The organism is Dactylosporangium sp. NPDC000521 (assembly GCF_042898305.1).
In the GTDB taxonomy this organism is placed as follows: Bacteria; Actinomycetota; Actinomycetes; order Mycobacteriales; family Micromonosporaceae; genus Dactylosporangium.
This window is the reverse complement of record NZ_JBIAYW010000009.1, coordinates 483170-532905: the sequence shown is the minus strand read 5'-3', so window position 1 is coordinate 532905 and position 49736 is coordinate 483170. Positions and strand designations below refer to the sequence as shown.

General features: G+C 72.3%; 34 protein-coding genes and 1 riboswitch. Of the genes, 12 read left to right on the top strand and 22 right to left on the bottom strand.

The features are described 5' to 3' along the window. The 3 genes from ACFY3L_RS30180 to ACFY3L_RS30170 form a co-directional block, all read right to left on the bottom strand. Nucleotides 1-401 (bottom strand): TCP-1/cpn60 chaperonin family protein (locus ACFY3L_RS30180; RefSeq protein WP_389331352.1); only part of this gene is annotated, 401 nt, incomplete at its 3' end. A gap of 383 nt (nucleotides 402-784) precedes the next feature. Further along, nucleotides 785-988: a cold-shock protein gene (locus ACFY3L_RS30175; RefSeq protein WP_203848689.1), complete on the bottom strand. Its 204-nt coding sequence runs from the start codon at nucleotides 986-988 to the stop codon at nucleotides 785-787. A 381-nt stretch (nucleotides 989-1369) separates the two neighbouring features. Then, entirely contained in the window at nucleotides 1370-2626 is a 1257-nt protein-coding gene (locus ACFY3L_RS30170; RefSeq protein ID WP_389331349.1) for an MFS transporter, read from the bottom strand. Between the two features lie 51 nt (nucleotides 2627-2677). On the opposite strand from ACFY3L_RS30170, the gene ACFY3L_RS30165 reads away from it, so the two are divergent. Continuing rightward, entirely contained in the window at nucleotides 2678-3172 is a 495-nt protein-coding gene (locus ACFY3L_RS30165; RefSeq protein ID WP_360570912.1) for a helix-turn-helix domain-containing protein, read from the top strand. Here the strand turns inward: ACFY3L_RS30165 and ACFY3L_RS30160 are convergent. Together ACFY3L_RS30160 and thrC are read right to left on the bottom strand one after the other, a co-directional pair. Further along, nucleotides 3161-4186 (bottom strand): GNAT family N-acetyltransferase, encoded by a 1026-nt coding sequence (locus tag ACFY3L_RS30160; RefSeq protein WP_389331346.1) that lies wholly within the window; start codon nucleotides 4184-4186, stop codon nucleotides 3161-3163. The genes ACFY3L_RS30165 and ACFY3L_RS30160 overlap by 12 nt on opposite strands. 384 nt (nucleotides 4187-4570) lie before the next feature. Beyond that, nucleotides 4571-5839: a threonine synthase gene (gene thrC / locus ACFY3L_RS30155; RefSeq protein WP_389331343.1), complete on the bottom strand. Its 1269-nt coding sequence runs from the start codon at nucleotides 5837-5839 to the stop codon at nucleotides 4571-4573. Nucleotides 5840-5849: 10 nt separating this feature from the next. Next, nucleotides 5850-5988, bottom strand: a riboswitch (SAM riboswitch). A gap of 109 nt (nucleotides 5989-6097) precedes the next feature. Between thrC and ACFY3L_RS30150 the strand changes: the two genes are divergently transcribed. Further along, a complete protein-coding gene (locus ACFY3L_RS30150) occupies nucleotides 6098-7024 on the top strand; it encodes a glucosyl-3-phosphoglycerate synthase (protein ID WP_389331340.1) in 927 nt (308 codons plus the stop codon). Here the strand turns inward: ACFY3L_RS30150 and ACFY3L_RS30145 are convergent. The 3 genes from ACFY3L_RS30145 to ACFY3L_RS30135 are packed head-to-tail and all read right to left on the bottom strand — an operon-like array spanning nucleotide 7021 to nucleotide 11168. Beyond that, entirely contained in the window at nucleotides 7021-7497 is a 477-nt protein-coding gene (locus ACFY3L_RS30145; RefSeq protein WP_389331337.1) for a hypothetical protein, read from the bottom strand. The two genes, ACFY3L_RS30150 and ACFY3L_RS30145, sit on opposite strands and share 4 nt — an antisense overlap. 36 nt (nucleotides 7498-7533) lie before the next feature. Beyond that, entirely contained in the window at nucleotides 7534-8418 is an 885-nt protein-coding gene (locus tag ACFY3L_RS30140) for an ABC transporter permease (protein ID WP_389331334.1), read from the bottom strand. Further along, nucleotides 8415-11168: an alpha/beta fold hydrolase gene (locus ACFY3L_RS30135; RefSeq protein ID WP_389331331.1), complete on the bottom strand. Its 2754-nt coding sequence runs from the start codon at nucleotides 11166-11168 to the stop codon at nucleotides 8415-8417. The genes ACFY3L_RS30140 and ACFY3L_RS30135 overlap by 4 nt, the downstream gene beginning before the upstream one ends. 84 nt (nucleotides 11169-11252) lie before the next feature. Here ACFY3L_RS30135 and ACFY3L_RS30130 point away from each other — a divergent pair, with 84 nt between their 5' ends. Next, entirely contained in the window at nucleotides 11253-13457 is a 2205-nt protein-coding gene (locus ACFY3L_RS30130; protein WP_389331327.1) for an AAA family ATPase, read from the top strand. Between the two features lie 25 nt (nucleotides 13458-13482). On the opposite strand, the gene ACFY3L_RS30125 is transcribed toward ACFY3L_RS30130, so the two are convergent. Next, on the bottom strand, nucleotides 13483-13836 hold the full coding sequence (locus ACFY3L_RS30125; RefSeq protein WP_389331324.1) for a DUF3263 domain-containing protein: 354 nt from the start codon (nucleotides 13834-13836) through the stop codon (nucleotides 13483-13485). Between the two features lie 25 nt (nucleotides 13837-13861). Then, entirely contained in the window at nucleotides 13862-14647 is a 786-nt protein-coding gene (locus ACFY3L_RS30120; RefSeq protein ID WP_389331321.1) for a DeoR/GlpR family DNA-binding transcription regulator, read from the bottom strand. Between the two features lie 185 nt (nucleotides 14648-14832). Between ACFY3L_RS30120 and ACFY3L_RS30115 the strand changes: the two genes are divergently transcribed. After that, on the top strand, nucleotides 14833-15789 hold the full coding sequence (locus tag ACFY3L_RS30115; protein WP_389331318.1) for an ROK family protein: 957 nt from the start codon (nucleotides 14833-14835) through the stop codon (nucleotides 15787-15789). Continuing rightward, nucleotides 15786-16901, top strand: a complete 1116-nt coding sequence (nagA, locus tag ACFY3L_RS30110; protein ID WP_389331315.1) for an N-acetylglucosamine-6-phosphate deacetylase — start codon at nucleotides 15786-15788, stop codon at nucleotides 16899-16901. The genes ACFY3L_RS30115 and nagA overlap by 4 nt, the downstream gene beginning before the upstream one ends. Before the next feature lie 23 nt (nucleotides 16902-16924). Here the strand turns inward: nagA and ACFY3L_RS30105 are convergent, their stop codons facing one another. The 3 genes from ACFY3L_RS30105 to ACFY3L_RS30095 all read right to left on the bottom strand — a co-directional run bounded on the left by ACFY3L_RS30105 (nucleotide 16925) and on the right by ACFY3L_RS30095 (nucleotide 20819). Continuing rightward, a complete protein-coding gene (locus ACFY3L_RS30105) occupies nucleotides 16925-17641 on the bottom strand; it encodes a phosphatase PAP2 family protein (RefSeq protein ID WP_389331312.1) in 717 nt (238 codons plus the stop codon). Nucleotides 17642-17707: 66 nt separating this feature from the next. Beyond that, on the bottom strand, nucleotides 17708-18895 hold the full coding sequence (locus ACFY3L_RS30100) for a trypsin-like serine peptidase (protein WP_389331309.1): 1188 nt from the start codon (nucleotides 18893-18895) through the stop codon (nucleotides 17708-17710). Between the two features lie 109 nt (nucleotides 18896-19004). After that, nucleotides 19005-20819: an NAD-binding protein gene (locus tag ACFY3L_RS30095; protein WP_389331306.1), complete on the bottom strand. Its 1815-nt coding sequence runs from the start codon at nucleotides 20817-20819 to the stop codon at nucleotides 19005-19007. Nucleotides 20820-20943: 124 nt separating this feature from the next. Between ACFY3L_RS30095 and ACFY3L_RS30090 the strand changes: the two genes are divergently transcribed. Continuing rightward, nucleotides 20944-22029, top strand: a complete 1086-nt coding sequence (locus ACFY3L_RS30090) for a hypothetical protein (RefSeq protein ID WP_389331303.1) — start codon at nucleotides 20944-20946, stop codon at nucleotides 22027-22029. A 57-nt stretch (nucleotides 22030-22086) separates the two neighbouring features. Here the strand turns inward: ACFY3L_RS30090 and ACFY3L_RS30085 are convergent, their stop codons facing one another. Next, nucleotides 22087-23088 carry a fatty acid desaturase family protein gene (locus ACFY3L_RS30085; RefSeq protein ID WP_389331300.1) on the bottom strand — a complete coding sequence of 334 codons (1002 nt, stop codon included), beginning with the start codon at nucleotides 23086-23088 and terminating at the stop codon, nucleotides 22087-22089. 100 nt (nucleotides 23089-23188) lie between these two features. Between ACFY3L_RS30085 and ACFY3L_RS30080 the strand changes: the two genes are divergently transcribed. Further along, nucleotides 23189-24145, top strand: a complete 957-nt coding sequence (locus tag ACFY3L_RS30080) for a lactonase family protein (RefSeq protein ID WP_389331297.1) — start codon at nucleotides 23189-23191, stop codon at nucleotides 24143-24145. 30 nt (nucleotides 24146-24175) lie between these two features. Here ACFY3L_RS30080 and ACFY3L_RS30075 read toward each other — a convergent pair whose 3' ends face one another. Together ACFY3L_RS30075 and ACFY3L_RS30070 are read right to left on the bottom strand one after the other, a co-directional pair. Then, nucleotides 24176-24418: a hypothetical protein gene (locus ACFY3L_RS30075; RefSeq protein ID WP_389331294.1), complete on the bottom strand. Its 243-nt coding sequence runs from the start codon at nucleotides 24416-24418 to the stop codon at nucleotides 24176-24178. Nucleotides 24419-24622: 204 nt separating this feature from the next. Further along, nucleotides 24623-25627 carry a hypothetical protein gene (locus tag ACFY3L_RS30070; protein ID WP_389331291.1) on the bottom strand — a complete coding sequence of 335 codons (1005 nt, stop codon included), beginning with the start codon at nucleotides 25625-25627 and terminating at the stop codon, nucleotides 24623-24625. A gap of 392 nt (nucleotides 25628-26019) precedes the next feature. Between ACFY3L_RS30070 and ACFY3L_RS30065 the strand changes: the two genes are divergently transcribed. Then, complete coding sequence (locus ACFY3L_RS30065) at nucleotides 26020-27096, top strand: DMT family transporter (protein ID WP_389331288.1); 1077 nt, start codon at nucleotides 26020-26022, stop codon at nucleotides 27094-27096. Between the two features lie 223 nt (nucleotides 27097-27319). Here ACFY3L_RS30065 and ACFY3L_RS30060 read toward each other — a convergent pair whose 3' ends face one another. Together ACFY3L_RS30060 and ACFY3L_RS30055 are read right to left on the bottom strand one after the other, a co-directional pair. Beyond that, nucleotides 27320-33118: a ThuA domain-containing protein gene (locus ACFY3L_RS30060; RefSeq protein WP_389331284.1), complete on the bottom strand. Its 5799-nt coding sequence runs from the start codon at nucleotides 33116-33118 to the stop codon at nucleotides 27320-27322. Between the two features lie 135 nt (nucleotides 33119-33253). Beyond that, nucleotides 33254-34132, bottom strand: coding sequence for a helix-turn-helix transcriptional regulator (locus tag ACFY3L_RS30055; protein ID WP_389331281.1), 879 nt, complete (start codon nucleotides 34130-34132; stop codon nucleotides 33254-33256). 101 nt (nucleotides 34133-34233) lie between these two features. On the opposite strand from ACFY3L_RS30055, the gene ACFY3L_RS30050 reads away from it, so the two are divergent. Then, nucleotides 34234-35628, top strand: coding sequence for an MFS transporter (locus ACFY3L_RS30050; protein WP_389331278.1), 1395 nt, complete (start codon nucleotides 34234-34236; stop codon nucleotides 35626-35628). 31 nt (nucleotides 35629-35659) lie between these two features. Here ACFY3L_RS30050 and ACFY3L_RS30045 read toward each other — a convergent pair whose 3' ends face one another. Together ACFY3L_RS30045 and ACFY3L_RS30040 are read right to left on the bottom strand one after the other, a co-directional pair. Beyond that, nucleotides 35660-36724 (bottom strand): hypothetical protein, encoded by a 1065-nt coding sequence (locus tag ACFY3L_RS30045; protein WP_389331275.1) that lies wholly within the window; start codon nucleotides 36722-36724, stop codon nucleotides 35660-35662. Between the two features lie 64 nt (nucleotides 36725-36788). After that, entirely contained in the window at nucleotides 36789-38246 is a 1458-nt protein-coding gene (locus ACFY3L_RS30040) for a ricin-type beta-trefoil lectin domain protein (protein WP_389331272.1), read from the bottom strand. 126 nt (nucleotides 38247-38372) lie between these two features. On the opposite strand from ACFY3L_RS30040, the gene ACFY3L_RS30035 reads away from it, so the two are divergent. Further along, nucleotides 38373-42299: a hypothetical protein gene (locus ACFY3L_RS30035; protein WP_389331269.1), complete on the top strand. Its 3927-nt coding sequence runs from the start codon at nucleotides 38373-38375 to the stop codon at nucleotides 42297-42299. A 37-nt stretch (nucleotides 42300-42336) separates the two neighbouring features. Here ACFY3L_RS30035 and ACFY3L_RS30030 read toward each other — a convergent pair whose 3' ends face one another. Continuing rightward, nucleotides 42337-43284 (bottom strand): TIGR03557 family F420-dependent LLM class oxidoreductase, encoded by a 948-nt coding sequence (locus tag ACFY3L_RS30030; protein ID WP_389331266.1) that lies wholly within the window; start codon nucleotides 43282-43284, stop codon nucleotides 42337-42339. A gap of 86 nt (nucleotides 43285-43370) precedes the next feature. On the opposite strand from ACFY3L_RS30030, the gene ACFY3L_RS30025 reads away from it, so the two are divergent. Then, a complete protein-coding gene (locus tag ACFY3L_RS30025; protein WP_389331262.1) occupies nucleotides 43371-44969 on the top strand; it encodes an MFS transporter in 1599 nt (532 codons plus the stop codon). Here ACFY3L_RS30025 and ACFY3L_RS30020 read toward each other — a convergent pair. Then, a complete protein-coding gene (locus ACFY3L_RS30020; RefSeq protein WP_389331259.1) occupies nucleotides 44948-46738 on the bottom strand; it encodes a sigma-70 family RNA polymerase sigma factor in 1791 nt (596 codons plus the stop codon). The two genes, ACFY3L_RS30025 and ACFY3L_RS30020, sit on opposite strands and share 22 nt — an antisense overlap. Nucleotides 46739-46904: 166 nt before the next feature. On the opposite strand from ACFY3L_RS30020, the gene ACFY3L_RS30015 reads away from it, so the two are divergent. Then, on the top strand, nucleotides 46905-49451 hold the full coding sequence (locus tag ACFY3L_RS30015; RefSeq protein WP_389331256.1) for a Tex family protein: 2547 nt from the start codon (nucleotides 46905-46907) through the stop codon (nucleotides 49449-49451). Nucleotides 49452-49736: the final 285 nt, after the last annotated feature.

Here is a 49736-nt window from a genome sequence, read left to right as displayed (position 1 = left end):
GCAAGGTTGGCCAGCTCCGACGCGACGGACGCGACGGCGGCCTCGATGCCGCGCTTCAGCGCCATCGGGTTGGCACCCGCGGCGACGTTGCGCAGGCCTTCACGGACCAGCGCCTGGGCGAGGACGGTCGCGGTCGTCGTGCCGTCACCGGCGACGTCGTCCGTCTTCTTCGCGACCTCCTTGACCAGCTCGGCGCCGATCTTCTCGTAGGGGTCCTCGAGCTCGATCTCCTTGGCGATGCTCACACCATCGTTGGTGATGGTGGGCGCGCCCCACTTCTTCTCGAGGACGACGTTGCGGCCCTTGGGGCCCAGCGTCACCTTGACGGCGTCGGCGAGGGTGTTCATGCCCCGCTCGAGGCCGCGGCGCGCTTCCTCGTCGAACGCGATAATCTTGGCCATTCGGCGTTGTCCTCCTGGACACTCCGGTTACGCCTCGACCCACGTGGGGCCGGCGGCTCACCGCCTGCTTTCGCACCTTCAAGGACCCAGCGGGATCCTCAATGGTCGGGCCGGATGAGCCCGCGACGACCAGCCCCTCGGACGCTCCCGCGCCCAGGCGCTGCACCGCCCCGACCGTTGGCACTCACCTGTTGTGAGTGCCAACTCCTGTTTAGCACTCTCGCCCGTCGAGTGCAAGCAAACCCGAGGTGACGGCCAGGGTGGTCGAAGCTCGCCAAATGCCGCAAATCAGGCATGAATGGCACGAACAATGGCGGAAAAGACGCAGGGCACCGTTCCTCATCAATGAGGACGGTGCCCCGGCGGGGTGGACGAACGATCTGTCAGGCGAGGTGACGAACCTTCTCCGCCTGCGGGCCCTTCTGACCCTGCGCGATCTCGAACTCGACGCGCTGTCCGTCTTCCAGCGATTTGTAGCCATCCATCTCGATCGCGGAGAAGTGGACGAAGACGTCCTGCCCCCCGTCGACCGCGATGAAGCCATAGCCCTTTTCGCTGTTGAACCACTTGACGGTGCCCTGTGCCACGGTGCACTTCCTCTGCTTCGGTCCCTCTTCGTACTCCGGCTGGCTGTGGGGACCAGCCTTGAGGTCCTCGGCCGGCACGCCGGGCCATGAGGGTGGCACCGGCGCGAGGATCGACGACCGAAACGGACGGTACACGAGATAACCCGAGGCCCGACAGCCCCAAATCGGACAGCAAGGTCACGGTTCGTGCGCGCATAAAAGGTTCCCGATGGGACCTTTCTTAGATGATCCGACAAAGGGCCAGCGCATCGGCGGGCGTCGAATAGTCCGGTTAATGGAATTGTAAACGTCAGACCGATCCGGGAGGAAGCGCCGACCTTGCGATGGTGACCGGGAAGCCGCGACTGGAACCACGCAACCCGTCACCACCGCAAGATCGGCCTACTTCCGCACTACTTCCGTGCCCGCGGAAGGTGCGGACGTCAACTCGCGGAGCTTCCGCAAGGGTGACAGAACGAGTGGCACCACCGATACCAGCATTCCGGCGCACGCCACCCAGATGGTCCCGTGCACACCGATGGCGGTGCCGAGCAGGCCACCGACGAGCCCGCCGACCGGCATCGTGCCCCAGACGATGAACCGCATCGTCGCGTTCATCCGGCCGAGCAGGTCGTCGGGCGTGATCGTCTGCCGGAAGCTGACCTGGGTCACGTTGTAGACCACGACGCTGATGCCGAACACGACGTAGCCCGCCCCGGCGAGCCAGAGGCGCCAGTCGGCCCGGGCGAACGGCATGAACAGCATGCCCAGCGACCCGACCAAAATCGAGATCCACATCGCCGGCCCCTGACCGAACCAGCGGACGGCGGGCCCGACCAGGAACGCCCCGGCGAGCGCACCGAGGCCGGTGACGCTGAAGAAGAGGCCGATGACGGCCGGAGACAGGGCCAGGTCACGGGCCAGGTAGATGATCAGCATCGCGTTGAAGATCGACCCGAAGAAGTTGCTCGTGCCCGTACACATGGAGATCGCCCGCAACAGGCGGTTGCCCAGGACGAACCGGAGCCCTTCCAAAATCTCCCGGCCCAGGTGGGCGTCGGGCTTGCGGGCCGGCAGCGGCTCGATCCTGCGGATCCGCCACAGCGCCAGGGCCGAGACGAGGTAGCTGGCCGCATCCGTGGCGATCGCGAGGGGGCCGCCCAGGAACCGGACCAGGCCGCCGGCGACGGTCGGGCCGCCGATCTGCGAGGTGGAGCGGACCATCTCCAGGCGGGCGTTCCCCTCGACCAGGTGCTCCTTGCCGACCAGGAAGGGCAGGTAGCTCTGGTACGCCACGTCGAAGAAGACCGTGCAGACCCCGCAGAGCAGGCCCACGACGTACAGCTGCGGCATCTGCAACCGGTCGAGATACCAGGCGAGCGGGACCGAGGCCAGCAGCACCGCCCGCAGGAGATCCGCGACGATCATGGTCCCGCGCCGCCGGAGCCGGTCGACGAGCGCCCCAGCGGGCAGCCCGACCAGCAGGAACGCGGCGGTCTCGCAGGCGGCGAGGACGCCCACCTGCAGGGCGGTCGCGTCCAGGGTGAGCACGGCGACCAGCGGCAGCGCCAGGATCGTCACCTGGGTGCCGACCTGGCTGATGGTGTCGGCGGTGAAGAGCAGCCGGAAGTCGTGATCGCGGAGCAGGCCCAGTCTCACGGACCCACTGTCGATGACCGATTGGGAAAAGTCAATCGGTAGACTCGGACGATGCGGCGACCAGCGACCGACGCGGAGGCCAAGGCACTCGCCTCCGGCGTCCGCCTGCGCATCATCCGGCTCTGCCTGGACCGTGCGCTCACCAACAAGGAGATCGCCGAGCGGCTCGACGCCAACCCGGCGACCGTGCTGCACCACGTCCGGACGCTGGTCGCGACGGGGTTCCTGGTGCCCCAGGAGGAGCGCCGCGGGCCGCGCGGCTCCCGCGAGGTGCCTTACCTGTCCACCCGCAAGTCGTGGCAGCTCAGCGGCAGCGGTAGCAACGAGGCGATGCTGGAGGCGTTCCACCAGGAGCTGGCGCTGCTGCAGGACCAGGCGGGATCGGCCAACTTCGCGCGGCTCGGCCTGCGGCTCACCCCGCAGCAGTGGCAGGAGCTGCAGGACAGGTTCGAGGCGTTGCTGGACGAGTACGCCCACAACGACCAGACCCACGGCCAGGCGTATTCGATCTTTCTCGCCATGTACGAGGACCGCTCACGCGACTGACGTCTGCCAGTTGGCCCACCGGTCGAGCGCGCGGAACCCCATCGCCTCGTTGATCGCGATCATGTGCGAGTTGACCTCGGCGTTGAACGTGTCGACGATCCGGACCGCCGGCTCCTGGGCGCGCATGGTCTGCAGGTTGACCAGCTTGGAGATCATGCCGAGCCGGTGCCCCCGGTGCTCCGGATGCACCAGCGTGATCTGCTGCCACGCGTGCCAGTCGATGGTCCTGCTCATCCGCAGCGCGCTCAACGCGACGAGCCGGCCGGTCGCGTCGTGGATGACGCCGGTCTCGTACGGGCGCGCACCGTAGCGGGCGCGCGTCGCGTACACCCGCCGCAGACGATCGGCGTCGACCTTCTCCGCCTCCAGGTCGAGGTCACCCTTCGGCGCCTCGTCGAGGAAGGAGCTGTCCAGCAGCGCCATGTCCTCGAGCAGCTCCTCGGGCGGCGTGTTGCCCCACTGGACGATGCTGTAGCCGGCCGCCTTCGGCCAGCTCGTGGCGAGCAGCCTGGCCAGCTCGGCATCGTCGGCGGTCGACAGGTCGAGCCGGCGGCGCACGTCGACGAGCTTGTTGTCCAGGCCCACCGCCGCAGCGAACGGCGCCGAGGAGCCGGTCGGCGTGCCGCCGATGTCGGTGATCACGCTGAAGCCGATCACCGAGGTGCGGCCGCGGGCCAGGCCGAAGGCGACCGCGTGCCGGAACAGCGCCCGCCCGACGCCCTGCCGCCGGTGCTCCTTCAGGACCAGCACGTCCAGGAACGATTTGTCGAGATTGTCGAATATCGAGAAATCCGCCTGGACGAGTCCGACCGCGAGACCATCGCGATAGGCCAGGAACGTGTGCCGCTCCGTGCCCGGCATCGGCAGGCGGACCCGCACGTCGTGCTCGGCGCGGCAGCTCGGGGGGAAGTCCGGCAGGTCGGCGAGGATGGCCTCGTTACCGATGGTGAAGGCCGCGTCGATCGCCACCGGGTCATCGGTGTCCAGCTCGACGATGCTGAGGTCGTGGCTCATGCCCGCCAGGGTGGCGCAGAGCCGCATCGACGGACAACAGATATATGGGGACCGCCGGAAATGGTCGAGAGGACGCTCGCCAACACCTCCGGTGCTGTGGTCGCGGGCCTCGGACCAGGGTCCGGACCTCGCGGCGACACGTCCTCCCGCACCGAGCATCCTGGCGCGCGGTCCTGAGGTCGTCAAGTCCCTCGGCGGGTGGCTTCGAGACGTACGGCATGAGGGTGATCACCCTGCGTCGCGAACGACTCGGACGATCGGATGAGTCGGCCCTCGTCCAAGCAGTGAAAGCGCTCTCTCAGCCACACTCCCGTCGACACCGTCCGTCACGGCGTCGACGGGTTGCGCAAAAAAATCAGCCATCAGCTCAAAAAGCGCCGGGCATCAGCCCAGCAGGCCGGCCTCGCGGACGGACTTCAGCGAGGGCTTGACCCGGTGCGTCGGGCCGACCGTGCCGGCGACCGCGTCGAGAGTCTTCAGCCCGTCGCCGGTGTTGAAGACGACCGTCTCCTTCGACGGGTCGAGCTTGCCGGTCTCGACCAGCTTCTTCAGCACCGCGGTGGTCACCCCGCCGGCGGTCTCGGCGAAGACGCCGGTCGTGCGGGCCAGCAGCTCGATGCCGGCGCGGATCTCGTCGTCGTCGACGTACTCCATCCAGCCGCCGGTGCGCCGCACCGACTCCAGCGCGTAGACGCCGGCCGCCGGGTCGCCGATGTTGAGCGACTTGGCGATGCCCGTCGGCTTCACCGGGACGATCTCGTCGGTGCCCTTGTGCAGCGCCACCGCGATCGGGTTGCAGCCCGCGGACTGCGCGCCGAACACCGTCCACTCCGAGTCGGGCACGAGCCCGATCTCCACCAGCTCGCTGAACGCCTTGTCGATCTTCGTCAGCAGCTCGCCGCTGGCCATCGGGATCACGACCTGCGCCGGGATCCGCCATCCGAGCTGCTCCGCGACCTCGTATCCGAGGGTCTTGGACCCCTCGGCGTAGAACGGCCGCACGTTGACGTTGACGAACGCCGTGTCCTCGAACTCGTCGGTCTCGGTCAGCTCCGAGCACAGCCGGTTGACGTCGTCGTAGGACCCCTCGATCGCCACGACGTCACCGCCGTACACGGCGCTCATGACGACCTTGCCGGGCTCCAGGTCCGACGGGATGAACACCGTCGACGGCACCCCGGCCCGCGCGGCGTGCGCGGCGACCGAGTTGGCCAGGTTGCCGGTGGAGGCGCACGAGTAGCGGGTGAACCCCAGCGCCTTCGCCGCCGTCAGCGCCACCGAGACGACCCGGTCCTTGAACGAGTGGGTCGGGTTGGCCGAGTCGTCCTTCACCCACAGCTGCCCGGTGATGCCGAGCTCCTTGGCCAGCAGGTCGGCCTTGACCAGCGGGGTCAGCCCCGGGTCGAGGCTCACGCGACCGGCGGGGTCGGTGCCGACCGGCAGCAGCGGCGCATAGCGCCAGATGTTCTGCGGGCCGGCTTCGATCTGCTCGCGGGTGACCCGGCCAAGGGCCTCGGCGTCATAGCCCACCTCGAGCGGGCCGAAACACTCGTAACAGGCGTGCTGCGCGGCGAGCGGGAACTGGGCGCCGCAGCCGCGGCAGACCAGGTGCCGGGCGGGAGAGTCGGTGAAGACGCCGAGCGTCGAGGTCATAGAGGCCTTCCTCTCATCTTTCCCAGGTGCATGGCCTTGCGCACCGGGACGGATTTGGCACCTACCGCGACTGGCCTCAACGTCGAGACGTGTCGCAGGGGTTGCCGGGGCTTCATCGGGCCGTATCCCTCTGCCCCTCTGGATGAGGTATTCAGTTGTGACGTGCCTGTTCGCGTGTTTCGTCTTCGAGTGTAAGGGCCGACACGGGTGCCGCTGTATGAGTCATCTCACGAGATGGACCTGACTACGGTTTCACTCATGCATCCCGACGCGGCGGCCTGGTTCGCCAAGCGCACCTCGACCTGGCGCGACTGGCCTGTGAGCGAGCTTCAGCGCCGCAAGGGCGACACCCGGATCAGCGTCGTCCTGCCGGCGCTGGACGAGGAGCCCACCGTCGCCGAGATCGTCACCGGCGCGCGCACCCTCATGCCCCTCGTCGACGAGGTCGTCGTGGTCGACTCCGGCTCCGTCGACCGGACCGCCGAGGTCGCCCGCCAGGCCGGCGCCACCGTCCACCACCGCGACGACATCCTCCCCGGGACCGGCTCCCGGCCCGGCAAGGGCGAGGTGCTCTGGAAGGCCCTGGCCGTCACCACCGGCGACATCCTCGTGTACGTCGACGCCGACCTCACCGACTTCCGCCCGCACTTCGTCACCGGCCTCCTCGGCCCGCTGCTGGACGACCCGGCCACCCTGATGGTGAAGGCCTTCTACGACCGCCCCCTCCTGGACGTCTCAGCCGCCGGCGGCGGCCGCGTCACGGAGCTCGCCGCCCGCCCGCTGCTCAACGCCTACTTCCCCGCCCTGGCCGGCGTCGTGCAGCCCCTCGCCGGCGAGTACGCGGCCCGCCGCTCCCTGCTGGAGTCCCTGCCCTTCGCCGCGGGCTACGGCGTCGAGACCGGCCTGCTCATCGACACCTACCGCGCCGCCGGCCTGGACGCGGTCGCGCAGGTCGACCTCGGCCAGCGCACCCACGGTCACCAGGACACCGCTGCCCTAGGCCGCATGGCCGCCACGATCCTGCACACCATCCATGCCAGGGTCACCCCCGGTGCCGCGATCTGGCCGACGCTCACCCAGTTCGTCAGGCATGGCGACACGGTCGCCCCCGCCGACCACCCGGTCGCCCACCCCGACCGCCCGCCGATGACCACGATCCAGGGCTACCGAAGGCCTCCCGCTTAAGGGGTGTCGGTGGCGGGGGTGAAGCCCCACAGCGTCGAGGTGGTGATGGCGGCTCCGGCGAGGGCGGCCACGACGGCGAGCCACTCGGCGGCGAGGAGCCAGACCGGGGTGTCGATGACGGCGGCCGATGGGTCGCCCGTCAGGGTGGCGACCACGACGACCACCGCGACCAGGGACAGCAGGACCAGGGTCAGCACCACCGTCAGGCGCAGGGCCCAGTGGCCGAAGGTGCCGCCGGTGGCGAAGAGCAGGGCGCAGACGGCGATCAGCGTCGCGACCGAGGCCGAGGCCAGGGCGCCGATGAGCGTGAAGATCTGGGCGGTGATGGCCTCGGCGGGGCCGTTCATCGCGTTGGAGGAGGCGACGTAGGTGGTCCAGGCCGCGAGGTGGGACTGGTCGTAGTAGAGGGTGCCGGAGAGCGCCGCGAGGCCGAGGACGAGGAGCCACGCACCGCGGAGCGCCGAGGTTCGCATGGACCGGCACCCTACCGGTCAGTACGCGAGACGCATTCAGCTCACCACGTCTTTTCGCAGAAAGCGCCACCACGCGAGGGAGAAGAAGACGGTGGCGTAGGCGAGGGAGGCGATGCAGCCCTTCACGATGTCGTCGGTCTGCAGCGGGGTGGAGAGCAGGCCGAGCCAGGCGTCGTTGTAGTGGGTGGGCAGGAAGTTGCGGAGGTTTCCGAGGGCTGTGATCTGGTCCAGGATGCTGGAGAGGATCTGCAGCAGCACCGCGCCGCCGACGGCGCCGAGCGGGGCGTCGGTGGAGACGGAGAGCAGGAACGCGAGCGAGGCGACGACCAGGAGCGACACGCACAGGTAGCCGACGATCTCCAGGAGGCGGACGACGCTCGTGCCGGCGGCGATCTCCCCGCCGATGGGGGCGTTGAGCGGAGCCCAGCCATAGCGCAGGGTGCCCGCCAGCATCGCGGTGCCGACCAGGACCAGCACCGCGAGGAGGCAGTAGAGCAGCGCCGCGGTCACCTTGACGCCGAGCAGCCGGGCCCGCGGGACGGGCATCGCCAGCAGGTACCGCAGGCTCCCCCACGACGCCTCGCTCGCCACCGTGTCGCCGCAGAAGAGGGCCACCACGACGACCAGCAGGAAGCCGGACGAGACGAGCAGGGTGAAGAGGGTGAAGTTGGCCCCGCCGCCGGTCGCGAGGTCGGCGAGGCGGGAGAACTCGCCGTTGTTGCCGCCCTCGTCGTCGCCGCCGCTGTCGAGCTGGAAGGCGACCAGGATGATCAGCGGCAGCAGGACCATGAAGCCGAGCGCCAGCTGCGTGCGGCGGCGGGCCGCCTGGCGGCGGATCTCCGTCCACAGCGAGAGGGTCGCGCCCGGCCGGTACCCCGGCGCACCGCCGACCACGTCGACACCTGACGAAGAAGTGCTCATGACCGCTCCCCACTGGCCTTGGTGTCGCCGCCGACCAGCGACAGGAACGCGTCTTCAAGCCGCCGCCGCGGTGTCACCCGGTCGATGCCGACGCCGGCTCGTACCAGCGCCGCGACGACCTCGGAGCGAGGGACGCCGTCGAGGTCGACGACGAGACCGCCGCCGCCGGCCGGGACGACCGTGCGGACGCCGTCGAGCTCGTCGAGGACCTTCGTGGCGGCGTCGACGTCGGACACGTCGAACTGGACGGTCGGCGAGTCGCCGACGATGTCGTCGACCTTGCCGGTGGCGACGACCTCACCCCGGTGCATGACGACGACGTCGGTGCAGGTCTGCTCGACCTCGGCGAGGAGGTGGCTGGAGACCAGGACGGCGCGGCCGCCGGTCGCGTACCGGCGCAGGACCTTGCGCATCTCGGCGATCTGCGGCGGGTCGAGCCCGTCGGTGGGTTCGTCGAGGACGAGCAGCTCGGGGAGGCCGAGCATGGCCTGCGCGATGGCGAGACGCTGGCGCATCCCGTGGCTGTAGGTCTTGACCCGCCGGTTGACGGCGGTGCCGAGACCCGCGATGTCGAACGCCTCGTCGAAGTGGGCGTCGTCGAGCGGCCGGCCGGTCGCCGCCCAGTACAGGCGGAGATTCTGCAGACCCGTGAGGTGTGGCAGGAAGCCGGGCCCCTCCACCAGGGCGCCGACCCGGGACAGCACCGGTGCGCCCGGCAGGAGCTGGTGGCCGAAGACGAGGATCTCGCCCTGGCTGGGCCGGGTCAGCCCCATCAGGACCCGCAGCGACGTGGTCTTGCCGGCGCCGTTGGGGCCGAGGAGGCCGACCACCTGCCCGCGCTGGACGGTGAAGTCGACCTTCGCGACGGCGACGAAGTCACCGTACGTCTTGCGCAGCCCCCGCACGACGAGCGGCGTGTCCACGTGCTCGGGGTCGACGCGGCGCTCGATCCGGCGGGCGCGGGCGCGGGCGACCAGGATCGCGACCACGAGCCCGACCACGATGAGGGCGACGAGCCCGGCGAGGACGTAGCGCCAGATGACGTCGGGGTTGGCGATCGGCGTGCCGGCCACGTCGGGCAGGGTCAGCGCGCCTTCGACGTCGACCTGGTAGACGAGCGGGTCCGGCGGCGACCAGTACGCGCTGTCGGCGGCGGCGACGGTGACCCGGACCCGGCCGCCGGCCTCGAACCGGTGCACGACCGCGGGCAGCGTCACGGTGACCGGCTGGGCGTCGGCGATGTCCTTCGGCAGGCCGGTGAGGCGCACCGGCGCGATGAGCCCGTCCGGGATCGACGGGGCGCCGTTGGCGGGCACGTCATAGAGCTTGACGAAGAGCACGGCCTCGCCGGTCGGCGACGCGGCCCGGATGCGGACCGTGGGCGCGCCCGCCACGTCGAGGGTGGCGGGCAGCGGCGCGGAGGTGTAGTCGGCGTGCTGGCCGGGGATCTCGGCGGACACGCCGCTGCCGAGCAGGCTCGCGATGTTGGCGATGGGCAGCGAGGAGATCGGGGCCGGGTTGCCGTTGGGCGGGTTGGCGATGTTCGTCGGGGCGCCGATCAGGGCGACGCTCTCGGTGGAGGTGCCGCCGGTGCCGGGGTAGGTCGACGTCGACGACGCGGCCGTGACGAGCCCGCGGCCCCGGGCGTTGAGGCCTGACACGCGCGAGTAGGTGAAGCTGGACGGCGGCGCCTCGCCGTTGCCCTTGACGTAGTGGTCGAGCCACTGCGCGGTCAGGAACCGCAGCCGGTCGACCTCGGTCTGCGGCCCGGTGCCGCCGTCGTGCCCGCCGGTGAACCACGCGACCCGCACGGGGGTGCCGGTGGCGGCGATGCCGCGGGCGTTGGCGTCGCTCTCGCTGAGCGGGAACAGGGTGTCGACCTGCCCCTGGATGAGCAGCGTGGGCGCCTTGACCTGGTCGAGCACGGACGCCGGGCTGGACCTGCGCAGCAGCGCGAGGGCGTCCTTGTCGGCTTTCCCGGTGGTGGCGATGTCGAGGTACGCCGCACAGACGTCCTTCGCGAACCGTCCACATTGGGCGTCGCCGGTGGGGGTCCGCTGCGGGGCGGCCTGGCCCGTCAGGGCCGAGCTGTCGGTCAGCGCGTTGCCGGAGCCGAAGAACAGGCCCGCCCACTGCTTCTTGAACACCCCGCCGGCAGGGTCCTTGCCGGTGGCCTCGGGCAGGAAGGCACGCGAGAGGTCGTTCCACGTGATCATGGGGACGATCGCGTCGACCCGCTTGTCCTGGGCGGCGAGCAGGAGGGCGAGGGCTCCACCGTACGAGCCGCCGACCGCCGCCACGCGCGGGTCACCGGAGGCGTCGGTCTGGATGTCGGGCCGGGCCGCGAGCCAGTCCAGCAGCCGCTGGGCGTCCTTGACCTCCCAGTCGGGGCTGTCGAGGTGGATCTCACCGGTGGAGTCGCCGAAGCCCTGGGCGGTCCAGGTGAGCACGGCGTAGCCGAGGTCGGCGAAGTCCTCGGCGTCGGACTTCACGCTCCGCTTGGTGCCGCCGAACCCGTGCGCGAGCAGGATCGCGGGCTTCTTGCCGCTCTTCTTCGGCAGGTACAGCGTCGTGTCGAGGGTGACCTCGCTCGCGTCGTCGGGGCCGGTGCGCACGGTGATGCGCTGCTCCTGGGTGCGGAACGTGGCGGGTGAGGGGACGACCGCCCAGCCGACCAGGCCGGCCAGCAGCAGGGTGACCACCGAGCCGGCGATGACCCTGCGCCGGTTGAGACGCGGTAAGAGACGCATCGGCCAAACGTACGCAACGCATGTTGCGCGATGACGAATTCCTCAGCAGGTTCACAGCAAGCGGGCGAGTTATACGCTCGGTGCGTGGCCGCGACCTTGACGCTCACCGCCAGCCTGCGCCCCGCGGCCCTGGACGCCCGCCGCGGCGTGGTCCGGCTCCACCCCGAGGTCCTCGCCGCGCTGGGCCTGCGCGCCGGCGACCCGATCGCCCTCACCGGCCGCCGCGAGTCCGCCGGGATCGCCGCGGTCGCCGAGGCCGGCGCCAGCCGAGCCCTGCTCTACGCCGACGACCTCCTGCTGGGCAACCTGGGCCTGCGCGACGGCGGCCGGGTGACGGTCGCGGCGGCGCCGCTGCGGGCCGCGGCGGCGGTGACCCTGTCCGGCCCGCCGGAGATCGTCGGGGTCGTGTCGCCGGAGATGCTGCGGCTCGCGCTGCTCGGCAAGGTCGTCACCGTCGGCGACAACGTCTCCCTGCTGCCGCAGGACGTGTCGCTGACCTCGGTGGACCCCGGCGTGTTCGAGGCGGCCCGGCGCAGCCTGAAGAACACCGTCGGCTACGCCTGGACCAGCGCCCTGCTCACCGTCGTCGCCGCCGACCCCGACCCGGGCGCGCTGGTCACCATGGACACCGCCGTCGGCTGGCACCACGGCCACACCACGCACGCCCCCGCCGCGGCCGCCTCCGTCCGGCGCGAGGTGCCCGCACCGTCGGCCAAGGAGGCGGTCGAGCTCGACGACCTGCCGGGCCTCAGAGCGCAGGCCGAGCAGCTGGGCGAGCTGCTCGACCTCGGCTTCCACCACGGCGAGGTCCTGGCGAAGCTCGGCACGACGGTGTCGCTGGGTGTACTGGTCACCGGGCCCTCCGGCTCCGGCAAGTCCGCCCTGGTGCACGCCGTCGCGGCGAGTGTCGGGGCGCGGGTCGTCCCCCTGTGGGCGCCGGAGCTGGCGGCCCTCACCAACAACGCGGCCGCCGCCCGGCTGCGGGAAGCCGCCGGCGAGGTGCGCGCCGCCCGCCCGGCGGTCCTGCTCGTCGCCGACGTGGAGGCCCTCGCGCCGCGCGACCAGCCGGGCCCGCTGTCGACGGTGTTCCGCCAGCTGATCGGCGAGCTCATCCGCGAGGGCGAGGCCGTCGTCTGCACGACCGGCCGCCCCGAGGCCGTCGAGCCGTCCCTGCACGCCCCCGACCTGCTCGCCCACGGCATCGCCGTCCCGCTCCCCGACGCCGCCCTGCGCCGCGAGCAGCTCACCGTGCTCACCCGCGGGATGCCGCTCGACGGCGACGTCCGGCTCGACGACATCGCGGCCCGCACCCCCGGCTTCGTGGCGGCGGATCTCGCCGCGTTGTCGCGTGAGGCAGGTGTACGGGCGGCCCTTCGCCACCGTCGCGAAGGGGACAGCACCGGCGTGCTGATGGCGGACTTCGAGGCCGCCCTGGAGGTCGTGCGCCCCACGTCGATGGCCGAGTCGTCGCTGGAGCTCGCCAAGGTCACCCTGGACGACGTCGGCGACATGGCCGAGGTCAAGCAGACCCTGACCGAGTCCGTCCTGTGGCCGCTGTCCTACCCCGACGCGTTCGCCCGCCTCGGCATCGAGCCGCCCCGCGGCGTCCTGCTCTACGGCCCGCCGGGCTGCGGCAAGACGTACCTGGTCAAGGCGATCGCCGGCACCGGCAAGGCCAACGTCCTGTCGGTGAAGGGCGCCGAGCTGCTGTCGAAGTGGGTCGGCGAGAGCGAGCGCGCGGTCCGCGAGCTCTTCCGCCGCGCCCGCGAGGCGGCACCCACCCTCGTCTTCCTCGACGAGGTCGACGCCCTCGCCCCGACCCGCGGCCAGGCCACCGACGGCGGCACCACCGACCGTGTCGTCGCCGCCCTCCTCACCGAGCTCGACGGCGTGGAGTCCCTGCGCAACGTCGTCGTCATCGGTGCCACGAACCGCCCCGACCTGGTCGACCCGGCCCTGCTGCGCCCCGGCCGGCTCGAACGCCTCGTCTTCGTCCCGCCCCCGGACGCCGACGCCCGCACCGAGATCCTCCGTGCCGCCGCGAAGTCCGTCCCCCTCGCCGCCGACGTCGACCTGCCCTCCCTGGCGGCGTCGCTGGACCGCTTCTCCGCCGCCGACTGCGCCGCCCTCGTCCGCGAGTCCGCCCTCGCCGCGATGCGCGAGTCCCTGGAGGCCACCGAGGTCACCGCCGCCCACGTGGCACTCGCCCGCGACCGCGTCCGCCCCTCCCTGGACCCGGTCCAGGTGGCATGGCTCGCCGCCTACGCCGAGCAGCAACAGGCCCGCTGAGCGCCGCCGCCGCGACGGCGGGTCTTCAGCGGCGGCGGGAGCGGGAGGCGCGCAGGCGGCGGAGGCGCTGGACGACGACGGGGTCGTGTGCCAGCGCCAGGGGGTCGTCCAGCAGGGTGTTCAGCAGCTGGTAGTAGCGGGTCGCGGACAGGTTGAACGTGTCGTGGATGGCCTGCTCCTTGGCGCCCGCCTGGCGCCACCACTGGCGCTCGAAGGCCAGGATCGCCTTGCCACGCTCGTCGAGCTCCGAGGGCTCCTCGGCCGTCGCGAGGTCGGGGCCCGCCTCCGGGTCCGAGACGTCGGTGTCGACGAAGTCGTCGGGGTCCTGGGTGGGCTGTTGCGCTGGGACCCGGGCGGCGGTGAGGTCGTCGCGCTGCATCGCACCACAGTACCGGCGGAACGGGTCAGGCGGTCACGATCTTGACGCCGGCGCCGGAGAAGGCGGCCAGCGTCTCGGGGGTGGCGTTGGAGTCCGTGACCAGGGTGTCGATGCGGTCGATCGGGCAGATCCGGGCGAACGCGTGGCCGCCGAGCTTCGAGCTGTCGGCGATGATGACGACGCGGCGGGCGCGGGCGACCATGAGGCTGTTCATCGCGGCCTCGCCCTCGTGGTGGGCGGCGGCGCCGAGGGTGACGTCGAGCGCGTCGACGCCGAGCAGGGCGATGTCCAGGGTGACGTCGCGCAGGATGTTGCCGCCGAGCGGGCCGACGAGCTCGAAGGACTGCGGGCGGACCACGCCGCCGGTCACGACGATCTTCATGCGGGAACGCACGAGCAGCTCGTTGGCGATGTTGAGGGCGTTGGTGACCACGGTGAGCTGGGCGTCGTCGACGCCGCCGGTGAGCTCGGGGCGCACCGCGAGCGCGCGGGCGACCTCGGTGGTCGTCGTGCCGCCGTTGAGGGCGACCACCATGCCGGGCGAGACCAGGGCGGCCGCGGCCGCACCGATGCGCTGCTTCTCGGGTGCGTGTTTCGCCGTCTTGTACCGCAGCGGCAGGTCATAGGAGACACCGTTGGCGACCGCCCCGCCGCGGGTCCGGGTGATCATCTGCTGCTGCGCCAGCTGGTCGAAGTCGCGGCGGATCGTGGCCTGCGAGACGTCGAGGCGCTCGGCCGCGTCCTCCACGCTGATGCGCCCGCTGTCGGTGAGGATCTCGAGGAGCGCGTTCCAGCGCGCGTAGCGGTCCACGAGCCCCTCCCTGCGCGTATGGTGCGAGATGTGTGCACAATAATGCGCGAAACTACGGGTAAACGCAAAGACAACTGCTCAAACTAACCTCAGGGGTACGGTTGCCAGCCTGCCCGGCAGTGCGCAATGATGCGCGAACCCGCCCGGTTTCAGGCCACATCGATCAGCGCGAGGACGAGCTACACATGACGCAGACCGTGATCGCCCTCGATGTCGGGGGCACCGGGATCAAGTGTGCGCTGGTCGGCGCCGAGGGCGGGGCGACACACCAGGTCCTGCACGCCGAGCGGCACGCCACCGGCCGCGAGCGGGGGCCCGAGGCGGTCATCGCGACGATCCTCGACATCGCCGAAGGCCTCGCCGCCACCGCGCGCGCGAAGGGGCTCGACCCGCGGGCCGCCGGCCTGGCCGTCCCGGGCGTGATCGACGAGCACAACGGCGTCGCCGTCTGGGCCGCCAACCTCGGCTTCCGCGACGTGCCGCTGAGGGCGCTACTGGAGGAGCGGCTCGGCCTGCCCGCCGCGCTGGGCCACGACGTGCGCGCCGGCGGGCTCGCCGAGGCGCGGCTGGGCGCCGGCCGCGGCCACCCGTATGTGCTGGTCATCCCCATCGGCACCGGCATCGCCGCGGCGAACGTCGTGCACGGGCAGGTCTACACGGGCGCGCACGGCGCCGCGGGCGAGATCGGCCACATCGTGGTGCGCCCCGACGGCCCCATGTGCGGGTGCGGGCAGCGCGGCTGCCTGGAGTCGATCGCCTCCGCGTCGGCCGTCGGCCGCCGGTACGGCGAGCACGCCGGCCGACCGGCCACCGCCGAGGACGTGGCCCGGCTGGCCGCGGAAGGCGAGCCGGCCGCCGTCGCGGTGTGGCAGGAGACCATCGACGCCCTGGCCGACGGCCTGATGACCGGCATCGCCCTGTTCGACCCGGCGGTCATCGTCCTCGGCGGCGGCCTGGCCGAGGCGGGTGAGGCGCTGCTCGCCCCGCTGCGGGCGGGGGTCCACGCCCGCGTCACGTTCCACCGCGAGCCGGAGATCACCCGCGCGGCGCTCGGCGACGAGGCCGGCTGCCTCGGCGCCGCCCTGCTCGCCCTCGACGCACTGCACAACCCGCACGACGACAGCTCAGGAGGAACGCGATGACGGTGGTGTCCGGCGTACGGGTGATCGCGGGCGACCGCGTCATCGACAACGGCTTCGTCCGGGTCGAGGGCGACCGCATCGCCGAGGTCGGGCAGGCCTTCACCGGCTCCGTCGACGCGTCGGCCGGCACGGTCGTCCCCGGGTTCGTCGACATCCACGTCCACGGCGGCGGGGGTGCCACGTTCACCACCGGCGACCCGGAAGCGGCCCGCGTCGCCGCCGCGTACCACCTCCGCCACGGCACCACGACGATGCTGGCGAGCCTCGTCACCTCACCCCCCGACCTGATGCTGTCCGCGACGAAGGCGTTCGCGCCGCTGGTCGGCGAGGGCATCCTGGCCGGCGTGCACTTCGAGGGCCCGTACCTGTCGCAGGCGCGGTGCGGCGCGCAGAACCCGGCGCACCTGCGCCACCCGTCGCTGGACGAGCTCAACTCGCTCATCGACGCCGGCGAGGGCGCCGTGCGCATGGTCACCGTCGCCCCCGAGCTGCCCGGCGCCCTGGACGCCATCAAGCTCCTCGTCTCCCGCGGCGTCGTCGCCGCTCTCGGCCACACCGACGCCACCTGGGAGGAGACCCTTGCGGGCGTCGACGCCGGCGCGACGGTCGGCACCCACGTCTTCAACGGCATGCGCCCGCCGCACCACCGCCAGCCCGGCCCGGTCTTCGCCCTCCTCGGCGCCGCGCCGGTCACGTGCGAGTTCGTGGCGGACGGCGTACACCTCCACGACGGCACCCTCGCGTTCGCCGCCTCCGTCACCGGCCCCGCCCGCGCCGCCCTCATCACCGACGCGATGGCCGCCGCCGGCATGCCCGACGGCGAATACGAGCTCGGCGGCCAGAGCGTCGCCGTCGCCGACGGCGTGGCCCGCCTCACCCGCGACGGCTCGATCGCCGGCAGCACCCTCACGATGGACGCCGCCTTCCGCCGCGCCGCGGGCGCCGGCCTGTCCCTCGTCGACGCCTCCCGGATGGCCTCCGCCACCCCCGCCACCGCCATCGGCCTCGCCGACGACCTCGGCACCCTGCGCCCCGGCCACCGCGCCGACCTGGTCCTGCTCGACGACGCCCTTCACGTCACCCGCGTCATGCGCTCCGGCGCCTGGGTCTGACCCGAAGCGAGCCTCGGAGCTGTTCAGGGCACCCGCGTCATGCGCGCGGGTGCCTGGAGGTCGTGCAGCGGGCCGGCCCAACCGCGGGCCGCGAACCAGGACGGCAGCGGGATCCGGTCCCACGGGACCCGCTGCAGGATGCGGTCCAGGACGATGCCGAGGCAGATGGCGGCGAGGCCGTCGGTGACCCAGTGGAAGCTCAGGTACGTCGTGGTGAACAGCACGACCGCCGGGGCGCCGTAGCGGATGGCGCGCAGCTGGCCCGGGCGTAGCAGGGCGCCGAGGAGGATGGCGAGCACCCCGTACCAGACGATGGCGTTGACCACGTGGCCCGACGGGTACGACATGCCGGTAGGCACGTGGAAGAGGTACTCCGGGTGCTCGACCTTGTGGTCGCTCGCGGCGGTCCGGTCGGTCCAGAGCTTCAGCGGGCCGATCGTCAGGTACGTGATGACGAACCCGCCGATGACCGGCAGCGCGGGGCGGACGGAGTGGGTGCGCCAGCCGACGACCAGCGCGGTCAGCACCGCGAGGGGCGTGAGGACCTGGCCGCCCTGGCCGAGGTAGTTGAACACCCGGGCGGACCAGTAGGCCCACGAGGGGCGGTGGGCGTCGACGAAGTCGCGGACGGCGAGGTCGACCGACAGCAGCGGCGTCCGGAGCGCGAGCGCGACGGTGATCGCGGCGAAGAGTGCCAGAAGCACCAGGTCGAACCACAGGGCCGGGCGCACGTTCCGCATGTCGGAAAACGCTACCCGACGGCGGCACATGGGCCCGGCCCCGTGGAGAAGGCCTGCACAGGACCTCTACACGAGCGTCCTGATGTCCTCCGCGATGCGGTCCATGCGGACGCCGGAGTTGGGGCAGCCGCCGAAGTGGTGCAGGGCGATGACCTTGTTGGTGCGGCGGGAGATGACGGGCGAGCCGGACGAGCCGCCGTCGGTGTCGCAGTAGTACGACATGTCGGTGGCGACGTCGTAGCCGTTGTACGCGGGGTTGGCGACGGCGCAGTTGCCGGAGCGCTCGCTGCTGTCGTACGTGGTGATCACGGTCGGCATGCCGCGCGGGTGCTGCGGGATGTAGAGCTCCTCGCCGCGGACGGGGGCGCGGTCGTCCATCTGGAGGTAGCCGAAGCGCGTGATCGCGTCGAAGTTGCGGACCGTGAAGAGGGTGTAGTCCAGGACGTCGTCGGTGGCGAGGACCTGGTCGGCCATGACCTTGACCGGGCGCAGGGTGGGGCCGCCGCCGCACTGCGCGCACTCGTAGTTGAACCACACCTCGGTGTTGCGGGCCTCGCGGGTGGTGGTGAAGCAGTGTGCGTTGGTCATCATGCGGTTCTTCGCGCCGACGCGCCACGCGGTGCACAGCTCGACGCCCTGGATGAGGATGCGCGCGACGGGCTTGGAGTTGGCGTACGCGACGGGGTCGGCCGACTTGTAGCAGGCGGCGTTCTCCTTCTCGTCGCTGTCGCAGATGCTCTCCGTGTGCGGCGCCGCGGCGGCCAGCCGGTCGGCGGCGGCCTGCTCCGCGAGGGTCTGGCCGCGGGCGATCTTGTCCACGGTGAGGCCGAGGCCGGCGAGCTTCGACTTGATGCCCAGCGGGTCGCCGGCCCGCTCCACGCTGACCGTGGCCGACTCGCCCGAGACGGACATCGTCCAGTTGTCCATGTCGCGCAGCTGGGCCGCGCTGTACCGGTGGACCTCGTCGCCGGTCGCGTCGCTGACCTTGACCGTGTCACCGGCCTTGAGCTGCAGCCGGGAGAAGTGGACCTTCACGTAGTCGGCGCCGGGGTAGCGGAACGTCGACGCGTCGCCGGTGATCGACTCGATGACGCCCGACACCGTGGCGGCGGGACTGTCGTGCGCGGGCGCCGCGAACGCCGACGCCGTCACCGGCTGTCGTGCGGGAGCGAACGAGGTCGCGGCCGCGACGCCCGCTCCGGCGAGCGCCACGATGGCGCACGCCCCGGTCACCAGCAAAACCCTACGGCGCATGAGCGCGATCCTCCCGATGGTCCGCATGAAGGAACCGCCCGGACTGTTAGGGGTAAATCGGGCGATCCGCCTCATTCAACGACGGATCCGGTGCGGAGGAGGCGGGAACTCAGGGAGTTGGGTCGACCGTCCCGCCGGTCTGAGCCAAAAGGTTGCCCAGTCCCGGCCGGGTCGCCACCACGATGAGCAGGTCACCGGCGCACAGCACGTAGCTCGGCGGCGGGCTCCAGACGGTCTGCCGGCCGCCGTCGGTGGTGACCGCCAGGACCCGGACCTCGCTGACGTCCTCCGCGGAGCCGACCGGCCCGCCGTCGAGCTCGGAGGCGGCGACCACCGGCACCTCGGCCAGCAGCAGCACCTTGCGGTCGACGGGGATGGTGCCGATGACCTCGCGCTCCAGCAGCGCCGCCGCGAAGGCGGGGGCGGCGAGGAACGACACGCTCCGCGACGCGGTGATCCCGAACGCCTGCTGCACCCGGTGCGCGAACCCGCCGTCGAAGAGGCGCAGCACGACCCGCAGGTCGGGCTTGAGCTCGCGCCCCTCCAGGGCCGCCTCCAGGTTGGCCTGGTCGTCGGTGGAGACCACGACCAGCGCCCGGCTGGTGTCCACCGACGCTGCGCGCAGCGTCGCGATGCGGCTGGCGTCGCCGACGATGAACGGCACGCCGCGGTCCCGGGCGGACTGGGCGCCGCGGGCGTTCTCGTTGCGGTCGATGACGACGACGGGCACACCCAGGTCGACGAACGCGTGCATAACGCGGGTGCCGACGTTGCCGAGCCCGACGAGCACGACGTGGTCCGACAGCGGCTCCCGCAGCCGGCCGAGCGCGATGGCGAGCTTCGCGTTGACGATCGTCTCGACCACCGCCGCGGTGATGACCGGCACCAGCGCGATGCTGACCAGGCTCAGCAGGACCGTGACGAGCTTCTCGGGCCAGCGCGCCTCCAGGTCGGGGCCGGCGCCGACGAGCTCGGACAGCAGCGTCACGTAGGCCGCGTCCCACCACCGGACGTCCCGGAGGTTCGCGATGATGGCGGTGCCCACGACGAGCAGCCCGACCATGATCAGCGAGGTCGTCCAGAGCCTGCGGCCGACGAGTCCCTGGTACGCGCGGAACGGGTTGCGCAGCCACCGCCAGCGGCGCCGCCGGCGCACCTGGTGGAGGTCGTCCTCACGGGCGACGACGGTGCTGACGGGCTCGCCGGTCGCGACGGCCAGCACGAGGTCCGCGCTGCCCTGGTCGGCGGGGAGCAGCACCGGCTCGCCGTCGCCCTCGGTCGCCGCCAGCCCGCAGATCACGTCCTCCGCCCGTACCTCCTGACGACGCGCGACGAAGAGGGTGCGGCGCGCGACGCGGACGTGCACCGGGGCGACCTCGCCGAGCGCCTCCGACACGAACGCGGGCGCCGCGATCTGCGCGTCGGACAGCACGCGGAGGTCCGCGAAGTTGCGCCGGACGCTCTGCCCGAGGCGCAGGTTGAACATCCGGATGACCAGCCGCAGCCCGGGATTGATCTCCTGGGCCTGCAGCGCCGCGTCGAGGTTGCCGATGTCGTCCTGCTTGACCAGCGCGAGCGCGTCGGCGGTCGCCAGCCCCGCGAGCTCGAACGCCTCCCGGTCGGGGTTCGCGGCCTCGACGACCCGGCCGCCGCGGTCGCGCAGCAGGCGGGCGATGTCGGGCCCGTGCCGCCGCCCGGCGCTCGGCAGGATCGCGGTGACACGCACCCCGTACTGGTGGATCAGCTCCTCGATCACGCGATGCGCGAGGGGGTCGTCACCACAGACGACGATGTGTTTCGTGGCCGCGAGCCGAGGGGGGCGGCGCGGGTCCGAGAAGGGCTCGACCCACCACGGACGGGTGATCGCCTGAGCGTTGGGAAGGCCGCTGCGGAGCCGTCGCATCAACCATGATTCGGACTCCACAGGGCGATCCTAACGAAGATCACCAACGCCTGTGGTCCCGCTCGATCGACAACTGCCGCGTCACTTTGTCCGGGTTGGTCGTTGAACAGGCGATCGGATTTGTCGACCAGATTGGTTTACGAGGATGAACACGTGGTTTCGCCGGGCGGTCGGCACCGTCGGTGTGGCCGGTGGCATTTTGCTGCTCGGTGCCGGTGCCGCACACGCCGATGACGCCCTGATGCCCGGCCAGCTGGACGATCTCTTCTCGCCCGCCGGCGGCCCCAACAACCAGTCGCTGCAGCTCGAGGCGCACGGCTCGCGCATCGACACGAGCTCGGCCACCAGCTCAGAGGCGGGTCGTCGCACCACCACGACACAGCTGAGCAACCCACAGCTCCCCGACGTGCTGAGCATGATCCCGACCGAGATGCTGGGGCTGCCCCGCGCGACGTCGAGCAAGGTCCCCAACCTGCAGTCGGTGCCGAGCGCCCTGCCGACGGAGGACTCGGTGGCCGCGCTGCCGCTGGTCGGTCCGCTGCAGCAGTTCGGTCTGCCGGGGGTTTCCGGTGTACCGGCCGCCACCGGTGACACGCTGCGCGGCACGTCGATCGCCGACACACGCACCGCGTTCCCCGGCATCCCGGGCGAGGCGACGAGCCTCCCCGTGGGCAACACCGCCGGTGGCGGGCTGCCGCTCGTCGGCGGTCTCGGCGGCGGCACGGGCAGCCTCCCGCTGGTCGGCGGGCTGCCGGTGCAGGGCACGCTCAAGCCCGTCGACGACCTCGCCATCCCCGTCGGCACGGGTGGCAAGCGCTCGGGCGGCCAGCGGGTCCAGCGGATCCAGGGCACGGAGGCGGACTCGGGTCTGCCCATCGGCGAGCTCCCGCTCGGCGGCAGCGACGTGCTGAAGAACGACTCGGTCACCGGCGTCCCGGTGATCGGCGGCGTCGGCCCGACCCCGGGCATCAGCACCACCGCGGTCGCGAACCGCCTCGTGCCCACGACCGGCGCGCTGCCGCAGGCCGCGAGCCAGCTGCCGCTCGTCGCCGAGAAGACCTACGCGCCGCGGCACGCCTCGGTGTACACGCCGCGGCACGCCTCCGCCTCGGCTTCGGCTTCGGCGGGCGCATCGGAGGAGGCGCTGCCGGTGGTCGGCGGGATGCCGCTGCTCAACGGCATCGCCGGCGGCAACCTCCCGCTGGTCGGCGGGCTGCTCGGCGGCCGCTGACGGTTGCTCACCCACGAAGAAGGGCCGGCGGTCACCCGCCGGCCCTTCTTCGCTGCTTCACTTCCGCAGTGGTGCCCCGGCGGCGTGCAGGTGCCGCAGCGCCTGCGAGTAGGAGTCGACGAACGTCGCCGACAGGTACGGCACGCCGATCTCCGCGCAGTACCGCTCCACGATCGGCTGCGCCTTGCGCAGGTTCGGGGTCGGCATGTTGGGGAACAGGTGGTGCTCGATCTGGTAGTTCAGGCCGCCGAGGAGCACGTCGACCAGTGCCCCGCCGCGCACGTTGCGGGAGGTCAGCACCTGCTTGCGCAGGAAGTCCAGCTCGTCGTCGCCGGTCAGGGTCGGCATGCCCTTGTGGTTCGGCGCGAAGGTCAGCCCCAGGTACAGGCCGAACAACCCCTGGTGGACCGCGATGAACGCGACCGCCACCCCGGGGGACAGCAGCGCGAAGACGGCCACCAGGTAGGCGACGAAGTGGCCGTACAGCAGGAAACCCTCGAGCTTGGAGCGCTTGATCCTGCCGATCGCGCGGGCGCTGGACACGTGCAGGTTGAACCCTTCCAGCAGGAGCAGCGGGAAGAACAGCACCGCCTGCCAGCCGCCGATGAGCCTCGCCAGCCCCTTGGCCTCGCGCGCCTGGCGGGTCGACCAGACCAGGATGTCCGGCGCGACGTCGGGGTCGTGCTCCTCGTGGTTGGGGTTGGCGTGGTGGCGGGTGTGCTTGTTCATCCACCAGCCGTAGCTCATCCCGATGCCGAGGTTGCCCACCAGCATGCCGAGGATCTCCGAGATCCTGGCCGTGCGGAACACCTGCTTGTGCGCCAGGTCGTGGGCGACCAGCGCCACCTGGGCGAACGCGACGGCGAGCAGCGCGGCGGCCAGCAGCGCCCACCACGACGAGCCGATGAGGGCGACGGCGGCCCAGCCGCCGGCGTAGAGGGCACCCACCAGGGTGAACCGCAGTGCGTAGTAGCCGGGGCGGCGGTCGAGCAGACCGGCCGCACGGATGTGCCGGGACAGTGTCGTGAAGTCTGAGGTGCGGTCGGCCAGCAGCGTCATGCGTCAAGCCTCGCGACTCCGGGACCTCGGAACGAGCCGGGCAGCCCCGCTGTTTGTGGTGGTGCTGCCCCTACCCTCAGGGCCCGTTAGGGTTGGTGGGGTGCCAGTGCTCATCGGCTCCTACGCCGACCAGATCTCGATCTTCGACGACGACTTGAAGCCGTCGGCCGCACCGATCCGCACCCAGTCGCCCTCATACCTGGCCGCCTCCGCCGACGGCGGTGTCATCTATACGGTGGCCGAGCTGGACGAGGGCCACGTCGCCGCGTTCCGCCCCGACGGCACCCCGCTGGGCTCGCTGCCGACGGGGGGCGCCTCCCCGTGCCACCTCGCGGTCGCCGGCGGGTTCGTCCTGTCGGCGAACTACCAGGGCGGCAGCGTCTCCGTCTTCGCCCTCGACGCCGGCGGCGGCCTGGCCTCGCGCACCGATCTCGTGCAGCACACCGGCAGCAGCGTGCACCCCGACCGGCAGAGCGCGCCGCACGCCCATCAGGTGACCGTGCGCGATTCCATGGTGTACGTGGTGGACCTCGGCCTCGACGAGATCGTCCACTACCGGCTGACGGCCTCGGGCGTCCTGGAGCGGCAGCGCGCCACGCCCGTCACCCCGCTGGGCAGCGGGCCGCGGCACCTGGTGCTGCACCCCGACGGCCGCGTCTTCGTCGCCAACGAGCTCGCCTCGACGGTCGCCGTGCTGGACAGCGAGTTCGCCGTCGTCGACATCCAGCCGTCGGTGCTGGTCCCGCCCGTGGGCGACAACTTCCCCAGCGAGCTGCTGCTGTCGCCCGACGGCACGCGCCTCTACGTCGCCAACCGGGGCAACGACACCATCACCACGTTCGCCGTGACCGCCGACGGCCTGTCACCGCTCGACGAGGTCTCCACCGGCGGCACCTGGCCCCGCCACTTCGCCCTGCTCGACGGCGCCCTCGCCGTGGCCAACCAGCACTCGGACACCGTCACGCTGCTGGACCTGGACCCCGCCACGGGCGTCCCCCAGCCCGGCCGGACGGTCCTGGAGCACCCGTCCCCGAGCATGGTCCTGCGGCTGCGCTGACACTGTCCTGCGGCTGCGCCGCGGCCTGGGTCAGGCGCTCGCTTCCTTGACCACCATCGGCGCGACGTTGAACTCCATGGCGTCGAGGGCGGCCCGCAACCTGGGCAGGTCGCCCTCGGCCAGCTGAAACGACGCCCGGCAGATCTTGTCCACCCACAGCGACACCACCACCGTGCCACGCATCGGGTGACACGTCACCCGCATGGTGCGGTCGTCTCCCCGCACGTCCTCAAACACGTCGCCCGACTTGGGCAGCGCAACCAGCTCACCCATGTCCTCCATGCTGCGGCACTGAACGCTCGTTCTACAACCCCCCGGCGCCTTCTCCCCCACCCGGTCATCCGCCGCACCGCCGACCGCGCGGTGCCCGGCGGCTGCCTCGCTCGCCACGAGGGCGCGGTGGGCCGGATGGACGCGGGCATCCGGCGGCGCGGGTGATCGAAGGACCGCCAGGGCACCCGGGGGCGCCGGCGGGTGTCAGGCGGCCTCGGTCAGCGGGGACCTGACGGCCTCGAGTACGGCGCGGATGTCCTGGGTGCGGTCGGGGTCGGAGGTGACCGCGGCGTCGGCGCCGGTGCGGTCGGTGTCGCGGTCGGTCTCGGTGGCGCGGGCGTTCTTCGTGCGCTGCTGCGGGACGCGGCGCTGCTTGCGGGTGAGGGTGGAGGCGGTGATCGCGGACTGGCGGGCGGCGTCGAGCGTGTCGCGCAGCTCGGCCGCCTCCGCGGCGACCCCCGCGGCCTCCTCGGCCAGGGCCTGGGCGGCGACGACGGCCACGTCCGCGGCCTTGACGGCGACGCGTTCGGCCGCGGCGGCCGCGTCGTACAGGCGGCGGGCGCGGCTCTCGGCGGAGCGGCACAGCTCGATCTCGCGGGCCTGCAGCTCGTGCAGCGGGTCCCAGCCGGACGCGCCCTTGAAGACGGACTCCAGCGCGTCGACGGTGATGTCGCCGCGTTTGAAGGCGGCGAGGGCGGCGCGGGACACCTCGCGCTTGCTCTCCTCGTCCTCGTCGGCGGCTTCGCCGGCGGTGGCCGCGGCGGCGGCGTTCAGGGCCTCCTCGTAGGCCTTCTGCGCCACGTCGAACGTCGCCCAGGCCACCTCGCGGGCCTGCTGGGCGGCGAGGGCGCGGGCCTGGGCCTCGACGACCTCGATCTGGGCGCGCTTCGCGGCGGCGGCGGTCGCGGCGGCCTGGCGGATCAGCTCGCCGGCCTCGACGCGGAGGCGGGCGCGCTCGGTGGGGCTGAGGCTGGCGTCGGCCTCGGCGACCTGGGCGCGGCGCTCGGCCCGGTCGATGCGGGCCAGGCTCCAGCGGGACAGGATCGCGGCGAAGAGGATGAACAGCACGATGACGCCCATCAGTCCGGCCCAGACCACGAGGGCGCCGGTGATGGGGTCGAGTCCGAGGATTCCCCTGCCGCCGTCGAGGGTCCAGGGCAGTCCCTGACCCGAAGATGACCCGTGCGTGGCGGGTGCGGAAAGAGCCACGGCGCGACCTCCGGCTGTGCGTGTCGCTACAGCGTAAAGGCCATGACCGACACTGGGCGACCCATCGAAGGGTGACAATCCGATGAAAACCCGGACACAAATTGTCACGCCCACGCGTAAAAGGGCCGGTCAGCAGGGGTAACCCGGCGACAGACAGTGATGATCACCACGGCGCCGGCGGCCAGTTGTCACCAGAACGTGATCGTCCCAGGTAAATCAGGTGTCCCGCCGGCGGGTGATCGCTAGCGTGCGCCCCATGTGCTTGCGTGTCGTGCTCTCGCCGCCCATCCGCTAGCGGGCAGGCGAACGACGATCCCCGGGGTGCGCCGGGGCGATGACGGCTGCCCGCATTTCGTGACCGTTGGACACGACAATTCGGGAGCAAGGCATAAATGGGACATAACAGAGGACTGTTCTGCATCGCATTCGCGGGATTGGCATGGGGCGTCGGCGGGTTCGTCGCCGCCGTCCTGTACGACCACAGCGGGCTCGGCCCGATCGCGGTCACCTTCTGGCGGTACCTCGGCGGCATTCTGCTGCTCGCGGCCTTTCGGCCATTCGTACAAAATGGACAAAAAACACTAAGTAAGCGGCGGCTCGTGCTCAACGGGCTGGGCATGGCGCTCTACCAGACGGCGTACTACGTGGCGATCGACCTCACCGGCGTCGCCGTCGCCACGGTCGTCGTCCTGGGTTCGGGACCGGTGCTGGTCGCGATCGGCGAGCGGGTCCTCTTCGAGGAGCGCGTCGACGTCCCGGTCGTCGCCCTCGCGGTGACCGGCCTCGTGCTGCTGGTCGGCGTCGGCACCGTGAACGCGGCGGGCCTCGCCGTGGCGCTGGTGTCGGCGGTCGGCTACGCGGGCGTCACACTGCTCAACCGGGCGGGCAGGGACGACCCGTTCGACTCGGCGCTCGGCGGCTTCGCGGTCGGCACCGTGGTGCTGCTGCCCCTGGCGCTGCTGGAGGGCCTGCTGCCGGTCAGGGGCGGGGCCGGCGAGACGGTGGCGCTGCTGGCGTTCCTCGGGGCGGTGCCGACCGCCCTCGCCTATGCGCTGTTCTTCGCGGGGCTGAGCGTGGTGAGGGCCACGACCGCGGCGGTCGTGGCCCTCGTCGAGCCGCTCGCCGCGGTCGCCCTCGGCGTGCTGGTCCTGCACGAGCCGCTGACGGGATGGTCAGCGGCCGGTGCGGGACTGTTGTTGCTGTCGGTGGTGATCGGTGGTCAGTTGGAGCGCCGCAGCCGCACGACGGCCGTCACCGCGAACGCCCCCGCCGCCACGGCCGCCGCGAGCCCCCACCACCAGAGGTGGGAGGACTCCGGTGCCGGAGCAGCGGTGGCCGCGGCGGACGCGGGCGGCGGCGACTGCGCGGGGCGCGACGTCACCTCCGCCGTGGCCGAGACCGGGTTCGCGCCCGGCCCGGTGACCACGACGGTCCACGTGCCCGGCGAGAGCACCGGGCCCGAGGTGTAGAAGCCACGCCCCTCCGCCGCCGCGTTCAGCTGCAGCGGACCCACCGTCCGGCCGCCGGCCGCCGTGGCGGTCAGCACCAGACGGAGGTCGCCCTCGGCGGGGCGGCCGTCCGCACTGAACGCGCGGACGGTCACCCCCTCGGCGCCGTCCCCGGCGACCTCGAGAGCGAGGTCGCCGGGGGCGAACGTCAACGCCGCCGTCATCAGCAGCGCGAGCAGGATCTTCACAGCTTGCCGTTCTTCTTCACCCGGCTCGGGTCCTCGTCGAGCCGGCCCGTGCCCTGCAGCGACTTGCCCGCGTTGGCCTTCACGCCGGCGTTGGTGGGCGGCGTGCCGCCGAGCCGCAGCGTCATCGCGTCCGCGTCGCGGATCAGCGTGTCCCGGACCTCGGCCTCGGGCACCAGCTTGGCGGTCAGCAGGTCACGGAAGGACGCCAGCTCCTTCAGCGCCTTCTTGTCGTTGCCGCTCGCCTCGGCCTTGCGGACCTTCGCGAGCTGGTCCGACAGCTGGGTGTAGGCCTTGCTGGTCAGCCGGCTCGTCGCCTTGAACCGGTCCAGCAGGTTCTGCATGTCCCGGAACGAGGTGGTGACGAAGAACCGCACGGTGCTGGTGGTGGCGTTGCCGGCGTTGTCCGTGCCGACGACGACCAGCTCGTGCAGGCCGAGGTCGAGCTCGTACATCGCCTGCAGGGTGCCGGTCTGGTACGCGCCGCCGTCCAGCGAGCCGGTGACGGACCTGATCCCGGAGACCGGGTCGATGGCCTGCCAGGTGACCCGGACATCCTGGCTGTCGCCGTAGAGCTGGCCGTCGGCCAGGCCGGCGACGATGACCGTCGGCGCGGTGCCGTCGATCTTCAGGAGCGCCGACTTGAGCGTCTCGGCGTTGCCGGCCGCGTCGGTGGCCTTGTAGAGCAGCTCGTGCTGGCCGTTGCCGGTCACGTTGACCGGCGTCGTGTACGGCGTCCAGGGGCCGCCGTCCAGGGACCACTCCACCTTGGTCACGCCGGAGCCGGCGTCGGTGGCCGCGAGGGTCACCGGGGTGGCCCCGTTGTGCCAGCCGGCGTCGGACGCCGGCGCGAACGCCGCCGTGGTGACCGGCGCGGTGGCGTCGATCTTCACGGTCGCCGTCTGCACGGCGGAGACGTTGCCGGCCTTGTCGGACGCCCGGAACTTGACGCTGTGCGTGCCGTCGCCGCTGACGGTGACCGGGGCGGTGTAGGCCGTCCAGGTGCTGTCGGCGTCGACCTGGTACTCAATCTTGGCGACGCCCGAGCCGCCGGCGTTGTCGGTCGCCGCGAGGGTCACGGTGACCGGGCCAGTGTACCAGCCGTTCGACTGCGGACCATCCACAGTGGACGTGGCGACGGGTGCCGTCGTGTCCGCCACGGCGGTGCTGATGCGGAAGTAGTCGAACGACGCCGGCTTCGACGCCTTCTGCCCGGCGCCGAGGGTGTAGAGGCCCACCTTGGCGCCGGTCGCCACCGCGGCGTTGGTGAGCGGCTCCAGCGGGGTGTAGGTGACGCCGTCCGCCGAGTACGAGGCGGTGTAGACGTTACCGGCCTTGGCCAGCCGCAGGTACCAGACCGCGGCGGTCAGGTTGTTCGCCCCGGGCTGCGGGTTCTGCACGGCCCCGGCGATCTCGCTGCGGAACTCGATGCGCCGCGAGACCGTCTGTCCCGCCTGGTTGTCCACGACGAAGTCGAACTTGACGTAGTTGTCGTCGTCGCCGTAGACGATCAGCCCGGCCTGCTGGTACTGCTCGTTGAACAGCGAGCCGTCGACCTTCGTGTCCAGCGTGAAGTCACCCGTGGGCGCCTTCTGCAGGATGAAGTTGGACGGGTTGGAGTTGTCGGCGCCGTAGACGTCGCCGTTGGGGACGTCGATCTGCAGCGCGCCGTTGCTCACCCGGTACTTCGTGGAGTCCTCCCGCACGATGGCGTTCCACCGGCAGTGGTCCAGCGTGGAGCCGGTGAACTCGTCGTTCGGGTCGACCGCGCCGGCCGGCGCGTCCGGCACCAGCTGGAAGTAGTCGAAGCTCGCGTTGACGACCGGCGCGGTGGTGCCGCCGTTGAGCGCGAACAGGCCGACCTTCGGGTTGGCGATCCCGGCGAGCGCCGCGGACCGTCCGACCGGGGTGAACGTGGTGCCATCGGTGGAGTAGGACGCGGTCAGGTTGGTGCCGTCGGAGGCGATCCGCACGTAGTACGTGTCACCGGCCTGGGCGTTGATCGCGTCGGCGCTCTCGTTGCGTGGCGTGCCGGCGCTCTCCCGGATGAACTCGACCCGGCGGGAGCTGCTGTAGAGCAGGTCGACCTTGGCGTAGTTGTCGTCGTCGCCGTAGACGATCAGGCCCGCCTGCTGGTAGTTCGCCGCCGCGGCCAGGGTGACCTTGGTGGTGGCCTGCCACGCGCCGCTGGGTGCCGGCTGCAGCACCAGGTTGGTCGCGTCGTTGCGGCTGCCGTAGAGGTCACCGGCAGCGGTCGGCAGGATCAGCGAGCCGCCCGCGACGGAGAACGTCTGGTTCTCCCGCACGACCGTCCACTTCGCACGGTCCAACGAGGTCTCGAGGAAGTCGTCGGACTTCGCGCCGAAGCAGGACGTGTTCGGCGCCTCCGCCTTGACGGTGACGCTCTTGTAGCCCTTCGCTCCGCGCGCGTCGGTGACCGTCAGCGTGGCGGTGAAGGTGCCCGGTGCCGTGTAGGTGTGGCTGGCGTTGGCCGTCGTGGCCGTGCCGCCGTCGCCGAAGTCCCACGCGTAGGTGAACGGCGTGTCGCCCTCGGCGTCGGTCGCCGAGCCGGTGAACGCCACGTTGAACGGCGCCGTGCCGGTCGTCGGCGTGGCCGCCGCGGTGACCACCGGTGGCGCGTTGTCCGTGACGCCGCGGCCGATGAAGTCGACCCAGTTGATGTTGTACCCGGCGCCGGATCCGGTGGCGATGAAGTACAGCGGCCCGGACGAGGTGCTGGGCGTGACGTCGACCGTCAGGTCCACATAGGTCTGCCAGCCGCCGGTGCCGGGCACCGCGACCGATCCGACGATCGGCCCGTCGAGGGCGCCCGTGCGGATCTGGATCGTGCCGCCGCTGGCGTTGTTGCTGGCGGCGCGGATCCGCATCTGGGTGATGCCGGTGAGGTTGACGGGGGCGAAGGAGAACCAGTCGCCCTCCTCGACGAAGCCGATGTTCTGGAAGCCGCCCTGCGGGTCGCCGGTCGTCTCGGTGCGCACGCCCGGGTCGCCGCCGGCGGTCGAGCCCGGCACCCGCCCGGTGGCCGCGAAGTACTCGGCCTGCTTGCGCTTCGGCTGCAGCTGCACCAGCGACCGCCCGGTGAGCGGGGCTGCCCCACCGGCACCGCCCTTGTCCACATAGGACGCCTCGATGACGGCGAACACGTTCGCGTCGGCGCCGTGCCCGCTGGCCAGGGACGTCTGGATGGTGCCGCTGCAACCGGTCAGCTGGTTGAGCGGGTGGGCGTGCTCGTCGTGGCCCAGCAGGTACTGGACCTGGACCTTCGAGCAGTCGACCGGGCCGTCCTCCGGGTCGGTGACGGTGACGGTGAACGCGACCTGGTCGCCCCACTCGTAGAAGCCGCCGTTGGGCGGCAGCGTGATGGTGACCTTCGGCGCGGTGTTGCCGACGGTGACGGGCACGTTCGCGGTGCCGCTGCGGCCTTCCGAGTCGGTGACCGTCAGCTGGGCGGTGAAGTTGCCGTTGCTCGTGTACGTGTGGGTCGGGTTGGGCTCGGTGGACGTGCCGCCGTCGCCGAACGCCCACGCGAACGTGATCTGCTGCCCGTCGGGGTCGCGGGAGCCGGCGCTGGAGAAGTGCACCGCCAGTGGCGCGAGGCCGCTGGTCGGGTCGGCCGCGGCCTGGGCGATCGGGGCCCGGTCACCCGCGGTGTAGTCGATGCGGTAGACGCCGGAGTCGTCGTTGTTGCCGCCGAAGCCGGTGCCCCACTCGATGAGGTAGAGCGAGCCGTCGGGGCCGAACTCCATGTCCATCGGCCGGATCGTGCTCATGCCGGCCAGCAGCTGGTTGATGTCCACAAGGGACTTGCCGTCGGCGCTGACCTGCATCGTGTACAGCTTGTTCTGGTTCCACTCGCCGAAGATGGCCTTGCCGTCGTAGTACGCCGGCCACTTCGTCTCGGAGGTGGAGCCGGGGTTGTAGCGGTAGACGGGGCCGCCCATCGGCGCGCCGCCGCCACCGATCTCGGGGAAGCGCGGGTTGGCGTCGTAGTCGTAGTCGACGGTCGCCGCGATGGCCGGCGGCAGGTTCGTCAGGCCGGTGTTGTTGGGCGAGTTGTTGACCGGCGCGGCGCAGTCGAACGCCGGGCCCGCCGGGCCGGACGGGAACGTCCAGTCGCGGTAGGGCGCGTTCGCGCCGGTGCAGTACGGCCAGCCGTAGTTGCCGGGCTGCCCGACGATGTTCCACTCGACGGTGTTGCCGGGGCCGCGGTTCGGGTTGGGCTGGCCGGCGTCGGGGCCGTAGTCGCCGACGTAGAGCGTGTTGGTCTTCGGGTCCACGCCGATGCGGAACGGGTTACGGAAGCCCATCGCGTAGATCTCGGGCCGGGTCTTGGCCGTGCCGGCCGGGAACAGGTTGCCCTGCGGGACCGTGTAGGTGCCGTCGGCCTGGGGCTTGATCCGGATGACCTTGCCGCGCAGGTCGTTGGTGTTGCCCGAGGTGCGCTGCGCGTCGTAGTCCTGCCGGCCGGCCCGCTCGTCGATCGGGGCGTACCCGTCGGACTCGAACGGGTTCGTGTTGTCGCCGGTCGCGAGGTACAGGTTGCCGGCGCTGTCGAACGTCATGGTGCCGCCCGCGTGGCAGCACGTGTTGCGCTGCGTGTCGACCTGCAGCAGCTGCTTCTCGCTGCTCCGGTCGAGCGTGTCACCGACGGCCGTGAACCGGCTCAGCACGTTGCGCGGGCCGCCGCCGTTGGGCGCGTAGTACAGGTAGACCCAGTGGTTCTGGGCGAAGCCCGGGTCGAGGGTGATGCCGAGCAGGCCGTCCTCGTTGCCGGTGAACACCGGGATCGTGGCGGCCGTGACGGTGGTGTGGGTGTCGGGCTTGACGATCTGCACCCGGCCGTCCCGCTCGATGTAGAACACGCGCCCGTCGGGGGCGATCGCGAGCTCCATCGGGTTGTTGGTGTTGCTGTCCAGCGTGACCTTCTCGAAGCTGCTGGTCAGCGTGGCGCTGCAGTCCGACTTCAGCACGCCCGCGGCGGTCTCGATACCGCCGAGCAGGTGGGAGAGGAACAGCGGGTCGCTGTAGGACTCCTGGGTGTGGCCGGCGCCGGTGTACCAGGAGCGCCCGCCGTCGTAGTCGCGGCACCACGAGAACGGGTGGTCCGCGCCCATGGCACCGGTCCCCGGCGTGTAGCTGGTCTCGTCGAGGCTGGCCAGGACGTGCACCTTGCCGCGGGGGTTGGCGCGGAAGTTGTACCACTCGTCGTAGCGGCTCCAGCGGTCCGGCAGGTCCTTCGTGGACGGGTGCGCCGGGTCCTCGACCTTGATGGTCGCCTGCTGCTGCGCCGGGTGGCTGGTGAAGTAGGAGCCGACGAGCTCGCCGTACCAGGGCCAGTCGTACTCGGTGTCGCTCGCGGCGTGGACGCCGGCGTAGCCGCCGCCGGCCCGGATGTAGCGCTCGAACGCGGCCTGCTGGGTGGCGTCGAGCACGTCGCCAGTGGTGGACAGCCAGACGACGACCTCGTACTTGGCGAGGTTGGCGTCGGTGAACGCGGCGCCGTCCTCGGTGGTGTCGACGGTGAAGCCGTTGGCGGCACCGAGCTGCTTGATGGCGGTGATGCCGGCGGGGATGGCGTCGTGCCGGAACCCGGCGGTCTTGGAGAAGACGAGCACGTCGAACGGGTCGACGGCCTGCGCCTGCGGCACCTGGGGCGCCTGGACGGGGACGGTTTCAGCGGATGCGACCGCCGGAAGTGCGACGGCCGCGGTCGTGATCAGGGATAAGGAGGCAAGGCTGAGTAGCGCGCGTACCGCGCGCCGGCGTTGGGTGAACACGGAGCTCCTTGTGCGGGGTGGACACAGGGGTCGCTGCGCGCAACGGTTCGCCGAAACCGCTGTGCGTCAAGGAACCGGTGTCATCCCGCCGAGGAGTCGACCGGTCCGTAGAGGTTCGTTGTGTTGCCTAACAAACTAGCTGGGCGGGCCGCCAGGGGGAAGAGCCCGGCCGTGTTTGGCGCACGCACCGGTCAGCGGCGCGAGCTCCGGCAGGCGCGCCAGCCCGCCGGCCGTGGCCTCGTCGGCCGGGGTGTAGACGATGAGCCGCGCCTCCGGCGTCCCGGCGAGCAGCATGCTAGAAGTGGAAAGCCGCAGGTCACCGGCGTCCGCGTGGCGGAAGATCTTCAACCGGCTGCCGGGCACCGCCACGTCGTGCGACTGCCACGCCGCGGCGAACGCCGGGCTCGCCGCGGACAGGTCGCGCACGAATCCTTCCCAGGCCGGCTCGCCGAGATGCCGGGCGAAGTTGGCCCGCATCGTGGCCGTCATGAGCGGCAGTTCATCGGCCAGGTTCACGAACGGCATACAGCACTCTGCCGTCATGTACAAATGCCATATGGCGTTTCGCTCATAGCCTCGCCGGTGCACGAGCTCCGGGAAGAGGCCGGCGTAGGCACGGTTGCAGGCGAGCAGGTCGTAACGTCCATTGTAGACGCACGCGGGCAGCGTCAGGCTGTCCAGGATCAGCTGGACCTGCGGCTCGAGGGGGCAGCCGGCGGGCCGCGCGGTGAACGCGGGGACGTCGGCGAGCCGGTACAGGTGCTCCCGCTCGGCCTCGTCGAGCCGCAGCGTGCGCGCGATCGCGTCCAGGACCTGCACGCTCGCGTTGATCGGGCGGCCCTGCTCCAGCCACGTGTACCAGGTGACGCCCACCCCGGCGAGCTGCGCCAGCTCCTCCCGGCGCAGCCCCGGCGTCCTGCGCCGGAAGCCCGGCGGCAGCCCCACGTCGGCGGGGCCGATCCTGGCCCGGCGCGAGCGCAGGAACGCGGCCAGCTCGGCGCGGGACGTCGTCATGCTCCCATCTTCGGGCGGCGCTCATCCTGGTGCCAGGTGGTGCCGGTACCAGGATGAGCGGGCTCTCCGCACCGGTCCGGGCACCGCCGGAGGCTGGCACCATGACCGTTCTGACTGCCGGTCCGCCGGCCACCGCACGGACCGGCGGCGTCCTCCTGGCGACCATCCTCGGCGGCCAGTTCATGGCCGTCCTCGACGTCTCGATCGTCAACGTGGCGGTGCCGTCGATCCGCACCGGCCTCGGCGCCTCCGGTGCCGGCCTGCAGCTGGTCGTCGCCGGCTACGCGATCGCCTACGCCGTCCTGCTCGTCACCGGCGCCCGCCTCGGCGGCCGGCACGGCCACGGGCCTTCGTTCCAGGCCGGCCTCGCCGGCTTCACCGCCGCGTCGCTGCTGTGCGGCCTCGCCCCGTCGACCGGCACGCTGATCGCCTGCCGCCTGCTGCAGGGCGCCGCGGCCGCCCTGATGGTGCCGCAGGTGTTCAGCATCATCCAGCGCACCTTCACCGGCGCCGCCCGCACCCGCGCCCTCGGCCTCTACGGCGCCGTCCTCGCCGGCGCGGCCGTCGTCGGCCAGTCCGCCGGCGGCTTCCTCACCGGCGCCGACCTCCTCGGCACCGGCTGGCGCCCCGTCTTCCTGGTCAACGTCCCCATCGGCGTGACCCTGCTCCTGCTCGGCCGCCGCCACCTGCCCACCGGCCCCGGCACCGACACCCGCCGCCTCGACCCCCTCGGCGTGCTGACCCTTGCCGCCGCGGTGTTCACCCTGGTCCTGCCGCTCGTCCTCGGCCACGAGTCCGGCTGGCCACTGTGGACCTGGGCCGGCCTCGCCCTGAGCGCCGTCCTCTTCGCCGCGTTCACGCTCGTCCAGCGCCGCAGCCCGGCGCCGCTCGTCTCGGGCGTGGTCCTGCGCGCACCGGGCCTCGTGCCGGCGGCCCTGGCGATCCTGGCCGTGATGGCCTCCTACGCCGGCTTCCTCTTCACGCTCGGCCTGCACACCCAGTCGGACCTCGGCTACAGCCCCGCGAAGGCCGGCCTGGTCCTGGTCCCCGCCGCCCTGGCCTTCGGTTTCAGCAGCCTGAACTGGCGCCGCCTCCCGGCGTCCTGGCACCGCCCCGCGATCAGCCTGGCCCTGGTCGTCGTCACCGTCACCTACGCCTGGATGGCCTGGACCATCCGCGACGGCCGCCCGCTCGGCGCCGGCTACCTCTCGGTGAGCGCCCTCTACGGCCTGTGCCTGGGCGCCGCCTTCAGCCCGCTGATCGGTGTCGCCCTGACCCACGTCCCGCCGGCGCTCGCCGCCGACGCCAGCGGCGTCATCGCCACCATCACCCAGCTCGCCGCCGTCCTGGGCGTCGCCACCTTCGGCACCGTCTACCTGTCCCTGACCCCGTCCCCGTCGGCCGCCGCGGTCACCAACCTGACCCTCGGCATCGCCACCGTCCTCGCCACCGCCGCCACCCTCCTGATCCCCAAGCCCTCCCCCGCTCGCCCCTGACCTCCCCGGTGACCAGTGCGCGCGGCGACGGTCATCGCCCGGGCACGCCGGGCGGCACCTCGATCGCGGCGCGGAAGCGGCGGCGGCGGACACTCGGCACGCCCGCCTCGGCGGCGACGATCTCCGGGTCGCGGAACGCCGGTGCGCGGAGCAGCGAGTGATGGAACTCCGTCTCGCCGCCGCAGCCGAGCACGCCGAAGTCGCCGCCGCGGACCTCGGTGCGGACGCTGGTGAGCTCGGGCCAGTACATGTCGCCCAGCCTCAGGCCGGTCGGGGTCTCCCGGTCCCGTGGGGCGGGCATGCGGTCGCCCCAGGCGAAGAGCGTCCCGCGTCCGAGGCCGCAGGCGTACTCCCACTCGTCCGGCGTGAGCAGCCGCCGACCGGCCGTCGCCAGGCCGGTGACGACCTCGTCGTAGCCGGCGGGCCCGGCGGTCCAGCAGCGCCGGACCACGCCGGTGAGCCGGTCGAGCTCGATCCGCGCATACACAGCGCTGTCATGGTCGCCGGCGGCGTCGTGCATGCCGATGACGCCCCGCGCCGGGGGTCCGTGCCGCCGCAGGTGCTCGCGCACGACCGGATGGTCCGGTGCGACCTCGGTGACGCCGGCCTGGGTCGCCTCCGCCGCGACCAGCAGCGCGGGAAGCACGGCGGTGCGCGGCGCGGTGACGCGGGCGGCCACGTGGGCCCGCACGACGTCGGCATCCCCGGCCGGTGTCCGTGGACGGCGGGCGGGCGCCGGCGTCTCGAACAGGCCGAGCTGGCCCGGGAGCGGACCGGTCGCGGCGGGTCGCTCCGGCGGCACGCCGCGCCAGGAACGCAGCGCGTCGTGGTCGCCGAAGAACGACCGCACCTCGGCGTCGGCCGGCTCGAACCGGCCCGCGTCGAAGCCGAGCCTCGCCGGTCCACCGGGCACGAGCACGAACTCGGTGCCGTCGACGGCGATCCGGGCGACCCGCAGCGCCGGCGCGTGCGAGCGCGGCCACCCGACCCCGAGCGACTCGCCGCCGACCGCTCGGGCGACCGCGGCCGCGAGCAGCTCGGCCGCCCGCTGGTCGAGGGCGCACCAGCGGTCCAGCGTCAGATCGGCGGCCGGCACCAGCGGAATGTACCGGTCCACCGGGCCCGCCGGCGCGGCGAAGGTGCGGCCGGCGCGGGTGAGGTCAGTAGACCTGGCGGGCCCACCTCTGGTTGGCGGAGCCGGTGCAGTCCCAGATGATGACCTGGTTGCCGGCGGAGGTGCCGCTGTTGGCGACGTCGAGACAGCGGCCCGAGTGGGGGTTGTACAGGAAGTCGCCGCGGTAGATCCACTTCTGGGCGGCGGTGCCGTTGCAGGAGTAGAGCTGGACGGCGTTGCCGTTGCCGGTGCCGGCGTTGGCGACGTCGAGGCAGCCGCCGTCGGCGCGGACACTGCCGTCGTCCCGGACCGTCCAGCGCTGGCTGCTGTTGCCGGAGCCGGCGCGGAGGCACTTGTCGATGACGGCCATCTTGTCGCCGGCGCGGTAGGTGAGGCACATGGGGTTCGGGCGGTCGCGGTAGACGACGAGCTGGCCGGACGCCCCCGGTGGCGGTGGCGCCGGGGCGGAGCTGGCCGACTTCGACGGGGACGCCGAGGCGCTCGGCGGCGGGACGGCGGGTGCCGAGGACTTCGACCTGCTCGGCGTCGGGCTCGCCGACGACGGCGCGGCCGACGGGGACGCGGACGGTGACGCGCCGGCGTCGCGGGTCACCTCCGGCAGGCCGCCGACGCCCGGGTAGCTCTGCGGGCTGACATCCGCGACCGGGGTGCCGTGGTCGCCGTCGCGGACCAGCTGCAGGACGACGGCGGCGGTGATCAGCAGGATGAGGACGGCGACGGCGACCGCGCCCACCGGGTACCTGCGCCACGCGGCGATCCGGCGGCGGGCGCCGCGGTAGTCGGGGCCGTCGTCGGTCTCGGCGGGGTCGTCGGTGACGATCGCGATGGCCGGCGGCACGTAGTCGGCCACGGTCGGCGAGTCGTCAGCGGCCGGCATCACCGGCGCCACCCCGACGAGCGGCGCCGCCGGTACAGCGGCATCCATCGGCTCGTCGACGGCCGTGGGCGGCTCGAAGGCGGCCGGGTCCACCAGCGCGGGCGACTCGACGGCGGACTCGACGGCGGGCTTGACCAGCGCCACCGGCACGACGGGCACCAGGGGCTCGGCCGGCTCTTCCTCGACCGGCGGCTGCGACTTGGCGGCGCTCGCCCGGATCTCGCCGGCGAGCGTCCCGACGGTCGCCGGGTCCTCCCCCTGGTCAGGACCAGCATGTTCGGGAGCGTCAGCGTCAGGAGCGGGGACGGGCTCGGGCTCGTCGCCCAGGGCGTCCGCGAAGAGGGCATCGAAGTCCGGCCGGTCGTCCTCGACGGGGACCACCGGGATCGAGGCGGTCGCGATCGCCGTGGGGCCGCCGCGCCGCTGGCGGGGGATCGCCGCACCGGCGGGGAACGTCGGCTTCGCCGGGTTGAACGGCTCCGGCAGGAGGGGGACCTTCGCGGTCGCGGCGGCCACCGGCGGGACGCGATGCCGCGCCGCCCGGTCCGCACGCTGCGACGCTCCGCCCGGCTGCTCCTGCTCGTTGCCGTCTTCAGCGACGGACATCCCGACGTGCTCCTTCCAACGGCCATCACTGCCCGCTGCACCGTAGCCTGCGAAAGCAACAAGCGCGACCGGCCGTTCGGCCCCAACAGGAGCGATCCGTTGCGATTGGCCGGTAAGTTTTCCCGCATGGCTCCTGACGGCTGGGAAACGTTCGCTGCACAGCACGAGGTGTGGGGGCGGGTGACCGACGGCGCGGCGCACCGTGACCGCGCGGTGACGCTCGTGCGCCAGCTCGCCGCGGCGCGCAGACGATCCGCGGCCGCGCTGACCGACGATCCGTGGCAGGACGGCGACTTCGCGTTGCGCATGTCGGAGCAGGTGAAGAGCCTCGTCAGCTTCCTGCCGGAGGACGAGCGGCTCAGCGGCGCCGAGGCGGCCCTGCTGGTGACGACCCCGTTCCTGCACGACGCGCTGTGGGCCGGCATCGCCGCGGCCGAGCGCGGCGTGCACCCCGGCGACCTCGAGCCGTCCCAGGACGCGTCCAGCGACAGGGCCGCGTTCGAGCGGTTCTCCCAGACGTACGCGCAGCCGCACCGCCGCGCCCTCGCCGCGATCCGCGCGGGCCGGCGGGAGGCGGCCGCGGAGATCGGCTGGTGGCTGCTGCACCGGTGGATCGGCCGGCGGCCCGCCGCGTACCAGCCGGCGACGATCGAGGCGCTGATCAGGGGCCCGGAGGCGCAGACGCAGGACCTGGCGACCGCGCTGGACGACGAGCCGCAGAAGCGCCTGGCGGAGCTGCTGCGGGCGATCCGCGCCGACCCCGCGTTCCTCAACCGGCACGACCGGCCCGAGTCGCTGGTCTCGCAGGACCGGCACGGCACGCGGGAGCGGCTGGTCGCGTTCCTGCTGACGATCGCCCGCTGGCTGGCGATCGAGGCGACGGTCCTGCCGGAGGTCATCGGCGAGCACCTCGGCATCGGCGACCCGGTCACGCCGGGCCAGGTGATCGAGACGGTGCACGCGGCCCGCTGGGACCTGCGCGGCGCGACGCTGGTGCTCGCCGCCGAGTGTGCCCACCCCTCGATCGAGGTGGCGCTGCGGGTCCACATCGAGACGCTGAACCAGCTGCTCGCCGAGGCGCAGCGGGCGGCCGCCCGGGACGACTCCCTGGCCGCGCTGCGGCACCTGCCGAACCGGGCCGCGACCGACGAGGTACGCCCGGCGATCATCAACCACACGCCGGCCTACCAGTCCGCGGGCGTGCGGTTCCGGCTCGCCGAGGACCGGGTGCGGGAGCTGCTGATGGGCGAGCAGCTCTACGGCGACCCCGCCCTGGCGATCCGGGAGCTGTACCAGAACGCGCTGGACGCGTGCCGCTACCGGGAGGCGCGCACCGAGTTCCTGGCCCGCACCGCGGCCACGCCCCCCGACGCCTGGAGCGGCCGGATCCGCTTCGAGCAGGGCGTCGACGAGACCGGCCGGCCGTTCCTGGACTGCGTGGACAACGGCATCGGCATGGGCGTCCGCGAGCTGAGCGAGGTGTTCTCGCAGGCCGGCGTGCGGCTGGCGGACCTGCCGGAGTTCCTGGAGGAGCAGGCCGAGTGGGCCCGGCTCGACCCGCCGGTGCAGCTGTTCCCCAACAGCCGGTTCGGCATCGGCGTGCTCAGCTACTTCATGCTCGCCGACGAGCTGACCGTCGAGACGTGCCGGATGGGCCGCGACGGGCAGGCCGGCGAGCGGCTGCGGGTGTCGATCGCGGGGCCGGGCAGCCTGTTCCGCATCCAGGACCTGGGTCCGGGCACCGACTCGGGCACGACGGTGCGGCTGCACCTGCGCGACGGCGTGACCGTCGCTTCCGTGGAGGAGCTGCGCAAGCTGCTGTGGGTGGCCGAGTTCGGCACCGACGCGACCGACGGCGTCGAGACCCAGCAGTGGGTGCCCGGGGAGCTGTCGGAGGCGGCGACCGCCCTGGACGACGAGGACGAGGACGAGGAGGGTGTCGGCGTCGGCGTGGTCGCGGCCGAGGGGGCGCGGGTCTGGTGGTGCAAGGGCACCGGCGCGCTGCTCGCCGACGGGCTCTACGCCGGCAAGGAGATCTTCGGTGCGGTGGTCAACCTGAACCGGGACCTCGCGCCGCGGCTGTCGGTCGACCGGACGAAGATCCTGGCGTACCGCGAGGACGACGTCGACCGCCTGCTGTGGGAGGCGGTGCCGGCCCTGACCGCGCCGGGCACGACGCTGCTCGGCTACGAGTGGCTGTGCCGCCTGGCGCCGATCCGGCCGCTGGTCGCGGACCTCATCTTCGAGCAGGCGATCGAGCGTGGCCACGGCAGGTGGGACATGGACGGCGAGACCGTCGACGCGTCCGTCACCGGCTGCTTCGTGGCCAACGACGGGCCGGTCGGCGGCCCCGACGAGCTGGTCGAGTGGCGGCTGACCGCGCTCGCCGCCGGCGGGCGCTACCGCAAGGTGCTCAAGCCCGGCGCCGACTGGAAGCGGGCGCTGCGCTCCCGGCCGTCGGACGCGCTGCTGCTCAGCGTCGACGTCGACGGCACCGGCCCCTGGCTGGACCCGGTCGACATCGTGCCGCTGGTCCACCTGGTGCGGGCGGCGCGCAAGACCGGACGGAGCGCCCCGGAGATCGCGGCCCGGCTCGACCAGCTGGGCTACGAGCCGTCGGTGGGCGCCGCGCAGGTCGGCGTCGACCCCGACGACCTGGTGTTCACCAGCCGCGACGTCGACGGGACCCGCCCCTGGATGCACCCGGATCAGCCCGTCCACCTCGTACACCTGCTGCGGGCGGCACACAAGACGGGCCGCCCCATCCAGGAGATCGTCGCGAGGCTGCGGCAGCTGGGCTTCGACGTGGACGTCGACGTGGACATGCTGCCGATCGAGCAGTTCGGCCCGAAGGACCTGACGATCGCCAGCCGTGACCTCGACGGCTCGCACCCGTGGCTCGACCCGCGGGAGCCGGTGACGCGGCTGCACGTGCTGCGCGCCGCGCACAAGGTGGACCTGCCGGCGGACGAGACGGCGGCGCGGCTGGCGCTGCTCGGCTACCCGCTCGAGCCCGGCTGGGAGTCGCTGACCGTCGAGCCCGACGACCTGGTGCTCATCTCCCGCGACCTGGACAGCACGTCACCGTGGCTGGACCTGCACGAGGAGGTGGCGCCGGTGCACGTGCTGCGGGCCGCCGAGCGGACCGGCCGGCCGGTGGCGGAGGTCGTGGCGCGGCTGCGCGCCTTCGGGTTCACGCTCGGGGGCAACCTCGACGCCCTGGAGACCGTGAAGCTGGAGCCGGAGGACCTGCAGCTGGCCAGCCGCGACCTGGACAGCTCGCAGCCGTGGCTGGACCCGTCGCGGCCGGTGCCGCTGATCCACCTGCTGCGCGCGACGGAGGCGACCGGACGCGACGTCGCCGACGTGGCCACCAGGCTCGCCGCCGTCGGGTACCGCGTCGACGTCGACCCGGACGCGATCCTCATCGACCACCTGGAGCCCGACGACCTGACGATCACCAGCGAGGACCTCGACGGCTCGGACCCGTGGCTGGACCCGATGAAGCCGGTCCCGACGATCCGCATCCTGCGGGCGGCGCAGCGGACCCGGCGCAGCGTGCACGACATCGCGGCCCGGCTGACGTTCCTCGGCTACGCGGTGAGCCTGCACGGCGCGGGCCCGTCGCTGGACCAGGTGGAGCCCGACGACCTGCTGATCACCAGCCGGGACCTGGACGGCTCGCAGCCGTGGCTGGACCTCGACGAGCAGGTGCCGCTGCCGCACCTGCTGCAGGCGGCCCGCCGGGTGCGCCGTCCGGTGCACGAGATCGCGGCGCGGCTGGAGACGCTGGGCTACAACGTCGACGTCGACCTCAGCAGCATCCAGGTCGACTCGGTGAAGCCCAACGACCTCCTCCTCGCCAGCACCGACCTGGACGGCTCGCGCCCGTGGCTGGACGCGAGCCAGCCGGTGCCGCTCAACCATCTCCTCGCCGCGGCGCAGAAGATCCGCAAGCCGATCGAGGACGTGTCGAGCCGCCTGCGCGCGCTGGGCTATTCGGTGCCGGACGTCGACTCCCGCCTGCCGCGCCTGCGCCCCGGCGGCGTGTAGGGGCGGGTAGGGGCACAGCCCGCCCCTACCCGCCGGTCTACGCCCCGGCCTCCGCGTGCAGCGCGGGTAGGAGCTCGGACCGGGACCAGGCCAGGAACTCCTCCTGGTTGCCGCCGCCGATCTGGACCAGCGCGACGTGGGTGAAGCCGGCGTCGACGTACTTGCGGACCGCCGAGACGTGCCGGTCCAGATCGGGGCCGCACGGCACGGCCGCGGCGACGTCGTCCTCCGCCACGTGCGCGGCGGCGGCGTCGAGCGCGCGCTGGTCCGGCAGCTCGGCGAGGACCGGCCACTGCAGGCCGGACCAGCGCCACTGGTCGAGGGCCCGCTTGCGGCACTCCGACTCGTCGGGCCCGTAGCAGAGCGCGACCTGACCGTAGGCGGGCCGGCCCTCCATCCGCAGCGACGCGTCGGGCGTGCTGGCGACGGTGCCGTCGAGCGGCTCCGCCAGGTGCAGCGACGCGTCGCCGGAGACGGCCAGGACCACCGGCACGCCCTCGTCGGGGCGGTCCCACAGCCGCGCCTCGGGCACGTCGAAGTAGGTGCCGCCGTGGTGCACGGTCTCGCCGGCCAGCAGCGGCTTGATGATCTCGATGGCCTCGGCGAGCATCTCGTGCCGCTGGGTGCGGTGCGGCCACGCGCCGGCGATGTGCTCGTTGAGGTTCTCCCCCGCGCCGAGGCCGAGCGTGAAGCGGCCCTGTGACATCGTGCCGACCGTCGCCGCCTGCTGGGCCACGACAGCGGGGTGGTAGCGGCGGGTCGGGCAGGTCACCATGGTCATCAGTTCGAGGTTCTGGGTGGCGTACGCGGCGGCGCCGAGCACCGACCATGCGAACGGGGAGTGCCCCTGCTCGACCAGCCACGGGTTGAAGTGGTCCGAGATCGCCGCGAAGTCGTATCCGGCCTCCTCCGCGCGCACCGCGTCATCGACGAGTTCGCTGGGCCCGGTCTGCTCACACATCAGTGTGTAACCGAAGTTGACCATAGGCCCCCGGATACCCCGTGTGGCGGGCGTTACGCTCCTGCCCATCCTTCTTGGAGAATGTCCAGCACGTAAGCAAGAATCAATCGATGTCTCCCTATCTGCAGGTGCTCCGGCACCCCGTGTTCAACCGGGTCCTGCCGGGGCTGGTGCTCTCGGCCCTGGGCGACGGCATGAGCGCGGTCGCCGTCGGGTGGCTGGCCCTGCAGCTGGCGCCCACGGACGCGCGGGGACTGTGGGTCGGGCTCGCCGTCGCCGCGTTCACCCTGCCCGGCGCCGTCGGCACGGTCGTGTTCGCACCGTTGCTGCGCGACCGCGGCGCCGCGCTGCTCGTCGCGTGGGACGGTGCCCTGCGGGCGGTGCTGCTGGGCGCCGTCGCGCTGCTGTCCACCTGCGGCGGCCTGTCGATCGGGCGGTACGTGACGCTGCTCGCCCTGTCCGCGCTGCTGTCGGCGTGGGGCTCGGCCGGGCGGTACACCGTCATCGCACAGGTCCTGCCGGCCCCGCTGCACCTGCCGGCGAACGCGCTGCTGACCGCCATCGTGGAGGCCTCGACGGTGGCCGGGCCGGCGATCGCCGGGCTGCTGATCGCCTTCCTCGGCGCACCGGCGGCCCTGGCGGTCGACGCCGCCACGTTCGCCGTCCTGGCGGTGTCGTTCCTGCAGATCAAGGCCGACACGCCGGCCACCGGGGCCACCGGGGCGGCCGGCGGGCGCAGCGAGGGCTTCGCGGCGATCCGCCGGGACCCCCACCTGCGCGGCCCGATGGTGCTGACGTTCTGGTTCTTCCTGCTGTTCGGCCCGCTGCCGGTCGCGATGCCGCTGTTCGTGTCCTCCGTGGACGAGATCGGGCTGGTGTACATGGCGTTCGGCGCCGGCGCGGTCATCGGCGCCGTCGTCACCGGCCACCTGCGGCGGCTGGCGCTGTGGCCGGTCATGATCGGCGTGGTGATCGCCTTCGGCCTGCTGCTCATGCCGCTCGGCCTCCCGCTCCCGCTGTGGGGACACATGATCGCGCTCGGGCTGGCCGGGCTCGCGTGGGCGCCGTACCCGACGACCAGCATGTCCCTGGTCCAGCGCACGGTGCCGGCCGGGCGGCTGCCGCCGGTCCTGGCGGCCCGCGGTGCCGTGCTCGTGGTGGCCACGCCCCTGGGCACGCTGCTGGGCGCGCCGCTGGTGCAGGCCGTCGGGGCGCCGGCCACGTTCGCCGCCTGCGGCGCGGCGACCACGGTGGTGGGCCTGGTCGCGCTCGCCGCGCAGCTGCGGGGCCGGCGGCGGTTAGGCGACGTCGTCCAGCACGTTGCGGTAGGAGCACAGCCGCCGGGTGTACTCCCGGAGCACGTCGATCGCCTCGTCGAGGTCCTCGGTCAGCACGTCGGGCAGGTCGATGAGCAGCCGGCGGCCGTCGACCGTGCCGTAGCCGCTCACCTCGAACGCGCCCTCCCGCACCCACAGGTCCACGCCGAGGTCGACGGTGGTCCGGTCATACCGCAGCACCACGCCGACCAGCGCGAACGGCGCCTCACCGGGTCCGATTCGGCCGATCAGCTCCCAGTGCATCGGGCCGTGCGTGGCGGCGACCTGCTGCCCGTACCGCTGGAAATCCTCACAGGCGTCGTTGAGCGCACCGAGCAGTGTGGCGGCGCCACCCGACCTCGCGTCCATGATCATCCTCCTGCTGCGCGATAGGCGGCGCCCACCCCGGTCGGGGTGGTGCCGTTGCTGTAGAGACCGGTGTCGCCCGCTTTCGAGCTGTACAGGATGAACCAGGCATACCGTTCGACGAACGACAGCCCTTCGAGCATCGCCGTGGAGCTCTTCACGAAGCCGACCTGCTGGTCCACGCTCGGATAGACGGTCCCATTATCGAACCGCATCAATGCGTACTCGGTCAGCCAGATGGGCAGCTTGTACCGGTTGTACACGTTCTGCAGGTACCGCTTGAGCTGGTTCGGCGCGTCCGGTCCGAAGTCGCCGCCGTACCAGTGCAGCGTGATGAAGTCGACCCGGTAGCCGCGCTGCTTCGCCCCGCTCATGAAGCGGTCGAGCCAGCCGCCGGGGGTGTCGCCGCCGTACGCGACGGCCGGGCTGCCCAGCCGCAGGCCGGACGCCTGCAGCTTCGGCCACAGGTCGAGGACCTGCTCGGGGCTCATGTTCGACTGCTCTTTGAGGTCGGGCTCGTTGAACCCGAGCAGCACCTTGCCGTTCTGCTTGGCCTTGGCGACGTCGGCGTCGACGTTCGCGGTGCCCCACACCATCGGCACGAACTCGACGCCGCTGGTCGCGCCGAAGCTGGGCGCCGGCGACCAGTTGTAGTACCAGCCGGCCTTCATGTCCTTGACGGCCGCCTGGTTGAAGTTGACCTTGCCGTTGGTGCTGACGCCCTTCTTCGGGCTCTTCACGGCCGGCGGCAGGGCTTGTTTCGAGGGGGTCGTGCTCGACGGTGGAGCGCTGCTCGGACTTTGTGCCGCGGGGCTCGCGCTCTGGCTCTGCTGTACGGACGGCGACTCGCCGGGCTGGGACACGACCGCGGGCTTCTGCTCGCCGCTGGTGGCCACGTAGACGGCGCCGGCCGCCCCGGCGATCGCGACGGTCGCGGCGACCCCGGCCAGGGCCGGCTTCGCGGCGCCGAACCAGCCCGCGATGAGCGCCTTGAAGCCACTCCCGCCCAGCGTCAGCGCTCCCGTCTTGGCGGCCGCCGCGCTGAACACGAACGGGACCGGCACCAGCGAGATCCCGGCGAGGAGGCGCTCCGCGGCGACCATGTCGGCCCAGGCCCGGTCGCACCGCTGGCACTCGCGGGTGTGGCGGGCCAGCCGCTTGCGCCACAGCGCGCTCGGCCGCCCGTCCCAGCTGGTCACGATCGCCTGCAGTTCCGGGCAGCGGGGCCGCACGGCGAGCGCCCGCACGACCGCGCGGGCCGCGTCGAGCTGCGCCTTCATCCGCTGGATCCGCACCGCCGCGTGCTGCTTGGTGATGTGCAGCGCCTCGACGACCTCTTCGCGCTCCAACTGGCCGGCGGCCTCCAGCCACCACAGCGACAGCAGCTCCCGGTCGTCGTGGTCGAGCCACCGGGTCGCCTCGGCGACCTCCTGGCGCTGCCCCGACAGCCGCAGCCTGGTGATCGCGAGGTCGGCGAAGTCGGCACCCGGGTCGGCGGTGTCGGTCGGGTCGGCCCAGTCGCCCACCAGCGGCGCCTGCGTCTGCCGCCGGTGCCGGTCCCTGACCTGGTGCATCGCGATGGCGACGGCCCACGACCGGAAGCTCTCCGGCTCGCGCAGCCGCGGCAGCCCGTCGACGATGCGGAGCATGGTCTCCTGCACCACGTCGTCGACGTCGGCGTGCCCCTGCAACGCCCGCCCGACGATGTTGTAGATCAGCGGCAGGTACTCGGCGACCAGGGCGTCGAGCGCCCGCTGGTCACCGTCCCTGGCCGCGATCACCGTGGCCGTGCCCATCCGCATCCTCCTGTCGAACTATTCAGGAGACGAAGCAGCTCAGGGTCAATAACGCTTTCTCTCCGACTTTTTCCAGGTCACGTTGGGATGATGGTCGCACTACGCTTTGTGTCATCGGCGCGCTGGCTTCGCGACGGACGTGGCGGGTGGGGCAGAATGCAGGATCGTGACGACCTCCATTCAGGCGCGGATCGCTGAAGAGCTCGGTGTCAGGGAGCGGCAGGTGGCCGCCGCGGTCGAGCTCCTCGACGGCGGCGCGACCGTGCCCTTCATCGCCCGGTATCGCAAAGAAGCGACCGAGATGCTCGACGACACCCAGCTGCGCACCCTGGAGGAGCGGCTGCGCTACCTCCGGGAGATGGAGGAGCGGCGGGCCGCGATCATCGAGTCGATCCGCACCCAGGGCAAGCTCGACGACGCCCTGCTGGCGCAGATCATGGCCGCGGACTCCAAGGCGCGGCTCGAGGACATCTACCTGCCGTACAAGCCGAAGCGGCGCACCAAGGCGATGATCGCCCGCGAGGCCGGCCTGGAGCCGCTCGCCGACGGGCTGCTCGCCGACCCCACGGTCGACCCGCTCGCCGCCGCCGCGGTCTTCGTCGACGCCGACAAGGGCGTCGCCGACGCCGCCGCGGCCCTCGACGGGGCGCGGGCGATCCTGGTCGAGCGCTTCTCCGAGGACGCCGACCTCATCGGCGAGCTGCGCGAGAAGATGTGGGCGCAGGGCCGGCTCGTGTCGAGGATGCGCGACGGCAAGGAGGCCGACGGGGCGAAGTTCTCCGACTACTTCGACTTCAGCGAGCCCTTCACCAAGCTGCCCTCGCACCGCATCCTCGCCATGTTCCGCGGCGAGAAGGAGGAGATGCTGGACCTGGTGCTGGAGCCCACCCAGGATCCCGATCTCCCGTCGCTGTACGAGCCGACGATCGCCGCGAAGTTCGGCATCCGCGACGAGGGCCGGGCCGCCGACAAGTGGCTCAACGACACGGTCCGCTGGGCCTGGCGCACCCGCATCCTCGTGCACCTCGGGATCGACCTGCGGATGCGGCTGTGGCAGGCGGCCGAGGAGGAGGCGGTCCGGGTCTTCGCCGCCAACCTGCGCGACCTGCTGCTCGCCGCGCCGGCCGGCACCCGCGCCACGATGGGCCTCGACCCCGGCTTCCGCACCGGCGTGAAGGTCGCCGTCGTCGACGCCACCGGCAAGGTCGTCGACACGCACACGATCTACCCGCACGTGCCGCAGAACAAGTGGAACGAGTCCATCGCGATCCTCGCCGCCCTGTGCCAGAAGCACGACGTGCAGCTGATCTCGATCGGCAACGGCACCGCCTCCCGCGAGACCGACAAGCTCGCCGCCGACCTCATCAAGCAGTACCCGCAGCTCAACGTCACCAAGGTGATGGTCTCCGAGGCCGGCGCGTCGGTGTATTCGGCGTCGGCCTTCGCCGCGCAGGAGCTCCCCGGCATGGACGTGTCGCTGCGCGGCGCCGTCTCCATCGCCCGCCGCCTCCAGGACCCCCTCGCCGAGCTGGTGAAGATCGACCCCAAGTCCATCGGCGTCGGGCAGTACCAGCACGACCTCTCCGAGTCGAAGCTGTCGCGCTCCCTCGACGCGGTGGTCGAGGACTGTGTCAACGGCGTCGGCGTCGACGTCAACACGGCCTCCGCGCCCCTGCTGACCCGCGTCTCGGGCATCGGCGGCAGCCTGGCCGACGCGATCGTCGCGCACCGCGACGCGCACGGCCCCTTCCGCTCCCGCAAGGCGCTGAAGGACGTGGCGCGCCTCGGCCCGAAGGCGTTCGAGCAGTGCGCGGGCTTCCTGCGCATCCCCGACGGCGACGACCCGCTGGACTCCTCCAGCGTCCACCCTGAGGCGTATCCGGTGGTCCGGCGCATCCTCGCGGCCACCGGCACCGACGTGAAGTCGCTCATCGGCAACGGCACGGCGCTCGCTCGTCTGAAGCCTGCCGACTTCGTCGACGACACCTTCGGCCTGCCGACCGTCACCGACATCCTCAAGGAGCTGGAGAAGCCGGGCCGCGACCCCCGCCCCGCCTTCAAGACCGCCACATTCGCCGACGGCGTCGAGAAGATCTCCGACCTCACCCCCGGCATGCTGCTGGAAGGCGTGGTCACCAACGTGGCGGCGTTCGGCGCCTTCGTCGACGTCGGCGTCCACCAGGACGGCCTGGTCCACGTGTCGGCCCTGTCCTACACGTTCGTGAAGGACCCCCGCGAGGTCGTCAAGCCCGGCGACATCGTGCGCGTCAAGGTCCTCGACGTCGACATCCCCCGCAAGCGCATCTCCCTCACCCTGCGCCTCGACGACGAAGCCCAGCAGTCCGGCGCCCCCGGCGGCGGCGGCCCGGGCTCCGGCGGCCAGCGCGGCCCCGGCTCGGGCGGTCGCGGCGGCCAGGGCGGCGGCCCACGCAGCCACGGCGGCGCTCCCGGCGGCGGCCGCGGCTCGGGCGGCGGCTCGGGCGGCGGCGGTCAGCGGGGCAGCGGTCAGCGGGGCGGTGGCTCGGGCGGCTCCGGTGGCTCGGGCGGGTCGGGCGGGTCGGGCGGCCAGCGTGGCGGCTCGGGCGGTCGCGGCGGCGATTCCCGGGGTGGCGGCCGCCAGCGTGACAGTGGCGGCCTGCAGAACAGCGCCCTCGCCGACGCGCTCCGCCGGGCAGGCCTCGACAAGGGCCTCGACGGCCTCAACAAGAAGTAGCCTGCTGCGACGGCCCGGGAGCACGACGTCCTCGCTCCCGGGCCGCTCCACACCCACGCACCGCCTTCGAGCGCCCGCCACGTGGGACGCAGCCCGCGTGGGGGTTGCCCGCGTGGGACGCAGCCCGCCGTGGGGTGCCCGCCGGGGCGCCGGCCGCGTGCGTTCCGCTCACCCACAAGCAAGTGCTCGCGAGGCCGGCACCGCCGAATCTGGGCGCCCGCCGCGCGCCGACCGCGTCGGTTCCACTCGCCCACGTGCCAGTGCTCGCCGCGACCCGCTAGTTGC

Coding starts and splice junctions, on each gene's coding strand:
- ACFY3L_RS30165 (WP_360570912.1), top strand. CDS start 2,678: ATGCGGCGACCAGCGACCGACGCGGAGGCCAAGGCACTCGCCTCCGGC.
- ACFY3L_RS30160 (WP_389331346.1), bottom strand. CDS start 4,186: ATGAGCCACGACCTCAGCATCGTCGAGCTGGACACCGATGACCCGGTG.
- thrC (WP_389331343.1), bottom strand. CDS start 5,839: ATGACCTCGACGCTCGGCGTCTTCACCGACTCTCCCGCCCGGCACCTG.
- ACFY3L_RS30150 (WP_389331340.1), top strand. CDS start 6,098: ATGCATCCCGACGCGGCGGCCTGGTTCGCCAAGCGCACCTCGACCTGG.
- ACFY3L_RS30145 (WP_389331337.1), bottom strand. CDS start 7,497: ATGCGAACCTCGGCGCTCCGCGGTGCGTGGCTCCTCGTCCTCGGCCTC.
- ACFY3L_RS30140 (WP_389331334.1), bottom strand. CDS start 8,418: ATGAGCACTTCTTCGTCAGGTGTCGACGTGGTCGGCGGTGCGCCGGGG.
- ACFY3L_RS30135 (WP_389331331.1), bottom strand. CDS start 11,168: ATGCGTCTCTTACCGCGTCTCAACCGGCGCAGGGTCATCGCCGGCTCG.
- ACFY3L_RS30125 (WP_389331324.1), bottom strand. CDS start 13,836: ATGCAGCGCGACGACCTCACCGCCGCCCGGGTCCCAGCGCAACAGCCC.
- ACFY3L_RS30115 (WP_389331318.1), top strand. CDS start 14,833: ATGACGCAGACCGTGATCGCCCTCGATGTCGGGGGCACCGGGATCAAG.
- nagA (WP_389331315.1), top strand. CDS start 15,786: ATGACGGTGGTGTCCGGCGTACGGGTGATCGCGGGCGACCGCGTCATC.
- ACFY3L_RS30105 (WP_389331312.1), bottom strand. CDS start 17,641: ATGCGGAACGTGCGCCCGGCCCTGTGGTTCGACCTGGTGCTTCTGGCA.
- ACFY3L_RS30100 (WP_389331309.1), bottom strand. CDS start 18,895: ATGCGCCGTAGGGTTTTGCTGGTGACCGGGGCGTGCGCCATCGTGGCG.
- ACFY3L_RS30090 (WP_389331303.1), top strand. CDS start 20,944: ATGAACACGTGGTTTCGCCGGGCGGTCGGCACCGTCGGTGTGGCCGGT.
- ACFY3L_RS30085 (WP_389331300.1), bottom strand. CDS start 23,088: ATGACGCTGCTGGCCGACCGCACCTCAGACTTCACGACACTGTCCCGG.
- ACFY3L_RS30075 (WP_389331294.1), bottom strand. CDS start 24,418: ATGGGTGAGCTGGTTGCGCTGCCCAAGTCGGGCGACGTGTTTGAGGAC.
- ACFY3L_RS30065 (WP_389331288.1), top strand. CDS start 26,020: ATGGGACATAACAGAGGACTGTTCTGCATCGCATTCGCGGGATTGGCA.
- ACFY3L_RS30055 (WP_389331281.1), bottom strand. CDS start 34,132: ATGACGACGTCCCGCGCCGAGCTGGCCGCGTTCCTGCGCTCGCGCCGG.
- ACFY3L_RS30050 (WP_389331278.1), top strand. CDS start 34,234: ATGACCGTTCTGACTGCCGGTCCGCCGGCCACCGCACGGACCGGCGGC.
- ACFY3L_RS30040 (WP_389331272.1), bottom strand. CDS start 38,246: ATGTCCGTCGCTGAAGACGGCAACGAGCAGGAGCAGCCGGGCGGAGCG.
- ACFY3L_RS30035 (WP_389331269.1), top strand. CDS start 38,373: ATGGCTCCTGACGGCTGGGAAACGTTCGCTGCACAGCACGAGGTGTGG.
- ACFY3L_RS30030 (WP_389331266.1), bottom strand. CDS start 43,284: ATGGTCAACTTCGGTTACACACTGATGTGTGAGCAGACCGGGCCCAGC.
- ACFY3L_RS30025 (WP_389331262.1), top strand. CDS start 43,371: ATGTCTCCCTATCTGCAGGTGCTCCGGCACCCCGTGTTCAACCGGGTC.
- ACFY3L_RS30020 (WP_389331259.1), bottom strand. CDS start 46,738: ATGGGCACGGCCACGGTGATCGCGGCCAGGGACGGTGACCAGCGGGCG.